Source organism: Nocardioides sp. (assembly GCF_035503875.1).
Taxonomy (GTDB): domain Bacteria; phylum Actinomycetota; class Actinomycetes; order Propionibacteriales; family Nocardioidaceae; genus Nocardioides.
Genome location: NZ_DATJTA010000067.1, coordinates 1 through 56,082, shown reverse-complemented (window position 1 = coordinate 56,082; position 56,082 = coordinate 1). Strand labels below are relative to the sequence as shown.

Sequence of the window (56,082 nt, the reverse complement as noted above, 5' to 3'; positions counted from 1 at the left end):
CAAGTTCTGCCGACTCGGCGCGCAAGTTCTGCCGACTCGGCGCGCAAGTTCTGCCGACTCGGCGCGCAAGTTCTGCCGACTCGGCGCGCAAGTTCTGCCGACTCGGCGCGCAAGTTCTGCCGACTCGGCGCGCAAGTTCTGCCGACTCGGCGGGGTGGGGCGGGTGGGGGGCTAGACGTGGCCGGAGAGCTGGGCCATCCGGGCCTCGAGCTTGGCCAGGTACGCGTCACGGGTGGCGCGGTCGACGCCGCTGGCCTCCTCGAGGTGGCTGCAGGCGGGCAGGACGTCGACCGAGAGCTTGGCGGCGCCGGCCAGGGCGCGCAGCTCGTCGACGCGGTCGCCGAACGGGGTGCCGCTGCCGGGCGAGTACGACCGGACGACCTCGTCCACGGACTCGGCGTACAGGTCGGCCTTGGTCACCACGATCACCAGCCAGGTCGGCCGGTCGCGGCGGACCGCCATCGAGGCGATCCGGTGGGCGGTGACCGTCCAGTCCTCCAGCTCGCGGGCCAGCTGCTCCTCGCGGTCGACGACGGCGGAACCCGTGGTCCCCGCGGGTCGGCGGCCGGTCGCCAGGCCGTTGGCCACCACGTGCAGTACGCCGTCGACCGGGTCGTCGTGGAAGACCTCGTCGAGGGCGCCGAGGCGGGTCGCGGCGTTCTCCCCGGGTACGACGCGGAAGCGGAACCCGCGCAGCCGCCGGTCGCGGCGGACCCGGCGCTCCATCACGGCCGACCCCGACTCGACCGTGGCGCCCGTGTCGCCCCGCCCGCACAGGTGGTCGACCAGCTCGGTCTTGCCGGCGCCGGTCATCCCGGTGACGGCGACGGTCGGGTAGCGGTGCTGCCACAGCCCCACCAGCCGGTCGCGGCCTCGCTGCACCGGTCGGCTGAGACTGCGGGGCGGGCGGAGCTCGGGCACGGGACCTCCGGTGGTCCGTCGGGGGTGGGCAGCCCCGACGGTACCCAGGCGGCCCGCGACCGAGTGCCGGTCGAGTCCGGCCCGAGACGCCCGGTAGCCTGGCCCCCGCAGCGGAGGAGGTCGGCATGCTCGCGCCCTGGGCGGTCGAGATCACGGATCAGGTCGATCTGGAGGCGCTGCGCGAGCGCGTCGTGCACAGCGACGTCGAGGCGGCGTTCCCCGACCGGGCCGGCACCGAGCCGTTCATCTCCACCCTCCGCGCCAGCGTCGAGGAGAACCTCTCGCTGCTGCGCGCCGTGCTGAACGGCTCGCTCCAGCTCGAGGACGTGCGGCTGCACCAGCCGCTGGTCCTCGGTGCGCTCCAGGCGCAGCTGCGGATCCCGCAGGCGGCGATGCAGCGCTCCTACCGGGTCGGGTTCCGGGTCATGTGGGACACCTGGGTGGCGGCGCTCCTCGACGGGGCTCCGGCGGACGCCGTCCCGGACCTGTCCAGCCAGGTTGTGGAGCTGACGCGGCTGATCCTGGACTACCAGGACCACGTCGCCATCCAGGTCGCCGACCGGCTCAGCGCCGAGGAACAGGCGCTCAACATGTCCCGGGCGCACGTGCGCCACCGGCTCATCGAGGACATCCTCGCCGACCCGGGCACCCTGCTGTCTCCCGCGGACCTCACGACGATCGGCTACTCCCTGGACCTGCACCACCTCGCGGTGCTGCTGCCGGCCATGGCGGAGGGGGCGGCCAGCCGGTTCGCGGTCGGGATGGCCGACGCCGCCGGCACCCGGCACTCGCTGACCCTGCCCCGCGAGCTGAGCGCCAGCGTCGTCTGGCTCGGCCGGGCGACCGCCTGGTCGACCGAGGCCCGCCAGGCGGTCCGCGCCTGCCTGGAGGCGGTCGGCGCGACGGCGACGCTGGGGGAGCCCGGGCGCGGGATCGAGGGCTTCCGCGCGAGCCTGGCCCAGGCCGAGGAGGCGGAGGCCATCCGCAAGGCGGCGGGTACGACGCTCGACTCGCCCGTCCTCGAGCACGCCGAGGTCGGCCTGGAGATCCTGCTGATGCGCGACCGCGACCGCGCCCGGCGCTTCGTCCGCGACGAGCTGGGCGCGCTGGCCGGCGACACCCAGGAGGCCGCCCGGCTGCGCGAGACGCTCGAGACGTCGTACCGCCTCGGCAGCCACGTGGCGACCGCCGCGCACCTGCACGTCCACGAGCACACGGTCCGCAACCGGCTGCGCAAGGTCGAGGAGGTGCTGGAGCACCCCCTCACCCAGCGCAGCACCGAGGTGCAGGTGGCGCTACGCCTCGCGCGCCTGCTCTGACCCTCGGAGCAGCTCGTCGAAGACGGCGGCGGTGTCGAGGTCGCCGCGGCCGCTCTCGAGCATCGTCCGGTACAGCCGGGCGCACTCGGCGAGCAGCGGCACCGGGGAGCCGAGGCTGCCGGCGTGCTGCTCGATGATGTCGATGTCCTTGACGAAGTTGTCGACCCGCATCGTGGCGGCGTACTCGCCGCTGGCCATCAGGGGACCGCGCACCTGCAGCATCCGCGAGCCGCCCGCCCCGTCGCTCACGGCCTCGATCACGGCCGGCAGGTCCAGCCCCGCCCGCGCGGCCAGCAGCAGCGCCTCGGCCGCCGCCACGTTGTGGATCGCCACGAGGTGGTTGGCGACCAGCTTCATCCGGGTCCCGTTGCCGAGGCGTCCCAGCTGGTACTGCGCCCGGGTGAAGGTGCGGATGACCGGGAGCGCGGCGGCGCAGTCCTCGGGCGACCCGCTGACGTAGGCGATCAGGTCGCGGGTGGCGGCCTGCTGGCTGGTCCCGGACAGCGGGGCGTCGACCATGCCGAGGCCGGCGGCGCCCAGGGTCGCGGCCGCGCGCTCCTTGTCCTCGACCGAGAGGGTGCTGGTCTCGATGAGGCCGCCCCGCTCCGGGCCGGGTGCGCCGGCGACCTGGTCGACCACGCCGTGCAGGGCGCTCGCGGTCGGCAGGGAGGTGACGATCCATCGGCACCGCCGCGCGAGGTCCGCGAGTTCGGCGGCGGCGTGGGCACCCTGGTCCGAGAGCGCCGCGACCCGTGCCGGGTCGAGATCGTGGACCCAGACCTCCAGGCCCGCCTCGAGCGCGTGCCGGCTGAGCTGGGAGCCCATGGCGCCCAGCCCCACGAAGCCGACGGCGTACGACGGGCTCAGCACGCGCCGGTCCGCACGTGCGCGGTGATGGCGACCGCGGCCGCCTGGGGCTGCTCGAGCAGGGCGGCGTGGTGCCCCCCGCCCAGCCAGGTGACGCCTGCGTCGGGCGCGAGGCGCTCGGCCAGCAGCGTGCTGCCGCTCAGGAAGGGCGGCGCGTCGCGGTCGCCGCACAGCACCAGGGTCGGCGCCTGGATCCGGTCGAGCAGGGTCGAGGTGTCGGCGTCGCGCAGCGCGAGGCAGGCCCGGGCGTACGTCGCCGGGCCGGTCGCCAGCACCTGCTGTCGACAGACCTGCTCGAGTTCCGCGGGGGGAGCCGCGTCGGCGCCGTACCAGGTCGCGAGCGTGGCGCCGAGGATCGACTCCGTGCCGTGGGCACGGACGTCCGCGGCCCGCTGCGCCCACATCTCGCGCATCGGCGCGGGGTAGCTCACCAGGGTGTCGGCGAGGACCAGGTGGGAGACCAGCGCGGGATGCGCGGCCGCGAGGTGCTGGGCGACCAGCCCGCCGAGGGAGACGCCGACGAGCGCCGCAGGTCCGTCGAGCACCGCGTCGAGCTCGCCCGCCAGGCCCTCGGCCACCTCGGCCAGGGTGGGCCGGGCCTCGGTCGGGTTCACGTCGGCCGTCCACGCCTCGTGCTCGACGTGCTCCAGCAGGGGCTCGAAGAACCGGGCGTCGGCACCGAGCGGGTGCAGCAGCACGAGCGGCGGGCCGGAGCCCTCGCGCTGCCGGACGAGCGTGCTCACTCGCCGATCGCGCCGTTGACCCGGGGCATGACCTCGGTGGCCATCAGCTCCATGGACCGGCGGCCCAGCCGCTCGTCGGCCCAGTCGAGGCCGGCGTACACCAGCTCGCCGAACGGTCCGGTCTCCTCGCGGAACGCGAGCAGCCGCTCGGCGACCTCCTCGGCGGTCCCGGCGATGACCAGGCGGTCGAGCACGTACTCGAGGGTGATCTCCTCGTCGGGCTGCTCGCGGTGGGACTTGAACAGGTCCACCCGACCGAGCTTCCGCATCTTGGTCAGCATCTGCTGGTAGTAGAAGCGGTAGGGGCTGTCGGCGTCGGCGCCGCCGTAGCGCCGCGCGGTCGCGCTGTCGTCGGCGACGAAGATCGTCCGGGCGACCCGCCAGTCGGCCACGTCGGCGACCTGGCCGACCGACTCCTTGCCCTGGACGTAGTTGCCCCAGTGCGTGCCCACCCACTGCGGCAGCAGGAAGTTCGCGGAGAGCGGGTGGAAGTCCCGGGCACCCATGGCGATGACGCCCTTCGAGAACGGCGCGACCACGGTGCCGACGATCTCGGGCCGCGGCTGCTGGAGCGGCTTGCCGACCATGCCGACGCCCAGGTCCTCGTCGTACGACGACCGCGTGGTCACCGGCCAGCGGGCGCCCTCGCCGCCGATGTCGTACGGCGCCTCCTCCGTCCACAGGGCCGTGATGACGTCGATCGCCTCGGCGAACATCGCGTTGCGGTCCTGGCCGAGGATCCCGAGCAGCTCCGCGTCCGAGGCGAGCGCGCCGGGGCTGACGCCCAGGATGAACCGGCCGCCGCTCAGGTGGTCGAACATGGCGGAGTTGGCCGCCACCAGGGCCGGGTGGGTGTGCGAGAGGTTGGTGGTGCCGGTCGCCAGCCGGATCTGCTCGGTGTCCGGGATCAGGGTGGCCAGGAACAGCAGGGCGTTGGTGATGTTCTCGTGGCGGTCCGTCAGGTGCTCGCCGATGAAGGCGTCGTGGAAGCCCAGCCGGTCGGCCAGGATCACCGCCTCCCGGTCCTCCCGCAGGGTCTCGGACCAGGTCCGTCCGGCCGGGTGCAGGGGCATGGCGAAGTAGCCGAGTCTCACGAGGGGGCTCCTAGGGGCGACCAGTCCGGCGGACGGCCCGCCGGCGGGCTCCATCCGACGTCACCGACCGGGACGCCCGCACTGGCGGCGACCAGCATGGGCACCGGACCGGATTCACAGGATCCGTGACCGCTCCCGGAACACGCCTGTTACCTCCGCGACGTCTTCACGGGATCTGCTAGCGCGGACCGGCGAGATTCGCGGATCACGCCAGTGCTCTCGGCGCGCCCTCTGACTTCACTGCTGTCACTGCACTCGGTGTTCCGCTGCGTGCCCGCCGTGATCGAACACAGGAGAGCGATGACGACCGACACCCAGGGTGCCCCGCCCCCGACCGTGCCCCCCGCGACGCACCCGGTCGACTCGGACGAGTTCCGCGTCGTCGCGGGCCACCTGGCCAGCGGCGTCGCCGTCGTCACCACGCAGACGAGTGGCACCCGCTTCGGGATGACCGCCAGCTCGGTCACCTCCCTGTCGCTCGACCCCCCGCTGATGCTCGTCTGCCTGAACTCCGCGATGCCCACGGCGCAGGCCGTGGCCGAGGCGGGGGCGTACGCCGTCAACGTGCTCGACCGCCAGTCCGCCCATCTCGCCCACCGGTTCGCGAGTGCCCAGGAGGACAAGTTCGCGGGCGTGGCGACCAGCCCCGGCGCGAGCGCGGCCCCCACGCTCGACGGCGCGCTCGCGCACATCGAGTGCCAGGTGATCGAGCAGATCACGGGCGGCACGCACACGATCTTCATCGGCCGCGTGGTCGCCGCGACCGCCCGCGACGGGGAGCCGCTGACCTACTTCCGCGGCGGCTTCGGCCGCTTCGAGCTGGAGCGGGACGAGCGGGTCTACCTGACCCTGCGCACCCACCTCACCCAGCGCCGGTGGGAGGCCGACAGCGCCCTCGACGTCGACCAGGTGGCGTTCGAGCTCGACCTGGCCCGTTCCAGCTGCTTCTACGCGATGACCCGCCTGAGCTCCGAGGGCATGCTGCGCCGCGAGCAGGGCCGCGGGTACGTCGTGGTGCCGTTCGACGTCACCGACTCCGACCAGGCCTTCGACGCCCGGAGCGCCATCGAGGTGGGTGCCCTCCACCTCGTCGACCTGCCGCTGCCGGAGGCGACGCTGCGCGAGCTGGGCTCGCTCTTCACCGCCATGGCGCGGTTCCTGGTCGACGACCGCTTCGTCGACTTCGACGGCTACCTCGACGCCAACGACGCCTTCCACCGCGCGCTGGTGGCGCTCGCCGGCTCGTCGGCCCTGTCGGCCGCGTTCGAGCAGATCGGCCTGCGCTCGGTCATGGCGTCCAGCTTCGGCGCGACGCCCGGCACGTCCCAGCGCTTCGTCGAGGTCCAGCGCGAGATCCTCCTGGCGCTCGAGGCCGGCGACCGCGCCCGCGCCCAGACCGGGGTGCTCACCTACGCCGCTCTGGCCAAGCAGCGCGCCCGGGAGATCCTCGAACGCACCGGCGGGGTGCTGTGAGAGCCCCCTCGCCCGCCACCGCCGGCTCCCGCTGATCCACGTCTTCGCACCGCCCGATCGAGAGGAATCCCGTTCCATGAGCAGCGCACGCACCGTCCACCACGTCCCCGGCGCCGACTTCCCGGCCTGGTACCCCAGCAGCTCCGTCGTCACGGCCGGCCCCTTCGCGTTCACCGCGTCGATGAGCGCCGTGGACTTCGAGCGGGGCGGTGTCGTACCGGAGGCCAAGCCGCAGCCGGGGCTGCCGTACTCCAGCGGCCACCCGGTCAAGCTGCAGGTGCGCGAGACCTACCGGCGGCTCGGCGCCGCCCTGGAGAAGGCCGGCTCCCGTCTCGACGGGGGCGTCTCGATCAACCAGTGGCAGCCGACGTACCACGGCGAGGTGGAGCGGCACGAGCCGCTCCGCGACCCCTACGACCTGTTCTGGGAGGACTGGCGCCGGGTCGCCCACGCCTACATCCAGAGCCGCGACGAGTTCCTGCTCTCGGACCGCCCGGCGAGCTGCCTGATGCCGATCGACCGGCTGATCTCCCCGGAGCAGCACATCGAGGTCCAGCTGGTCTCGCTGCTGGACGACTCGGGCATCACCAAGCGGGCCTACGCCCACGACGTGCACAGCCCGCTGGGCGGCTACTCCGTCGGCGTCGAGGCCGGGCCGTGGGTCTTCAGCGCCGGCTTCATCGCCACCGACTTCGAGTCCGGGCTGCATCCGAACGCCCGGGTCCCCCAGCACATCTGGTACGGGAACCAGGTCGCCCAGGAGACCGAGGAGACCCTCCGGCAGGTCCGGGTGACCATGGAGGCGGCCGGCGCGAGCTGGTCCGACGTGGTCAAGGTCGTGCTCTACCTGACCCCCGAGGGCATCCGGAACATGCCGGCCGTCGAGGAGGTCTGGGCACAGCAGTGGCCGGAGAACCCGCCGGCGCGCGCCGTCGTACCGTGCTCCGGCATCGGCGGCGTCAAGCACGGCAACGTGGAGATCTACGTCATCGTGGCCCGTCCCTCCGAGGGCGGCGAGCGCGACATCGTGCACACCGACCGGGCGCTCGCCCCGCTGGGGCACAGCGTCCAGGCCGTCCGCAGCGGCCCGCTGCTCTTCCTCTCCACCCAGCTCGGCCGCGACGAGCACGGTCTGTCGGCGCGGGCGGTCGCCCTGCGCGACGGCCTGCCGCAGGCCCGCCGCCACATCTACGACCAGGTACGACGCATCCACGAGGACGTGGCCGCGATCTGCGAGGCCGCCGGGACCTCGATCGACCAGACGGTGAAGGTCGACGCGTTCCTCTCCGACTTCGTCGACCTGCCGACGTTCTTCCAGGCGTGGGCCGACCCGTTCACCGACGGGCTCCCGGCGAGCGGCTTCTTCGAGGTGCCGCCCCGCTCGCAGGAGATCCCGGCGTGCGACATCAGCGTCGACCTCGTCGTGGCCGTCCCGGAGGGACGATGACCGCCACCGTGCCGGAGCTCTCCGGCGTACCGGTCGACTCCCGCGACGGGATGCGGATCCTCTGGGACGTCCCGATCACCATGGACGACGGCAACGTGCTGCGCGCCGACGTCTTCCTGCCCGCCGAGGACGGCGCCTACCCGACGCTGCTCAGCTACGGCCCGTACGCGAAGGGGCTGGCCTTCCAGGAGGGCTACCCGACGGCCTGGGAGACGATGGCCTCCCAGCACCCCGACGTCGTCGAAGGGTCCACCAACGCCTACCAGAACTGGGAGGTCGTCGACCCCGAGAAGTGGACCGTGCACGGCTACGCGATCGTGCGCGTCGACTCCCGCGGCTGCGGACGCTCGCCCGGCATCGTCGACCACTTCTCGCGGCGCGAGACCCAGGACTTCCACGACTGCATCGAGTGGGCCGCGGCCGAGCCGTGGTCGGACGGCAACGTCGGGCTCTCCGGCGTCTCCTACTTCGGCATGAACCAGTGGCTGGTCGCCGCCACCCAGCCGCCCCACCTCCGGGCGATCTGCGTGTGGGAGGGCGCGAGCGACTTCTACCGCGATGCCTCGCACCACGGCGGGATCCTCTCGACCTTCTGGCAGCACTGGTACGACAAGCAGGTCAAGTCGGTCCAGTACGGCCTGGGGGAGCGCGGACCGCGTCACCCCGTCACGGGGCAGCTGGTCTGCGGCGACGAGAGCCTCACCGACGAGGAGCTCGCCGCCAACCGGGTCGACTTCGGGGCCGAGGTCCGGGCACACCCGTTCATCGACGACTACCACCGCGACCGCACGCCGGAGTGGGACCGGATCACGGTGCCGCTGCTGACCGCGGGCAACTGGGGCGGCCAGGGGCTGCACCTGCGCGGCAACGTCGAGGGCTTCCTGCAGGCCGGCTCCGAGCGCAAGTGGCTCGAGATGCACGGGCTCGAGCACTGGACGACGTACTACATGGACTACGGCCGGGAGATCCAGCTGCAGTTCTTCGACCACGTCATCAAGGGCCTCGACAACGGCTGGGACCAGCGCCCGCCCGTCCAGCTCCAGGTGCGCCACATCGACGACACCTACGAGGAGCGGTGGGAGGAGGCCTGGCCGCTCCCCGCGACCCGGTGGACCGACCTGCACCTCGACCTGGGGAACGGCACCCTCGTCCCCGAGCCCGCCGCGGGCAGCCTGGCGTACGACGCCATGTCCGCCGGCGTCGCGTTCCGCACGGAGCCGTTCGCCGAGGAGGTCGAGCTCACGGGTCCGGTCGCGGCCGAGCTGCGGGTCTCCACGACCGCCGCCGACGCCGACCTGTTCCTCACGCTGCGGGCGATCGACCCCGACGGGAACCACCGCTCGTTCGTGGGCGCCGTCGACCCGCACATCCCCGCCACCCAGGGCTGGCTGCGGCTCTCGCACCGCGAGCTCGACCCCGAGCGGAGCACGCCGTACCGCCCGGTCCACACGCATGTCGCCGCCGCCGAGGTCGAGCCGGGCACGCCGTACGACGTCCAGGTCGAGCTGTGGCCGACCAGCCTGGTGCTCCCGGCCGGGTCTCGCCTGGAGCTCCTCGTGGGCGGTCGCGACTACGCCGACACGTCGCTCCCGCCGATCACCATGTCCAACTTCAAGAACCAGATGACCGGGTGCGGGCCGTTCCTCCACGACGACCCCGAGGACCGGCCGGAGGGGACGTTCGCCGGCACGGTGACGCTGCACGCCGGTGCGGAGGGCGGGTGCCTGCTGCGGCTGCCCGTCGTACCGAGGTGACCGACCGGCTCCGGCGCCTCGTCCCGGGGGAGCTCGACGTCGAGCAGGCCGCGCTGTACGACGCCATCGCCGGCGGCCCCCGCGCGAGCGGGCCCCAGCACTTCGCGCTGGCGGATGCGGTCGGAGCGCTGGAGGGGCCGTTCGGCCTGATGCTGCACGCGCCCGGGATCGGCGTTCCGCTGCAGGAGCTCGGGGCGGCGATCCGCTACCGGACGTCGCTGTCCGACCGGCACCGCGAGATCGCGATCCTGCTGGTCGCCGTGGCGACGTCGAGCGAGTTCGAGTGGCACGCGCACACCCGGGTGGGCCTCGCCGCGGGCCTGAGCGCGGACGAGCTGTCCGACCTCGCGGCGGGCTCGTTCGCGCCCCTGGACCCGGTCGAGGCGTCCGTCGTCGCGGTGTGCCGCGACGTCCTCGACGACGCCGTCCCCGACGAGCAGGAGTACGCCGCCCGCCGGGCGATCCTCGGCGAGCGGACCCTCCTCGAGCTGGTCGCCCTGGTGGGCTACTACCGGACGCTCGCCTCGATGCTCGCCTTCTTCACGGTCGCGACCCCGCGCGACGAGCGCTCGGCCGCGCTCCCGTCACTGCGACCGTGAGCGCGCTGTGGGGAAGCGTCACTCTCGGCTCCCGGTACTCACGGGCGGCGTGAGTGCCCGGACCCCCCTCGGGAGTGTTCGGTTGACCCCAACAAACGTGAGGCAGGTCGCGCCGGCGCCGCCGCGGCCCTCATGACCTCCCGCCCAGCTCCACCTGATTTCTCGCACACGCCGTTCCCCGGAGGGGCGATCTCGGGTCCGCCGTCCATGAGACGCGGTGGCTCTCCCACCATGCTCCGCCACCCCGCACCGCCAGCACCGATCACGGGCGATACGCCCGAAGGAGACGACATGAAGAAGGCACCGGCCCCGAGCCGTACCCGTTCGACCAGCACCGCGAGGCGGCGTGCCGCCGTACTCGGCGGGTCGGCCCTGCTGCTCCCCGTCCTGCTCGCCGCCTGCGGTGGCGACGACGAGACCGCGGCGGCCGCGGAGGACTGCGGCTCGACCGAGAAGGTCACGATCATGATGGGCACCAGCGACATGGACATCTCCTACGCGCCGTACGCCTCGCTCGCCGACGAGCTCGGCTACTTCGCCGAGGAGTGCCTCGACGTCACGGTCACCACGACCGGCGGCTCGACCACCACCGCGCAGGCCGTGATGAGCGGCGTGGCCGACATCGCCATCCAGACCCCCGACTCGATGATCGCGGCGGCGAACACCGAGCGCCTGCCGATCAAGATCTTCCACAACCTGCTGCCGCGGTCGTCGTACGAGATCGCGGTCAAGCCGGGCGCGGGCGTGGCCGCCGACGACGACCTCGCGGGCAAGGTCGTCGGCTTCCCGATGATCTCCGACTCGATCGTCGGCTACCTGAGCACCCGGATGAAGGAGGCGGGCGCGGACGTCAAGACCGTCAAGCAGGTCGCCACCGGCTTCGGGGCGACGTCGGCCGAGTCGCTGGAGAAGGGCGAGATCGACGCCTTCGTGGGCTGGCCCGGCATGTGGGCCGCCTTCGAGAACGCCGGCTACGAGTTCGACATCCTGCCCGCCCCCGAGTGGCAGAACGACTACTACGGGATCGGCCTCGGCGCGACCGACGAGTACATCGAGGCGAACCCCGAGATCGTCGAGGGTGTGAGCCGCGCGGTCGCGCGCTCCACGGTCTTCCTCAAGGAGAACCCCGACGCCGCGGTGAAGCTGTTCTGGGAGGAGTACCCGGAGCGCGCCCCGCTGCCCGGTGACGACGAGGACAAGGCCTTCGACGACACCCGGGCCGTCCTGCAGGCCACGATCGACACGATGCGGCTCGACGACTTCGAGATCGACCACACCTGGGGCGTGCAGGACGCCGAGGCCTGGACCGGCCAGATCGAGTACAACCGCCAGGTCGGGCTCGTGACCAAGGAGCTCGACCCCGCCGACTTCTTCACCGACGAGTTCAACGAGGCCGCCAACGACTTCGACCGCGCCGAGGTCGTCGAGCGCGCCGAGGAAGGTGCCTGACCATGACCTCGGCGCCGGCCGAGACCCAGGTCCTCCGCGGCGAGAGCATCACCATCGACGGGGCGGGCAAGTTCTTCCGCACCCGTGACGGCTCCGGGATCCACGCGCTCACCCCCACGGACCTCCAGATCGAGGCGGGCAGCTTCGTCTCGGTGCTCGGGCCGAGCGGCTGCGGCAAGTCGACCCTGATGCGGATCATCGCGGGACTCACCTCGGCCAGCACCGGCCGGGTGCTGATCGGCGACGACGTCGTCGACGGCCCGAGCCCCAAGATCGGCATCGCCTTCCAACAGTCCGTGCTGCTGCCCTGGTACACCGTCGAGCAGAACGTGCAGATGCCGGCGCTGCTCGCCAAGCAGCGCTCCAAGGCGGAGATCGTCCAGCGTGCCGACGAGCTGCTCGAGATGGTGCGGCTCGGCGGGTTCGGGAAGAAGTACCCGACCGAGCTGTCCGGCGGGATGCAGCAGCGGGTCGCGATCGCGCGCTCGCTGGTCAACTCGCCGCCGATCATCCTCATGGACGAGCCCTTCGGAGCCCTCGACGCGCTGACCCGCGAGGTGATGAACGACGAGCTGCTCCGCATCTGGGAGCACACCGGGGCGACGGTCATCTTCATCACCCACGACATCGGCGAGGCCGTCTACCTCTCCGACCGTGTCCTCACCATGTCCCCGCGGCCGGGCCGGGTCATCAGCGACATCGCTGTCGACCTGCCCCGGCCCCGGGGCGAGGCGACCCGCAGCGACGCGAGGTACGTCGAGCTCACCGCCCATCTGCGCACGCTGATCGAACACTGAGGGACCCAGCCATGACCACCAGCCAGATCACCGCGCCGGACTCCAGCACGGGACCGGCCCCCGACGGCAGCACCGCCGTACCGGGTCCTCCGCCGAGCCGGCGACGGTTCCGCCCCCGCGCCGTCCTGGGCCACGCGGCCTTCGTGGTCGCGGAGTTCGCCATCGCCATCGGCCTGTGGGAGCTGCTCGTCCGGATCACCGGCGTCAGCGAGCGCGTCGTGCCCGGACCGGGAGAGGTCTTCTCCTCCCTCAAGAGCCTGATGCAGTCCGGGTTCGTCGTGGACGCCACCTGGGTCACCCTTCAGGAGACGCTGTACGGCTTCGCCATCGGCGCGGCGCTCGGCATCGGCCTCGCCGTGCTGATGACCGAGGTGCCGGTGCTCTACCGGGTCCTCAACCCGTTCATCGTGGCGTTCCAGGCGATGCCCAAGATCGCCATCGCGCCGCTGCTGCTCATCTGGTTCGGCTTCGGCATCACCTCGAAGGTGGTGCTGGTCGTGGTGATGGTCTTCTTCCCGATTTTGGTCAACACCTACGCCGGGCTCAACAGCGTGCGGCCCGAGCAGCTTGACCTGATGAAGGCCTGCCGCGCGAACCGTTGGGAGACCTTCCGGCGGGTGCGCTTCTACGCCGCGCTCCCGTTCATCCTGGCCTCCTTCGAGGTCTCGCTCGTCCTCGCCCTCACCGCCTCCGTGGTCGCGGAGATCCTCGGCTCCGGCACCACGATCGGGCTCGGCACCTTGCTGCAGCTGTTCAACTCGCGCATCGACATGGCCGGCATGTTCGCCACCGTCGTGATCCTGTCGGCGCTCGGCATGGCCCTCTACGGCCTCGTGAAGCTGCTGTCCCGCTACCTCCTGCGCTGGAACGTCACCAACGGCGACTGACCCGCGCCACCACTTCTCGAAAGGACACCGACATGGCCACCGGACTGAAGCAGCGCGGCCGCGCCGACTTCAACTTCCTCGCCGACCTCGCCCGCTGGTCGGGCACCAGCCTCCAGAGCGCCGCCGAGCAGGACTTCGACCGGCTCATCGAGCGCGACGCGCTCCCCGAGGGCATCCAGCACCAGATCCGCGCCGTCACCAAGGTGATGGAGGCGGAGTCGAAGGTCTACCAGTGGGACCGCTTCTACACCCGCTTCTGCGCCGAGCAGCAGTTCCGCTCGGCCCTGCTGGCCTACGAGGACGGCGAGCCGGAGATCCTCGCGGAGTACGAGAAGTACGCCGACCAGGGCGGCACCGTGCACCTGAACCCGGACGTCGAGACCCCGTCGTACTGGTCCGACACGGAGTTCCACCTGGCCCCCGGCGGCTGGGAGGGTCACCCGCGGATGGGCTTCATGATCCACGACTACGTCTACGACCTGATCTTCTCCACCGGCGGCGTCGGCGCCGTCCGCGCCGGCGAGAAGTTCACCGACGCCCGGGTCACCACCGCCCAGGGCGGCCTGAAGGACCACTACGACGAGATCCTGTCGCTCGGCGTCGGCACCGGCCGGTCCGCCGTGTCCATCCAGCAGGTCTACCCCGACGCCAAGATCACCGGGGTCGAGCTCGGGCAGACCGAGCTGGAGCACGCCAAGCTGGTCGCCGCCCGGCACGGCTACTCGTGGGAGCTCCACCAGGCCGCGGCGGAGAACCTGCCGTTCGAGGACGAGAGCTTCGACCTGGTCACCGCCTTCATCCTGTTCCACGAGGTCCCCGTCCCGGCGGCGAAGCAGATCCTCGCCGAGGCGTACCGCGTCTGCCGTCCCGGCGGCGAGGTGCTGATCGGCGACGTGGCGCCGTACAAGGACCAGGCCTCGCTGTTCCGCTGCATGGTCCTGGACTGGGAGACCGAGAACCGCGAGGAGCCGTTCTGGCGCGGCTCGCTGCTCGCCGACCGGCCCGGCCTGGTCCGCGACGCGGGCTTCGAGCAGGTCGAGGAGTTCGGGGCGTCGTACCCGTGGGTCACGCGCGGCGTGAAGCCGACGCGATGACCCCGACGAACAGCAGCACCGACGAGAGGAAGACGACCATGGAGAGCCCCCAGTACCTGCACGCGTCCAGCACCGACGACCTCGCCCGGATGGTCACCGGGCTCACCGAGGAGCTCTGGGTGCTCCGCGACCGGGTGATGCTGCTGGAGCGCGCCGTCGTGGACGCGGGCGTGCTGGCCGCCGACACCGTCGACGAGCTGGTCCCCGACCAGGAGCTCGCCGAGCTGCTGGCCACCGAGCGGCTGCGCCTGATCCGGCGCGTGCTGGGCGCCCCGCTGGTCGACCGTGTCTGACCACCCGGGCGGGCGCGTCCTCCTGCGCCCGTCCTGGGTACTCCTCCCGGACGGCTCGGTCGCCGCGGACACCGCGGTCCTGGTGGTCGGGTCGCGGATCGAGGCGGTGCTGCCGGCCGCGGCGACGGACGGGATCGATGCCGAGCGCGTCGACCTCCCGGGTCACCTCCTCGTCCCCGGGCTGGTGAACCTGCACACCCACGTCGGGGCGGGACCGATCGGGCGGGCGGTGTCGGAGGACTTCCCCCTGCCGGCCGGGATGCCCTTCTACGTCCCGCTGTCGCGGCTGTGGCAGCACGCGTACGACGAGTCCGTGGTCGAGCGGTACCGCTCGATCGTGGAGTGGGACCTGCTCGGCATGCTCCGGACCGGCACCACCACGGTGCTCAACCACGCGTCGACCGACACCGAGGGCTACCTCGAGCTCGCGCTGCGCGCCGGGGTGCGGACCTTCGCGGGCCCCACGGTGCCGATGGACGTCGCGCACCGCCTCGGTCGGCTCGAGGCCGGGACCACCCGGCGCGACGACTCGACCACGTCCGACGTCCAGGCGGCCCAGCTGGCCGGGTTCCGGGACCTGGCCGAGCGCTGGGAGGGCCGGGCGGACCGGATCACCCTGGTGCTCGGCCCGGCGGCGGTGCACGCCGTCGACCTCGGGGTCCTCGAGGCCGTCGCCCAGCTGTCGGCCGAGCTCGGCAGCCGGGTGACCACCCACCTGTGCCAGGCGCCCGGAGAGCTGGCGGAGACCGACCGACGGTACGGCCTCACCCCGCTCCGGGTGCTGGAGAAGGTCGGCCTGGCCAACGAGCGGCTGGTCGCGGCCCACGGCACGTACCTCCCGGAGGAGGATCTCGAGCTCGCGGCGAGCGCCGGTATCACCGTCGTGCACTGCGCCTCGCGCAAGGCCAAGGAGGCCGTGGTCTCGCCCTCGGTCGCCTTCCGGAAGGCCGGGGTCCGGGTCGGGCTCGGCACCGACGGCTTCAGCTGCGACATGGTCGAGGAGCTGAAGTTCGCGGCGGTGCTGGGCAAGATCGGCACCGCGCGCACGGACTCGCCGACTGCGGCCGGCGTACTCCACGCGGCGACGGCCACCAATGCCGACGCGCTCGGCCGCGACGACCTCGGGCGGATCCGGCCCGGTGCGCTGGCCGACCTCGTCGCCGTCGACCTGCGCGGTCCCGCGGTCGCGCCGGTGCTCGACCCGGTGCAGTCGCTGGTCTACTACGGCAACGGCCGCGACGTGAGGTTCTGCATGGTCCACGGCGAGACCGTGGTCCGCGACGGACGCGTGCTCACCCTCGACGAGGACCGCGTCGGTACGGCGGCCGCGGACGCCCTGGGCTCGATCTGGGCCGAGGCGATCGAGCGCGGGCTGCTCGACGACGTACTCCGGGCTCCGTCGGGCCTGGTCCTGCCGGTGGAGCCGCGTGCCTGACCTTCTCGCGAAGCTCGCCGAGCACGGCGTACGCCGTCCGGACCAGGTCGCGCTCGTCGACCCGTCCGGCGTCGAGACCACGTGGGCCGAGCTCGACCGCCTCGTCCAGGGCCTCGCGGGCGGCCTCGTCGACCGGGGATGCCGACCGGGACAGGGCGTCCTGGTCGGCGTCTTCGAGGGCGCGTCCGCGGTGCTGGGGTACCTGGCCGCCCAGGCGGCGGGTCTGGTGCCGGTCGTGGTGGGCCCGGGGGCGGGACCGCACGTGCCGGCGATCGTCGACGGCCTCGACGTGGTCGAGGCGGTGGTCGGCCCGGAGCTGGCCGATGCCGCGCGGCGGACCTCCGTCCGGGTGCTGACCCCCGAGGACCTCCTCGCGCTCGACGCGGCACCGGTGATCCGGGTCGACCCCCGCCCGGACCGGCAGATGGGCGCCGTCCAGTTCTCGACCGGCAGCACCGGGGTGCCCAAGGGCGTCGTGCGGACGGTGGCCGGCGAGCACGCCGACGCGGTCGGACGCGTGCTCTCGATGGGGCTCCGAGCGGGGGACGCCTGGCTCTCGCTCGCCGCCACCAACTCCAACATCGCGATCGGCGCCCTGCGCTGCGTCCTCCTGCTCGGCGGGACGCTGGCGCTCACCGGTCGGACCGACCCGGCTTCGCTCGTCGACGCCTCGCGCGGCGGCGTCCAGGTCTTGGCGCTGCAGCCGCACGACTGGCGTGCGGCCCTCGCCGAGGGCGCGGTCGGGACGCTGGTCGACCGTGGACTCCGCGTCGCCGTGATGACCGGTGGGCACGGCGACCCCGACACGCTCCGCGGGCTCGAGACGGCCCTGGCCGGGCGGGGCGACGTCCTCAACATCTACGGCCTGACCGAGGTCGGCAACGTCGCGGTCGCCTCCGCGACGACCCGGCACGGAGCGGGTCCCTGCCACGTCGGCGTACCGCAGCCGCTGCTCGACGTCCGTGTCGAGGGCGGCGTCCGGGGCGAGGTGCTGGTGCGCGGCGCGGCCGTCGCGGAGCGCTACCTGGTCCCGGAGGGCGAGAGCCTGCGCAGCGTGTCGACGCTCCGCGACGGGTGGCTGCCCACCGGCGACCTCGGCGCCTTCGACGGCCGCGGCGGGCTGGACCTGCTCGGCCGGCTGCGCGACGTCGTCCGGGTCGCGGGCCGCGAGCTCGTGCCCCGGGAGCTGGAGCTCGCGGTGACCGCCGCGACCGGCCTGCCCGAGGCCGTGGTGCTGCCCGGCGCCGACGACGCCACGGTGCGTCTCGTGCTGCCCGTGCCCGCGCTCGACCCCGCGACGCTCTCCCGGGTCCGGTCCGCGCTGCCCGCCGTGCCCGCGCGCTGGGAGGTCGTGGCCTGCCCCGACCTCCCGCGCAACTACGGCGGCAAGACCGACCGCACCCGACTCGCGGAGGCGGCCGGCGCCGACTCCGCGGTCCTCGATCTCCGCGCCCCGGCCGGAAGTCCGTCCCCGATGAAACAGGAAGAGGAACAGCCATGACCTCCTTCGTCCCCGCAGACCAGCACTCGGCCCTGGGCAGCGCCCTGGGCCTCGCCGGCCGCACCGTCGTCGTCACCGGCGCCACCAGCGGCATCGGCCAGGCGGTCGCCCTCGGCCTGGGCCGGCTCGGCATGCGCGTCGCCGGCGTCGGGCGCCGCGCCGAAGCCCTGGAGAAGACGAGCGCCGCGGCCGCCGAGCAGGGCGTGACCTTCAGCGCGCACGCGGCCGACGTGACCGACGAGGAGGCGATGGCCGCGGTCATGGCCGACGTCGTCGCCCAGCACGGCGGTCTCGACGCGGTCGTGGCCAACGCCGGCATCGCCCACGTGGAGCCCGCCGCCGACATGCCGATCGCGGCGTTCCGGTCGGTGCTCGACACCAACGTCACCGGCGCGTTCATCACCGCGCGGGCGGCGTACCGCCACTTGGGCCGCGGGGGAGCGGTCGTGTTCACCAGCTCCAGCTTCGCCCGGCGCGGCTTCACCGACTGGTCGCCGTACAACGCGAGCAAGGCGGCGGTGGGCATGCTCGTCGAGACCCTGGCCCAGGAGTGGGCGGGCCAGGGCGTCCGGGTCAACGCCCTCGCCCCGGCCGCCACCCTGACCGACGTCAACCGCTCCCTCTTCGAGGACCCGGAGTTCACGGCGGGCGTCGTCGCGGGCATCCCCGGCGGCCGGATCATGGACACCGAGGAGTTCGTCCTCCCGGCCGCGTTCCTGCTCAGCCCGCACAACGAGATGCTGCTGGGCCAGACCCTGTTCGTGGACGGCGGGCAGTCCCTCTGAGCGCGCCGGACGTCGACCTGGTCGTCGCCGGCGCCGGGGGCGGCCTGGTCGGAGCGCTCCGGGCCGCCCACCTGGGACTCGAGGTGCTGCTGGTCGAGGCGAGCGAGCACTACCGGCAGGGCAACAACACCTCGATGTCGACGGCGATGATCCCCGGCACCGGCACCCGCTGGCAGCGCGAGCTGGGGGTCGAGGACTCCCCGGACACCTTCGCCGCCGACGTCGAGGCGAAGACCAAGGGCACCGGCGACCTGGCCCTGGCGAGGGCGCTCGCCGAGGCCAGTCCGCGGATGCTCGAGTGGCTGGCCGACGACGTCGGCGTCCCGCTCTCGCTCGTCACCGACTTCGGCTACCCGGGCCACTCGGCGTACCGCTGCCACACGGTCCCGGACCGGCACGGCTCCACGCTGCTCGGGCACCTGGTCCGGGCGGCGGCGGCCGAGCCGCGGATCCACCAGCTGGTCCCCGGCCGGGTGAGCGGCGTGGAGCCCAACGGTCGCTCGGCCACCGTCACCGTGACCCGTCCCGACGGCGGGGAGGAGCAGGTGAGCGCCGGGGCGGTCCTGCTGGCCACCAACGGGTTCGGCGCCGACCGCGACCTGGTCGCGCGGCACCTGCCGGAGATCGCCGACGCGGTCTACCACGGCAGCGAGACCTCCCGCGGGGACGCCCTGCGCATCGGCGACGGGCTGGGCGCCGCGTCGGCGTACCTCGACGCCTACCAGGGGCACGCGGCGCTGAGCGAGCGCGGCGCCACCCTGGTCGGCTGGGCGACGGTGATGCACGGCGCGGTGCTCGTCGACCTCGACGGGACCCGGTTCGGCGACGAGACCGTCGGCTACTCCGAGTACGCCGCCGCCCTCGCCTCGCGTCCCGGCGCCGGCGGCTGGCTCGTGTACGACGAGCGGGTCCACGAGGCGTGCCTGCCGTTCAAGGACTACCGCCAGAGCGTCGAGGTCGGCTCGCTCGTGCGCGCGGCCGACGTCGCCGAGCTGGCCTCCCGCACGCGGATGCCCGAGGCGGCCCTGGCGGCCACCCTGACGGCGGCCCGAGACGCTGCGTCGGGCGCGGCTCAGGACGCCTGGGGTCGGACGCACTTCGAGGCGCCCCTGGACCCGCCGTACGTCGCGGCCCGCGTGGTGCCCGCTCTCTTCCACACCCAGGGCGGCCTGGTCGTCGACGGCCACGCCCGCGTGCTCCGCCCCGACGGCGACCCGATCGACGGTCTCTACGCGTCCGGTGGCGCGGCCGCCGGGATCTCGGGCCACGGCGCCTCGGGCTACCTCGCGGGCAACGGCCTGCTGACGGCGCTCGGGCTCGCGTTCCTGGCGGCGGAGCACGTCGCTGCCCGGAGCGAAGCCGCCGTCCCGATCTGACGGATCCATCGCCCGCACGAAGCACGACACCCCCGCCGGAACCCGGCGGGGGTGTCGTCGCAGGTCGGAGCGCTAGAACAGTGCCAGCGCATCCGCCGCTCGGGAGACCGCCTCGCGGCGCGTCTCGTCGGGGTCGGAGCGTCCGACATTGAGCAGCCCCGCCAGGGAGTCTTCGGCCGTGTAGACCTCGTAGAGGACATCGGCGACCTCGTCGGCGCTGGCATCGGCCAAGTCGCAGGCGACGAGCAGGTCTGCGAGGTCGTCCTCGTCCTTCGGTCGCCAGGCGACCAGCTTCATCGCTAACAGATGCCGGGCTGGAGCGATATGGACAGTCAGCCCTTCTCGCGCCGGCCCGGCGCACGCGCACTCGGGCCGCGGCGGAACCCAGGATCCGGCACTCGAGTTGAGCCACGTCATCGACAGGCCGCGTTCGACGGCGATCTCCCGTGCGACCTGGTCGGCCGCCACGACCGACCGGGCCACGTCGACATCCGGGGTCGCGACGGAGCGCCCGTGCGCGAGCAGGAGAGCAGAGCCGCCGACGACGTAGAGGCTCACCCGTGCCGAACGAGCAGCCAGCCGGGCGTCGAGGTCGCCGAGCAGATCGACGACCGAACCTGCATCGAGTTCCTTCAGCGGTCCCGGCGCCCAGCGCGGTGCCGGGAAGTCACCCGACGCGCACAGAGGACATTGCCACGGTTGGGTCACGCGACGGCGAGCGCGGACTCGGCGAGGAGGATCCCCTTGTCGGCGAGCCACGAAGGCGTCGTCTCGCGGATCTCGTCCTCGCTCTGACGACCCTTCGCCGGGATCCACTCCTCCTCGAGAGGCTCAACGTGTGCCCACGATGGCGCAGGGCGACCAGCGGTGGTGAACTCGTGTTCGACGAGCGCTGCGAACAGCGTGTCCCAGCGCTTCTCGCCGATAGTGGCCTTGGCGTCCCAGGCGTCCGCCAGGTGTGGCCGGTTCTCCAGAGTGTCGCGCAGGCGATCGCGCGCCTCGAGTGCAAACCGAAGGACTCCGGACGCTCTCTGAGCGGTTTCGAGAGAACAGCGAAGCGAGGCTGCGCAGTCAAGAGGGGAGGGGATGTTCTCCTCCCGGGCGGCGCACAGAGCGTTCCCGATGCGCTGGCACTTCATCAGCAGTGGAGCCGAGGGCGCCGTGTCCCCGTGCAGGTAGGCCGACATCCGCGAGGGTGATGTGCCGATGGCCCTGGCGAAGTCACGCTGCGTGAGGCCGCTCGAGCTGATCGCCGCGCGCAGGGCGTCGACGACAGCCTGCTGATCAGCGTCGAGGGCGCGTTCTGAGGTCATGGATCTCGTCCAGGTTTCGTCGGGAAGTTCTCAGATCAGAGAATATCTGGAGTCCGGCGGCCGGGCAACAGAGAGAGGTGCTCGGATGATCGGAGCGAGCCGGCCCGGGCTCCCGGACCAGGTTCATCTGCGCGGGCGAAGTGCGCACGTGTCGCGATCCTGCGCCTTGTGAAGCGCAATGAGGGTGGCAAGTGAAAGGCCCCCGCCGGACTACCGGCGGGGGCCTTTCCGCAGGTCGGAGCCCTGCGTTGCTCGGTGGGCAGGGGCGGGGTCGAACCGCCGACCTATCACTTTTCAGGCGATCGCTCGTACCAACTGAGCTACCTGCCCGAGCGACAGCCACCTTACATGGGGCGGCGGGGCGGTGCCGAATCAGCATCATCCCCGGCCGCGCCCTATGCTGTGCGAGCAGTCCAGGCCCCCATCGTCTAGCGGCCCAGGACCCCGCCCTTTCACGGCGGTAGCACGGGTTCGAATCCCGTTGGGGGTGCCACTCACGTGTCCGATCAGTCGCCGATTGTGAGGACTCCAGATCCGTGGGTTAGAGTTCCATCGCTTCGCCGCGCAGGACTGGCGAAGACACACCTGGCCCCGTAGCGCAGTTGGTTAGCGCGCCGCCCTGTCACGGCGGAGGCCGCGGGTTCGAGTCCCGTCGGGGTCGCCGACCAGAAGCCCGGATCATCATGATCCGGGCTTCTGTCATTTCCCTGCCTTGGCGCCGGCGGGCAGACTGACGCGGTGCCGATCGAGATGGACCCCGAGCGCTTCGACGAGCTCGTCGACGCGGCTCTCGACGACATCCCCGACGAGCTCGCCCGGCTGGTGCGCAACGTCGTGGTCCTGGTCGAGGACGAGCCGCCCGAGGGCGAGCCCGACGACCTGCTCGGCCTGTACGACGGCGTCGCCCTGACCGAGCGCGACAGCGGCACCCTGATGCACCTGCCCGCCCGGATCTTCATCTTCCGCGGCCCGCTGCTCGACATGTGCGAGAGCGAGGAGGAGCTGATCGAGGAGGTCCGGATCACCGTCGTCCACGAGGTCGCGCACCACTTCGGCATCGACGACGCCCGGCTGCACGAGCTGGGCTACGCATAGGGACGGCGCGTCGGTCGGGCTTGTTGCTTCATCACGGTATGCAGGCGAGTCGGCGAGCCTGCCGGCTCATCACGGTATGCAGATGAGCTGTCGCTTCCCGTGGTGGGTACGCCGTGGTCAGTGCGAGCTCGTCTGCATACCATGATGAACCTGGGGCGCCCGGGACGAGACCCACCCCCACCCCACGCTAGGAACCGACCCAGAACCCCAGTGCACACGCGCCCATGGCGAGCACCGTGGTCACCACGACGTACGCCGTCCCGCGCCGTGGCCCCAGGCCGTGTGCCTGGACGGCGAAGGCGGAGTACGTCGTGAACCCGCCGCAGAAGCCGGTGCCGAGCAGCGCCGCCAGCTGGCCCGAGACGGACAGGGCGGCGAGGAGCCCGAGCAGCAGCGAGCCGAGCACGTTGACCGCGAGCGTGCCGCGCGGGAACCGGCCGTCCCACCGCTGCGCGACGACGTAGCGCAGCGACGAGCCGGCGGCGGCGCCCAGGGCGACCAGCAGGCCGGTCATGCGCCTGTCGCGAGTCGGCGACCAATGGCGACGGCGGCGACACACGCCAGCGCCGACCCGACCAGGTAGGCGAGCGCGGTCGCGACGTGGCCGTCCGCGAGCAGGGAACGGGACTGCTCGGCGAGCGTCGACAGCGTCGTGTAGCCCCCGAGCAGGCCCGGGCCGAGCCCGGCCAGCAGTACCGGGCGGCGGCGTACGGCGCCGAGCCCGAGCACCAGCGCGAGCAGCAGGGAGCCCGACACGTTGATCGCGAAGGTCGTCCACGGGAAGCCGGACTCGTCGGGGGCCAGCTCGCCGAGCCCCCAGCGCAGCATCGCGCCGACGGCGCCCCCGATCGCCACCGCGCCGACGGCGCGGGGGTCGGGGCGGCTCACGAGGCGGTGCTCTGCCGGTCCGAGCCGGTGCTGGCGTCGATCCAGGCGAGCGGCGGCTCGCCCCGGCCCTGTCGGACGAACTCGCCGAGGTACCACTGCTGGAAGTCGCGCTGCTCCTGGGTGCGGGCCAGCGACAGCAGTCGCTCCTGGCGGCAGAACTCGTCGGCCAGGTCGAGCATCTCGATGAACCGTTCCATGGTCCGGGTGCTCTCGCGCGAGGTGATCATGTCGACCTCGGTCTCGGCGACACCCTCGGCGGCCGCGCTCTCGAGCTGGTCGGGGCCGATCCCCTCGCGCAGCTGGCGCTCGAGGGAGCCGAACAGGTCCGAGAGGTCCTTGGCGAGCGGGTAGTCGCTCTCGTGCGCGAGCGCCAGCAGCCGCACCTCGCGCCGGAGCTCGCGGAAGTGCCGCTGGAAGGCGACGTACAGATCCAGGGGTACGCCGCGGATCCGTACGCCGACCGGGTCCTCGGGGGTCGCGTTCAGCGGGTCCTCGTCGCCGGTGATCAGCCCGGTCACGCCGTCGTCCTCGGCGAACGTGCCCGCGGGGGCGAACCAGACGGTCTTGCCGTCCACCTCGATCTCCGCGCCCCAGGCGTCGGAGCAGCGGGCGACGATGCTCAGACCCCGCCCGAAGGTCAGCAGCAGGTCGTCCTCCTCGTCGGGAGCACTCGTCGGCAGCAGGGGCCGCTCCCGCGAGCCGTCACGGACCTCGACGCGCGGGTGCTCCCGGGTGCCGCGCACCCGCACCTGGATCGGCGCGGTGGCGTGCAGCAGCGCGTTGGTCACCAGCTCCGAGACGCCCAGCTCGGCACACTCGACCAGATCCGACCGGCCGATGTCGTGGCAGGTGCTGACGACCCAGCGCCGCGCGTCCTGCACGCCACGGGGGCCAGCGCCCAGCGACAGGGCAGGCCGGTTCAGCGGCACGGGCGGAGCTCCTGGGACAGGCCGAGACGGGACGGGGACATGCCATTCTCGGCCCGCATACCCCCGATCGGGGGGAGGCAAACGCAAAGGTTGGCAAGGAACTTCTGCGGTCCTCAACTCGGGGGCCGATGGTGAACCACGATATCGATTGGGTACGGCGTGGGTGGCCGTGTGACGCTCCCCACTTCGCGAGCCCACCCGACGGGGCAGGGGGTTGGGGTACCCGGCAGGGGAGCGGGACAATGGCAGCACCGGATCGGGCCCGGCTGGGCTCGATCCTCGACCGACACGCAGGAAGGCTCGTGATGGCATCGCCTGACCACCCCCGCGACGCTCAGGAGCACGCCGGCCGGCACCGGGTCGTCGTGGTCGGCTCCGGCTTCGGCGGCCTCTTCGGGACCAAGGCGCTGCGTCGCTCCGACGTCGACGTCACCATGATCGCGAAGACGACCCACCACCTCTTCCAGCCGCTGCTCTACCAGGTCGCGACCGGCATCCTGTCCGAGGGCGAGATCGCGCCACCGACCCGCGAGATCCTCTCGGGCCAGGCGAACGCGCAGGTGCTGCTCGGCGCGGTCACCGCCATCGACCTGGAGAAGCGGCTCGTCACCTCGCACGTGCTCGGGCGCGAGAGCGTCACGCCGTACGACTCCCTGATCGTGGCGGCCGGTGCGGGCCAGTCGTACTTCGGCAACGACCACTTCGCCGAGTTCGCGCCGGGCATGAAGAGCATCGACGACGCCCTCGAGCTCCGCGGCCGCATCTTCGGCGCCTTCGAGGTGGCCGAGCTCGGCGCGCAGCGCGGGGAGAACGTCGACCATCTGCTCACCTTCGTGGTCGTCGGCGCGGGACCGACCGGTGTCGAGATGGCCGGCCAGATCGCCGAGCTCGCGCACCGCACGCTCAAGCGCGACTTTCGGGCGATCAACACCCGCACTGCGCGCGTCGTCCTCGTCGACGCCGCGCCGCAGGTGCTGCCGCCGTTCGGTCAGAAGCTCGGCGAGAAGTCCAAGAAGGAGCTCGAGAAGCTCGGGGTCGAAGTCGTCCTCGGCGCGATGGTGACCGACGTCGACGAGCGCGGCATCGAGATGAAGTTCAAGGACGGCCGCGCGGAGCGGATCGACACCGTCACCAAGATCTGGGCGGCCGGCGTCCAGGCGAACCCGCTCGGCCGGACCCTGGCGGAGCAGACCGGTGCCCCGCTCGACCGCGCCGGCCGGATCGGCGTCAACCCCGACCTCACGCTGCCGGGGCACCCCGAGGTCTTCGTCGTCGGCGACATGATCGCCCTCGACAACCTGCCGGGGGTGGCGCAGGTCGCGATCCAGGGCTCCAAGTACGCCGCCAAGGTCATCGACGGCCGGGTGAAGGGCAAGGCGCCGCTGCCGCCGTTCAAGTACTTCGACAAGGGCTCGATGGCGATCATCAGCCGCTTCCGCGCGGTGGCCATGGTCGGCAAGCTGCGCATCTCCGGCCTGGTCGCCTGGCTGATGTGGCTCGGTCTGCACCTCGTCTACATCACCGGCTTCAAGAGCCGGGTGACGGCGCTGATCCGCTGGGCCGTCTCGTTCATCGGTCGCGGCCGGTCCGAGCGCACCACCACCGAGCAGCAGATCTTCGCGCGCAGCGCGCTGGCGAGACTCAAGGGCGGCGCGACCGACCTCGTCTCCCAGCCGGGGGCGTACGACGCCGCGCGCGAGCTGCTGGAGACCTCGCGACGCGAGGAGCTGGAGGCGCAGGCGGCCGAGGAGGCCCGGCTCACCGACTCCGGCCAGCGCGGCGCCCACCTCGGCGAGCGCGCCGGCTGACCTAGCTACTCGAAGTACGACGGCGTCGGCTTGCCGTCGTCGTCCTGGGCCTCGATCGCCTCGCGTGCCCAGCGCGGCAGGATGAAGACGCCCTCGGCCTCGACGGTGACGCCGTCGGGGCCGAGGATGTGTCCCTTGGCCCAGGTCTTCACGCCCTCGACGCGATCGATCCAGGCCTCGGCGCGCAGGTCGCCGAGCGGGGTGCCCTGCCGGTAGGTCAGGGTCAGCGTGCCGGTCATGCCCGGCTTGCCGCCGGCGCCCGCGGCCTCGCCGAGCAGCTGGTCGAGGATGAGCGCGGAGACGCCTCCGTGCACCAGGCTGGGCGGTCCCTCGTACGCCGCGCCGAGGTGGAAGTCCGACCACGCCCGTCCGGAGGGATCGTGCTCGATCACCAGCGGCGGCGCGGCCGGGTTCCGCAGGCCCACCACCGTGTTGCCCCACGGACGGCCCCGACCGGTCCGGCTGAAGCGGACGCCGTACGGCCCGTCGAGCTGGTGCTCGCGCAGGCGCGCGGTGATCGCCTCGATCTCGGCTTGGGCGCGCCGGATCTCGTCGTCGTCGACCAGGGTGCGGATCGTGACGTCGACCAGCTCCCGCACCGACTGGGTGAAGGGGCCGTAGAGCGAGCGCTGGCGCTCGAGCTCGTCCTCGGAGATGTCGTCCTGCACGTAGCCGCTCACGGGCAGGAGTCTAGAACACGTTTCAGTTAGATCGGATTCCGAAGGTGTTCGTGCGCTCAGGCGCACATCCGGAGGTCGAGCGGGCCGATGTCGACGGATTCCGCTCCGCGGATGCCTCGGATTCCCTAGACTCGCCCACCGACATGCGGTGGCGGAGGGAACTGGAATTGGGGAACGCAGCGGGCTCGCGCCGGCAAGTGCCGGAGGCGGTGGCCACGGACGCGCCGCGACCCTCGGAGCCGGCGAGCGGAGCCGACCGGGAGGTCGACGACATCCGGATGCTCCTGCGGGAGCTGCGCCTGCGGCGCCAGCTGCGCGCCGCTCGGAAGTAGGCCCGCCCGGGCCGAAGTCGGCCCGAGAGCGGACGCGGTCGCATCCGACCTGATTGGATGGGCCAGGACGTAGCGCATCCCCGTCGTACGGGACCGTCCCGACCCCGATCCTTCCGGAGTGCCCTTGACCGAGCAGGCCGTGTCCGCACACACGCCCGCCTATGCGGCCGCGGACCTGACCAACTGCGATCGCGAGCCGATCCACATCCCCGGCGCGATCCAGCCGCACGGCGTCCTCCTGGCGGTGGACGCCGAGGACTGGCGGGTCGTGATGGCGTCGGACAACGTCGCGGCGATGCTCGGCGTGGACCTGGAGTCGGTCCTGAGGACGCCGCTGTCCTCGCTGCTGGGGGCCGGGGTGACGGAGTCGATCCGGGCGTCGGTCGAGGGCGAGCGCGCCGAGGTGCTGCACCTGTACGTCGAGGAGCTCACGACCCGTGACGCGGGCCTGCCGGCGTACGTCGACGCCGCCGTGCACCGCTCCGGCGACCGGGTGGTCGTCGAGCTGGAGCCCGCCGACGGACCGGACGCCGCTCTGCTGAGCTACCGCGTCGCGCGGGGCGCGATGCAGCGCCTGGCCCGCACCACCTCGGTCGTCGGGCTCTCCGAGGGCCTGGTGAACGAGATCGCCGACCTGACCGGCTTCGACCGGGTGATGGTCTACCGCTTCGACGAGGACTGGAACGGCGAGGTGATCGCCGAGCGCCGGCGTCCGGACCTCAACCCGTTCGTCGGCCTGCACTACCCGGCGACCGACATCCCGGCCCAGGCGCGCCGGCTCTACACGGTCAACTGGATCAGGCTGATCGCCGACATCTCCTACACCCCGGTCCCGATCGTGCCGGTGCTCGACCCGGCGACGGGCAGCCCGCTCGACCTGTCCCACTCGACGTTGCGCAGCGTCTCCCCGATCCACGTCGAGTACCTCTCCAACATGGGGGTGACCGCCTCGATGTCGGTATCCCTGGTGGTCGACGGCGAGCTGTGGGGGCTGGTCGCCTGCCATCACTACTCGGGGCCGCACGTCCTGAGCCTCGACGTCCGTGCGGCGTCCGAGTTCCTCGGCCAGGTCGCCTCGCAGCTGGTGGCCGAGCGCGAGCGGGCCGACGACCGCGACGAGGTGCACCGGGCCGAGGAGCTGCTCGCGGAGGTGCAGGCCGCGACCTCGGCCGCCCGGGCGCCCCTGGAGACGCTGATGGAGAGCCCGGCGCTGACGGAGCTGATGGGCGCCGGAGGCGTGGCGCTCTGCTTCGACGGGCGGGTGACCACCCTGGGCACGGTGCCGGACGAGGCGTCGATCCGGCGGATCGCGGAGCTGCTGCGCCGGCCGGAGAGCCACCCGGGGTCCAGCTCGCACCTCGCGGCGCTCGACCCGGCCCTGGAGGCGGTGGCCGACACGGCGGCCGGTGCGCTGGTGATCGGGTCCGCCCCGGACCGGTGGCTGTGCTGGGTGCGTCCCGAGCTCCCCGAGGTCGTCGACTGGGGCGGGGACCCCACCAACAAGCAGCTCGCGCTCGCCGAGGATCCGCAGGTGCGGCTGAGCCCCCGCAAGTCGTTCGAGAAGTGGCAGCAGGTGGTGCGCGGTCACAGCGAGGGCTGGCGACCGTGGCACCTCGACCACGCCACCGCGCTCGCGAGCCACCTGGCCAGCCTGCTCTACGCCAACTCCCGCGAGCAGGTGGACATGGCCGAGGCGCTCCAGCGCAGCGTCATCCCGTCCGAGACGCCCCGGGTCGCCGGCCTGGAGATCGCGGCCCGCTACCTCCCGGCGGCCACGTTCCAGCTGGGCGGGGACTGGTGGGACGCGTTCGAGCTGCCCGGGGGCCGGATGGCGTTCGTGGTCGGGGACGTCGCCGGCCACGGCGTCGCGGCCGCGACGACGATGACCCAGCTGCGGGCCGCGGTCCGTGCCCACCTGTTCGGCGACGAGTCGCCGGCGGTCGTCCTGGACCGCACCGACCGCTTCATGGACGGGCTGTTCGAGCAGCTCATCGCCACCGTGGTCGTCGGCACCGTCGAGCCGGCGACGGGCCGCGTGGTGCTGTCCGCCGCCGGGCACCCGCCGCCCCTGCTGATCGAGGACGGGGTGGTGAGCGAGCTGCACGTCGCCACCCGACCGGTGCTGGGGCTCGGCGTCTCCGAGGCCGGCGAGACCGAGTTCGTCCTCACCCGCGGCTCGACACTGCTGCTCTACACCGACGGCCTCGTCGAGCGGCGCGGCGTCGACCTCGGGACGTCGCTGGCGGGGCTCGCCGACATCGCCGGCACGGGCCCCGGACCCGCCGGCATGGAGGACTGGGTGGACGGCATGCTGCTCGCCGTCCCCGGCGCCCGCGACGACGACACGACGGTGCTGGCGATCAGGGTCAGTCCGGGCGCCGGACCGGGCGTCAGTCCGGCAGGCTGACGACCGCGCCCTGGTCGGTGGTGTCCAGGCCGCGGGCGATGACCAGGCGCTGGATCTGGTTGGTGCCCTCGAAGATCTGCATCACCTTGGCCTCGCGCATGTAGCGCTCGACGGGGAAGTCCTTCGTGTAGCCCGCGCCGCCGAGAACCTGGACGGCGTCCGTGGTGACCCGCATGGCCTGGTCGGTCGCGACCAGCTTGGCGACCGAGGCCTCGCGGGAGAACGGCAGCCCCGCGTCCTTGAGGCGGGCGGCGTGCAGCGTGGTCGCCCGGGCCGAGGCGACCGCCGCCTCCATGTCGGCCAGCAGGAAGGACAGCCCCTGGTGGTCGATGATGCGCCGGCCGAAGGTGGTGCGCTGCTGCGCGTAGGCGACCGCCGCGTCCAGCGCGCCCTGCGCGAGGCCGGTGGCGACCGCGGCGATGCCGAGCCTGCCGGAGTCGAGACCCGCCAGGGCGATCCGGAGGCCCTCGCCCTCGGCGCCGAGGCGCCGCTCGACCGGGACGCGTACGCCGTCGAAGCGCATGGTGGCGGTCGTGGAGCCGGTCAGCCCCATCTTGTCCTCGGGCTTGTCGGCGGTCAGGCCGGGGCTGTCGCCGGGCACGAGGAAGCAGGAGATGCCGTCGCGCCCGCCCGGGCTCTCGGAGGTGCGGGCCATGACCTTGTAGAAGTCGGCCTCGCCGCCGTGGGTGGTCCAGGCCTTGGCGCCGGAGATGACGTACTCGTCGCCCATCAGGCGGGCGGTCGTGGTCATCGCGGCGGGATCCGACCCCGCGTGCGGCTCGGAGAGGCAGTAGGCGCCGAGCAGGTCGCCGCCGAGCATGTCGGGCAGCCAGCGCTGCCGCTGCTCGTCGGTGCCGCGCGTCACGAGCCCGAAGCACGACAGGGCGTGCACGGAAGTGCCGACGCCGACGCTGGCCCACACCGCCCCGATCTCCTCCAGCACCTGCAGGTAGACCTCGTACGGCAGACCGCCACCGCCGTACTCCTCGGGGTAGGGGAGGCCCAGCAGGCCGGTGCGGCCGAGCATCCGGAACACGTCGCGGGGGAACTCGCCGGCGGCCTCGGCCGCGGCGGCGCGGGGCGCGAGCTCGTCGGCCGCGATCCGGCGTACCAGCCGGACCAGGTCGACGGCCTCCTCGGACGGCAGCACACGACGAGCGCTCACGGTTCTTCCTCTCGGTTCGGCGTCGGAACCAGCATGCCCCGCGGTGGCGCGGGTCACCTCACCGCCCGCGGACCCGGGCGACGAGGTCGGCGGCGGCGCCCGGCCACGCGGGGTGCTCGAACTCGAACCCGGCCTCCAGCAGCCTGGTCGGTACGACGCGGCGGCTCTTCAGCAGGAGCTCGGTGTCGGTGCCCAGCGCCCAGGCGCCGACCTCGGCCATCGCGCGGGTCGCGGGCAGCCCCGGGCGCCGGCCCCAGGCCCGGCGCAGGTCGCGCATCAGCTCGCGCTGGGGGAGCGGACCGGGCGCGGCGAGGTTCACCGGGCCGTCGAGGTCGTCGCGGGCCAGGAGCAGGTCGACGGCCCGGACCAGGTCGCGGTCGTGGATCCAGGAGACGTACTGCCCACCGCCGGCGACCGGTCCGCCGAGGCCTAGCCGCGCCATCCGCAGGAGATAGTCGAGGACCCCGCCGCGGTCGGGGCTCATCACCATCGCGGCGCGCATCGCCACCCGCCGCGTGTGCGGCAGGGTCGCCTCCTGCTGGGCCGCCTCCCAGCGGCGGGCGATCCGCACGCTGTACTCCCAGTACGGCGGGACGCCGGGCTCGTCGCCCCCGATGATCCCGGTCTCCTCGTCGTTCGGTGCGTCGCGGCGGTCGGCGTAGATCGTGGCGGTGCTCATCTGCAGCCACACGGCGGGCGGCCGGCCGACCTGCTCCAGCGCCCGGCCGACCGCACGGGTGGACTCGACCCGCGACGCCATCATCTGGCGCAGGTTCTCGTCGGTGTAGCGGCAGCTGACCGAGCGTCCGGCGAGGTTGACGACGGCGGCCGCGCCGTCGAGCTCCGCGGCCCAGTCGCCGACGGTGCGCCCGTCCCAGAGCAGGTGCCGGACGCCGGGCTCCAGCGGCGCGACACGCCGGCTCAGGACGACGACGTCGTGTCCGCGTGCGGCGAGCGAGCGTCGGAGGATGCCGCCGACCTGTCCGGTGCCCCCGGGGATCACGATGCGCATGTCGCGACCCTAGACGCCATTTTGAACATGTTCAAACTGCCATGATGCTCGCCATGGACCTGGGCGTGACGCTCGTCTTCGTCGCCGTCGTCGGCGCGCGCTTCCTGCTGCCGCTGGCGATCCCGTACTGGCCGCTCCCGGCCGTGGTCGCCTGCCTCGTGCTCGACGGGGTCGACCAGACGATCTTCCAGCTCTTCGGCTACGACCCGCCGGGCTACCAGGCCTACGACAAGGCGATGGACGTCTACTACCTGGCGATCGCCTACCTCGCGATGCTGCGCAACTGGGTCAGCGTCCCGGCCTTCCGGATCGGCTGGTTCCTCTACTTCTACCGGCTGATCGGCGTGGTGGCCTTCGAGCTGTCCCACGCGCGGCCGCTGCTGCTGATCTTCCCGAACACCTTCGAGTACTTCTTCATCGCCTACGAGACGGTGCGCGCCCGGTGGTCCCCGATCGCGCTGGCGCTGAGCTGGTGGCTGAGTGCCGCCGCCCTGCTGTGGGTCTTCGTCAAGCTCCCCCAGGAGTGGTGGATCCACATCGCGAAGCTCGACGTGACCGACGAGATCGCGGCACACCGGTGGGTCCTGCTGCTGCTCTTCGTCCTCGTCGCCGGGGCGGTCGTGGTGGTCCGGTACGTCGTCACCCCGCGGCTGCCCGCGCCGGACTGGGACTGGCGGCTGAGCCCGGAGCCGCTGCCCGAGGAGATCGACGAGGCGCACGAGCAGATCGCGTGGCGCGCCGAGAACGACCGGGTCCTGTCCTGGGGGACGGTCGAGAAGATCGTGCTGGTCGGGCTGCTCGCAGTCGTGTTCGCGCAGATGCTGCCGGATTTCACCGGCTCCTCGACCGAGCTGTTCGTGGGCGTCGCGGTGGTCGTCGTCCTCAACGCCGCCATCACGCTGGTCGCGGCCCGGCGCCACTGGACGGTGGGCTCGCTGGCCGTCACGTTCCTCATCCGGCTGGCCGTCAACGTCGTACTCGTGGTGCTCGCGGACGAGGTGCTGCCGGGCGGGGAGGCCAGCCTGGACGGCTTCGACACGATGTTCTTCCTGTCGCTGATCAGCCTGATCACCACGCTGCACGACCGATGGCGCCCGGTCCACGAGGTACGCGTCGCGGCCACGACCTGACCGCGGCTCAAGTGGACCTCCAGTCCGCTCCCAGTCTCCTGCAAGCGGGCGCGCGTACTCATGTCCCATGAGCACAGCGACCCTCACCCAGACTCTCGCCGAGACCCCGTCCGCGACCGCGGCCCCCGTCCGTCCGGACGTCCTGCCCTGCCACGCCGACCCCGACCTGTGGTTCGCCAAGGACAACGACGGCGCGATGAAGGCCAAGTCGGCCTGCCTCCCGTGCCCGATCCGCCCCGCCTGCCTGTCGGCCGCCGTCGACCGCGGGGAGCCGTGGGGGGTCTGGGGAGGCGAGCTCTTCAGCGCCGGCCAGGTGATCCCGCGCAAGCCGCGCCGCGGCCGCCCGCCCAAGGTGCGGGCCGAGGCCCGGTCTTGACCGGCAGCCGCCGAAGTCGCTAAATGCGGCCCCGATGGGGAACGATGAACGAGTCGAACCATCGCGGGGGGTCTGGAAGTGGAGCTGGTTGAGGTCGCGCTGCCGACCCGACTCGTGGTCGGTGCTACCAGCACGTTCCCGCTCCACCACTCCCGCACGAAGCTCACCCGCGGCCTCGAGCCCGGGGAGGAGCTGGTCATCCTCGACGCCGACGGCGAGTACCACGCCGCCGCCGTCACCGACATCGCCTTCACCTCGGAGGACACGGTCTACGTCGTCCGGACCGGCGTCCGGCTCCCCGAGGACCTGGCCCTCGCCCGCATCGAGTCCGCCGACGGCGTCCAGCGCGGCGACGTCGACGGCGTCGTCGACCTGATCGGCGAGATGCTGCGCCGCTCGCGCCGGACCGAGGACGACGACAGCCGGTAGGCCCCGTGGGACTCGAACCCACAACCCAAGGATTAAAAGTCCTCTGCTCTGCCAATTGAGCTAGGGGCCCGGGAGATGGGGACGCTCATCCGTCTCGCTCCCGGAAGAAGTTAACAGTCCTCCAGTGCTCTCCACGCACCCGACCGTGCCCCGGGTGTCCCGAACGGCACCCATCCTCCGGAGGATCGCGACAACCGTGAGCGGTCTGGTGCTCCGGGCGACTCGACGACGTCGTTCTGCACAAGACGCGCGGCGGCGGTTGATTCGGACTAGCTGCACGTGCACGGCGAGAGTGCACGTCGTCACAAGACGATTCCCTACTGCGGAGTAAAGCCCTAGGTTGAACGCGCCGTCGCCGAGCACGGGGTCAGGCGGGCGCCCGAGGAGGACTCGTGATGTCATCAGCACCTGCGGGGACGGGGTCCCGGCGGCCCCGGGTTCCGGTCGAGCGCCGGTGGATGGGCCTGGACAAGCGGTCCATCCCGTACGCGCTCGTCGCGCTCGCGATCTTCGCACTGTGGACCGTGGTCGTTCCTCGCATCGACGACGCCGTGGCGTACGACGACCAGGTGTCGGCTGGGGAGCGCTTCCTGATCGCCGACGGCATCGTGTTCACCCCGACGGCGGGCTGGCAGGTCGACAGCGGGCTCCGGTACGACCCGGACCGCCCGGCGAGCGCCGAACAGGTCGTCTTGGTGAAGAACGGCGTGACCTTCGCCGTCCAGAGCGGCGACTTCGACGGCACCCCGGACGCCCTGCTCGACCAGATCGACAAGGTCACCACCCTCACCGACAACGGCGAGGGGTTCTCGGTCAGCAACGAGCGGGTGAGCCTCACCACCGATGCCGGCGACGTCGGCGTCGCCGAGGCGTTCACCAGCGCGCGTGCCGCGGGGTCGATCGCCGCGCTCGTCCTCGACGGCACCGGCGTCGAGATCCAGATCGTCGGACCGCCCGAGCAGCTGAGCGCGGTCTCCGACGAGATCGTCTCCATGGTCGCGACCATCCGCCGGCTCGACGAGACGGGATCCGCATCATGAGCACCTACCCGACCGACGCCGTGCCCGGGTCCGCCGCCGCGCCGGACGACCTGATCCAAGCCCGAGCCCAGGCGTTGGAGGAGTCCGCCTGGGGTGAGCGGTTCCACCTGGTCCAACCGCGCAACCTGTGCTTCTGGGTCTACGTCGTGCTGATGGCGATCGGCGTCCATCACATCTTCACCAGCTTCTCGCCGGTGATCGGGTACTACGGCGACGCGCTCGCGGTCGGGATCGTCGTCAACGGTGTCCTGGGGTTGGTGTGGTGGCTGTGGTTCCGCCACATCGACCGATGGGAGCACCAGCCGTTCTCGCTCATCGTCACCGCGTTCCTATGGGGCGGGGTCGCGGCGACCTTCGCGATGGCGATCCAGGGGAACGCGGCCGTGATGAACCTGTACGCGAAGCTGTTCGGACAGGAGTGGGCCTCGGCCTGGCAGGCCGGACTCACTGCGCCGTTCGTCGAGGAGACCTCCAAGTTCGCTGGTTTCCTCCTGTTGATGGGGCTGTCGGCGCGGTTGGTGCGCACCGTCCACGACGGCCTCCTGCTCGGCGCGTTCATCGGCCTCGGGTTCCAGGTCTTCGAGGACACCCTGTACGCGGTCAACGCGGCGTTCGCGAACTTCGGTACCGACCCCGTGGGAGGGGCCGTCGGTACGGCGGAGCTCCGCGTTGCCACGGGCTTCTTGTCTCATCCCCTCTACAGCGCCCTGTGCTGCGCCGGCCTGGTGTACCTCATCGGCACCGCGGCACAACCGCGCCGCGTCGGCCGGGGGATCGCTCTCGTGGCCGCCGGCGTACTCGCTCACCTCACGTGGGACTCGGTCGTCGCCTTCTCCAACTCCGCCGTGGCCACGTTCGCCGTGATGCTCAGCTCGGCCCTCATCGGGCTGGGGATGCTGTGGTACGCCTTCAAGACGGCCGCACCCGCCCAGGGGCGGTACGTGAAGGCGATCCTCGCCCCCGAGGTCAGCACGGGCGTGGTCACCGACGAGGAGGTCGAGGCGCTGCTCGACCGGAAGAGCCGCAAGTCCTACCTCCACGGCGCCGGCGGGCACGGTCATGACCGTCAGCAGCGAGTCCGTCGAAAGCACACCCTGGAGGCGATCCGCGACCTCGTCGACGAACTCGTCCACGCCAAGGGCGCCGAGAGCACCGAGGTCGAGCACGCTCGCGCCGACATTGCTCGTCTCCGTGCAGCGACCAGCTGAGCAAGCACGGCCGCGACGGGTTCGAGCAGTCCTGTCGCCACGCAGGCGAAACGCAACGTTCGGCCCGAGATGACGATGTCTCAGCGAAGATCGGTCGAGCGTGCTGACCAGGGTCGGTCGCCATAGAGCACCGGTTCTGGGTCCGCGCTGCTCCTGTCACCTCTGCGGACGAAGCCGGCGATGAACAGCAACAGGACTCCAGCCACGGCCTGCTCAAGCTGCCAGACGGCGCAGTCGGTGATCGAAGTTCGGGTCACTCGTGGACGCACCCGACCAGCGGCAGGAGCGGGCGATCTTGTGGGCTCGTGGACTCCACCCAGCTACTCGGTGTCCCCGTCGTCATCGTCCTCGATGTATCCGGTGACGGGGTCAACCATTGCGATGAAATCTCGGATGGCGTCGGCATGCCCGGCGATCGTCTCTCGTTGATGATCGGAGCGTCGGCTGCTCAAGCCGTAGCCCACCGCAGGCCCTCCAGACTCTCCGGGAAGCCGGGTGTAGTGGTACGTGCCCGGCTGCGAAGGGTCGTAGACGACGGAGAAGGTCATGCCGTCAACGGTGACTTCGAGGTGGTCGGGTGACGCGTGTTCTTGTTCGCTCGACACCAGGAGATTGAACCAACCGCGAGAGGCGGTCCCGGGCTGCCGTGCCAATCACTGCGTCTGGGTCCTGGACGCCCCTTGCCGTACTCAGCGCGGCACGAGTGCTCCGAGATGCGCCCGCCAGTCAAGTAGGCGACCCGTGGCGTACTCAACCCAAGGGCCGGTGCCTGCCTCAAGGGCAGGTCGCATCGGCAGCGTTTCGAGTCGCCCATGCGTCCGCAGGTAGGTGCTGCCCGTCGAGCACGTCGCTGGCGTTGACGTCGTGCTGCTCGGCGAGGAACCGGCCTGCGGGCCAGTCTGGCCCGTGCTGCCGTGGGGTCGGTGGCGCGCGGCGGGCAGGCCCTGTGTCGTGGTTCTGGGCGTGTTGGGAGCATCTGAGGGTGACGTTAACGTTGACCTTCGTCAAGGCCCTCGAGTCAGAGCACGCGTGCGTATCGAAGCCCTACCTGGACCTTCCCGGCTTCAGGGTGGGGTGGTGGACCGGGCAATGTCATGGTCAGGTTGCGTTCGCCTCGTTCACTGACGAGTTCGGGGTCGAGGTGGCGCGGGCGCAGATCAAGCTGGAGGCCCTGACCGGGCTGGCGTACCCGACCTGGGATCGGCCCGAGGGCGGCGTCACGGAGATCGACCTCATCGAGGTGCGCGACACCGCCCGCGGGTCCGGCCTCGGGACCGAGGCAGTGCACCTGCTGGTTGCGGCCTATGGCCCGCCCGTCATCGCGTTGGCTAAGAACGAGAGTGCCGAGGCATTCTGGCGCCAGCAGCCCGGGTGGGTGGAACACCTCCGCGAGACTGACTCCGACGACGGGCCTGAAGCCCCGAAGGGAATGCCGCTCTTCGTCTGGAACGGCAGTGCAGCATGACCGGGCCATCAGCCGGCTCCACCGTGCTGGCTGATGGCCCGGGAGCCGGTCGCGCATCAGTACGACCCCTCGAATGTCGCGAGGTTGGTGCGCATCGTCATGACGGGTGAGTTGATGATGGTGCGGTGCGACGGTAACTCCGAGACCGTCGTGCCGGGTGGCGGCTCCTGATGCACTGATCGTTGGCAGGCCGTCATGTGACCGCTCGTGCAGCAACCCGCGCCTCCGGACTCGATGAACCTGATCAGGGGTTGGCCGCGCAAGGCTAAGAAAGGGACCCGCAAGGTCGCGCCAAGGAGGCTGCAAGGGCGGGGTGAGGGACTGGGGATGCCCGCCGGGACGGCGGGCATCCCTCCCACGAAGGAACGACCGTGCCCCACCCCCATCGCCCCCATCGCGCCTGGCGCCGTGTGCTCGCACTCGCCGCCGGGACAACACTCCTGCTCTCCGGCCTGGCCGTGACCGCGCCCCCCGCGAGCGCCGGCCAGGTCGGCCTGACCCTGAAGATCCGCGGCGCCGGCACGGTGCAGGTCGTCGAGGGCTCCATCGAGGACGGCGGCTGGACCAGCTGCGACCGGACCGCCAACCTGGACGACCGCGTCGTCCAGGACTGCGGCCGGATCCGCAACGAGGAGCCCTTCGAGGCCTGGATCTGGCTGCGCGCCGTCCCCGCTCCCGAGCCCGCCGGGGAGTGGGTCGTGACCAACTGGGACGGGTGCGACGACGTGCGGAAGGTCGGCGAGACCTTCGAGTGCGCCGTGCACTCGGGGGCGTTCGGCAGCGTCGAGAAGACGGTGACCGCCAACTTCAGCGACGTACGCTCGCCCACGCTGACGTCCTTCACCCAGGTCCGCGACACCAGCGCCCCGGGCACCTGGACCTACGCCTGGGCCGCCGACCACGGCGACCTGGAGTGCGCCTACGAGAGCCTGTCGTTCATGGCCTGCTCCTCGCCGAAGGTCGTGCCCTGGGACGAGGGCTCGCACCGCTTCAGCGTGCGAGCGGTCGACGCGTCGGGCAACACCAGCGCCTTCCAGAGCCACGAGGTCACGGTCGTCGACACCGAGGTCATCTCGGGTCCCGCGGCCCGCGTCGCGTCGAGCACGGCGCGGTTCAACCTGCGCACGGGCGCCGGGAACGCCTTCGACTGCTCGCTCGACGGCGCGGCGTGGTCCGGGTGCGCGTCGGGCAGGAACGTCGTGGTCGACCTGGCCGGTCTCGCCGACGGGCAGCACACCCTGCGGGCTCGCGCGAAGGTCGGTACCTGGCTGGACCTGTTCCCGGTCGAGCACACCTGGACCGTCGACACCACGGCCCCGGTCACGACGATCGGGACCACGACCCACGTCCGCGACACCGCCTCGATCGCGTTCACGGCTCCCGGCGCCGCGCTGTCGGAGTGCCGGCTCGACGGCGGCAGCTGGGGCCCGTGCACCTCGCCGGCGACGTACGTCGGGCTCGCCGACGGACAGCACCGCTTCGAGGTCCGCTCGGTCGACGACCTCGGCAACACCGAGGCCGTGCCGGTCGTGCACGAGTGGGTCAGCGACAGCACCGTGCCGGTCATCACCCTCACCGGCAAGCACGTCCGCGACCGGGCGACCCTCACGTTCGCGGCACCCGGCGCCGCGTCGTACTCCTGCCGCCTCGACGGCGGCGCCTGGACGGTGTGCACCTCGCCCACGTCGTACGTCGGGCTCGCCGACGGCCGGCACCGCTTCGAGGTCCGGGCCACCGACGGCTCGGGCAACGTGACGCAGGTGCCGGCGGTGCACGAGTGGGTCGTCGACACGACCGCGCCGCAGACGCGGTTCACCTCCGGCCCGGCCGAGGGCTCGGTCGACCTGCGCTCGTCGATCACCCTCGGCATCCACGCCGCGGACGCCGAGCGGGTGGCCTGCACCCTCGACGGCGCGAGCGTGCCGTGCGGCGCCTCGCTCGCGCTCGCACGGCTTCGGCCCGGCACGCACCGGGTGACGGCGACGGGGGTCGACGCGGCCGGCAATGCCGACGCCACCCCCGCCGCCCGGACCTGGACGGTCCCTCTCGACGACCGGGCGCTGCGCAAGGCTCGGGGTTGGAAGCGCGTCCGCTCCGCATCGGCGTACGGCGGCTCCTTCCTGCGGGCGTCCAGGAGGGGCGCGTCGGTGAGCGTCAAGGTCCGGGGCGCCCGGAGCCTGATCCTCGTGGCCGGGCCCGGGAAGGGGAGCGGCAAGGTCACCGTCCTCGCCGGCAAGCGTCGCCTGCGTACCGTCACGCTGCCGACCTCCCGGACCCCTCGGCTGGTCCCGGTCGCCACGCTGGCCAAGCCCTTCAGCGGCAAGCTGCGGATCGTCGTGGCCGGCGGGCGACAGGTGCGTCTCGACGGGCTGGGCGTGGTGGCGGGCTGACCCCGACCTCGACTCGGCGGCCGACCGACGCAGCGTCCCACGACGGTCGGCTGCCGAAGTGGGCAGCGGTGACCGGCCGGTCGTGCCAGGCTCCGGTGCTGTGGAGGATCGGGAGCGGGGGCCGTCGAGGTTGCGGAGGATGGTGACGGTCCTGGTCGCCGCCGGCGTCGTCCTGATCTGCACTGCCATGTGGCTGTCGTACGACGCCCCGACGATCGCGGAGACCAGTCGCGGTGACTACACCTGCCTCGCGCCGTGGGACCTCGTCGTGAACGAGGCCGACGCCGATCCGCAGGGTGAGGCCATGCCCGACGGCGCACAGGCCGCGGCTCTGTGTCGCGAGGCGGGAGAGGAGCGATTCGCCTTGGCCGTCGGCTCCGCCTCGGGAGGGGTCGCGCTCGGTCTCGCCGCAGTGGCGTGCAGCATCGTCGCCTACCGCCGCGATCCCGAGGTCATCGAGGTCTCCGGCTGATTCGTCCTCCGGTCAGTCGAGACGGGTGAGGGCCAGGAGCTCCTCGCGGGCGACGTCGAGCTGGGTCTCGGTGAGGTAGTTCGTTCCCAGGCTGAGGGCCAGCCCCTCGGCGGCGTACCGGACCACCCAGGCGACGGGGAGCGGGAGGCCGTCGGCCTCGAAGGCGGCGTTCAGGCGCTGGGAGTCGTCGGGGGCCAGCGACTCGAGGTGCTCGAGGCCCACCTCCGCGCCGAGGTGGGCGATGAGGCCGGTCGTGCTGTACACGTCCGCGGCGGCGGCGCTGCCGCCGGTGAGCGCCCGCACGTACGCGCGGGCGAACTTCCCGGGACCGTTCTCGGTGATGTCGACGTGCGCCATCAGCTCCTCCCAGCTGCGCTCGACGACGTGGGCCACGAGGGCGGCGAGGAGCTCGTCGCGGGACTTGAAGTGGTGGGTCAGGCCGCCCTTCGTGACGCCGGCCGCCTCGGCGACGTCGGCCATGCTGACCCCGGCGCCGCGGGTCGTCACGAGGCGGTGCGCTGCCTCCAGTACGGCGCGCCGGGTCCGCTCCGCGTCGCGGACGCGCTCGCCCGATCGATCAGTGCTCGACACGCGCCGACTCCTTCGTCAGGGGGAGCGAGGGGATGAGGCGCCACGCTACGACAGCCGCGGCGAGGAGGATGACGGCCGCCACCGCCGCGGTCGACTGCATCGCCTCCGCGAACGCCGCCTGCGCGGCGGCGAGCACCTCCTCGGCCTCCGCGCCGTACGCCGTCGCGGCCAGCGAGTCCTCGGCGAGCGCGGCGTCCGCGGCGCTCGCCCCCTCGGGCAGCTCGAGGGCGCGCCGGTACAGCAGGCCGTTGAGCGAGCCCAGGATCGCGATGCCGAGGGCGCCGCCGAGCTCGTACGCCGTCTCCGAGACCGCCGAGGCGGCACCGGCGCGCCGAGCCGGGACGGCCCCGACGACGGCGTCGACCGACAGCGTCATGGCCACGCCCACGCCGAGCCCGATGATCGCGAGGCCGATGCCGAGGCCCCAGTAGGACTCCCAGTGGGTGGTGCCGGCCATCACCGCCAGGCCCGCGGCCGCCACCCCCAGGCCGAGGCCGATGGCCCGGCCGGCGCCCAGCCTCGCGAGGAGCAGCCCGACCAGGGCCACCACGACGACGGAGGCGATCGTGGCGGGCATCTCCGCCAGGCCGGCCCGGAGCGGGCCGTAGCCGCGCACCAGCTGGAGGTACTGGGAGAAGAAGAAGAGGAGCCCGAGGAACCCGAAGAGCGCCAGGACGTTGGCGGCCAGGGCGCCGGAGAACGCGGGCAGCCGGAAGAGGCTGACGTCCAGCAGCGGTACGGCGAGCCGGGTCTGGCGACGCACGAAGAGCCACCCCGCCACGAGGCCGAGCAGCAGCGCGCCGACGGTGAGCTCGTCGACGCCGTCGGAGATGACGTGCTTGATGGCGAACACGAGCGGGACGATCGCGAGGATGGACAGCGCCGACGACGTCCAGTCGATCGTCGGGGACGCCTCCCCCTTCGACTCCGGCAGCAACAGCCACCCGGCGACCAGCGCCAGGGCCATCACCGGCAGGTTGATCAGGAAGACCGAGCCCCACCAGAAGCTCTCCAGGAGCAGCCCTCCGACGAGCGGTCCGAGTGCGGCACCCGCGGTCGCCCCGACCGACCACAGGGCGATCGCCCGGGCGCGCTGCGCACGGTCGACGAACATCGCGCGCACGATCGACAGGGTCGACGGCATCAGCGTCGCCCCGGCGAGGCCGAGCAGGGCGCGGGCGAGGATCAGCATCTCGGCCGAGGGCGCGAACGCCGCCAGGAGGGAGGCCGCGCCGAACCCGAAGGTGCCGATGAGCAGCAGCCGCTTGCGGCCGACCCGGTCGGCGAGGTTGCCCATGGTGATCAGCAGGCCCGCGAGCACGAAGGCGTAGATGTCGCCGATCCACAGGATCTGGGTCGCCGACGGCGCGAGATCCGCGGTGAGGGACGGGACCGCGAGGTAGAGGACCGTGCCGTCGATCGCCAGCAGCAGCACGACGAGCACCAGGACGGCGAGAGCCGCCCACTCGCGGCGCCCGGCGAGCGGCCCGGCGGGGTCGGACGTGCTGGTGGTGGGGAGGGCTGACGAGGTCATGGATCCAGTCTACGAACTAAATGGTTCGTTGTGGAATCCGAATGGTCTTTAGCCTGTCACGAGCCGGCTCGTTAGGAATGGTTCTCATTTTCAGTATAGGGTGCGAGGGCTCTCGTTCCCGACCGGAGGTCCGTCCGCATGAGGTTCCGTCCCGCTCTCGCCGCCCCGCTGGCCGTCGCCCTCCTCGGGGTCGCGCTCACCGCCCCGGGCGCGGCCGCCGGTACGACGGGTGCGGGACCCGGCCCCGGTCCGGTCACGGCCTTCGACCTGACGCTCGAGGACGGATCGCCCGTCCTGCAGGTGCGCCAGGGGGAGCAGGTCTGGGACCCCGCCGACGTCGTACTCCACGCGGACGGGGGGCGGGCGGCGCTGACGCTGCCGTCGTCGGTGCCACTTCGGTACGACGGCCTCCTGACCCCCGGCGCCACGGTTTACGAGCTGCCGGGCACGTCCACGCCCGGGCTGCCCAGCCTGGGCTGGGGCGCGCCTGCGTCGGAGGACGGCACGGCGGCCGCGCTCCACCTCAGCGCCACCGGGCCGGGGCGGGTGCTGGCGTTGACCGACCACGGCGAGGGGGCCGCCGTCGAGGTGCACCTGGACAGCGCCGACCCCGGTCCGGCGACGATCGAGCTGCCCGCCGGCTCGGTCGCCACCCCCACCTGGATCGTCGACCGGCCCGGGACCTACACGCTCGCCGCGACCCCGACCCTCACGGCGCCCGACGGGACGTCGACCGAGGGGCCGACCGCGTCGTACCGGCTGGAGGTCAGCGAGCCGCCGGCGCCGACGCCGACACCCGCCCCGGTCCCGACGCCTACTCCGACGCCCACTCCGACGCCCACTCCGACGCCCACTCCGGCCCCCGCGCAGGCGCCGGTCCTCGAGACGACCCCGACTCCCGCGGCGGACCGCTGCGCCATCCCGGGCCTGGCCGCCGGGGCGATCACCGCCGCGGCCGGGCACTTCGACTTCGGGGTGCAGGTGGACGGGAGCACGCTCCGCTCGCGGGTGAAGGACGACCAGACCTCGCCCGCCACCTGGCGCGACCCGTCCGCGGTGCTCTTCCAGCTCGGCGACACCGCCCGGACGAGCGTCCCGGAGGGCGACGCGTACCGCTTCCTCGGCCGTCCCGGCGCCTCGGTGTGGACCATCGGGCAGACCCAGCAGGACGACGTCCCGTGGCTGGGCTGGAACACCCAGCACCCGACGGCCGTCCGCTCCATCGACGGCCCGACGACCTGGACGCTCGACGCGGTGGACGGTCCCGGTGACGTGTTCGTCTACCAGACCGGCTCCTTCGGCGCGCTGACCCGCGTGTTCGGCACCGCCGACGGCTGGCCCCGCTCGCTCCGGATCCCCGCCAACGTGCACGGGCACGGGAACTGGTCCTTCACCCGGCCGGGCACCTACCGGATCACCACCACCCATGCCGCGACGCTGACGTCGGGACACCGGGCCACCAGCACCGCGACGCTGCTGGTCCAGGTCGGGCCGTGCGCCGGAGCCGATCCGAAGCCGACCTCGCCGCTGGCGTCCGGCCGGCTGCTAACCGACGCCGACGTCGCGGTGACACCCCGGCGCGGCGTCACCGTCGAGCCCCGTCGTACGACGGCAGGGGCCACCGTCAGCGTCCGGGTGCCGAACCAGCAGCCCGGCTCCTGGCTGATGCCGGTCACCTACTCGACGCCCCGGCAGCTGGGCTGGTCGCAGGTGACGGCGACCCGTCAGCTCGCGACGGTCACGCTCCCCGGCCGGATCGCCGCGGGTCGGCACCGGATCGCGGTCTACGACGCGAGCGGCGCCGTCCAGGGCTGGGCACCCGTCGTCGTGACCGCCGCCGCCAACGAGCGCGACCCGAAGCCCGCCGAGTCGGAGAACGAGCCCGACGCGGGGAACGGGGGCGAGCCCGCCCCGGCGGCAGCCAGCCCGGGCCTCAGCGGCGCGGACGGTACGCCGCTGCGCCGCGCGCCCGAGTGCACCCCGGCGCCGAGCCCGCCCGGCGGGACCACGCCGGTCCCGCAGGCCCCGGCGCCCGCGACGGCCGCCGAGCCCGTGACCGACGGCCACCTCGACTTCGGCTCCCACGTCGTCGACGGCGCGCTCGTGGCGAAGGTCAAGGACGACCGCAGCCAGCCGCCCGCCTGGGTCGACCCCGCGAGCGTGCGCCTGGTCCTCGGGAAGACCGCGGAGCAGCAGGTGCCGGCAGGCTCGTCGTACTCCTTCATGGGCGACGAGGGCGACACCGTCTGGATGATGCCGCAGACCCAGGTGCCGGGCGTGCCGTGGCTGGGCTGGAACACCCAGGACGAGTCCGTCCGCTCGCAGGTCGCGGGCTCGGTCCGCTTCACGCTCGACGAGGTGTCCGGTCCCGGGAAGCTGGCCGTCTACCTCACCGACTCCTTCGGCGGCATCGGCGAGCGGAAGTTCGGCACCGCCCCCGGCTTCCCGTCGTCCTTCGACGTGCCGGTCAACGTGCACGCCCACGGCAACTGGGTCTTCACCGCCCCGGGCACGTACGCCGTCACCATCACGCAGTCCGCGACGCTGACCTCCGGCGCCTCGGTCTCCGACACCGCCACGCTCGCGTTCACCGTGGGTGGGGACGGAGCCGCCCGGGTGCTGCCGCGGGTCGCCCCGGGGCTCGCCACGGCCGCACCGCGCGAGCCGGCCGAACCGGCGGCGAGCGCGGACTGCGTGCTTCCGAACACGGGTGCGCCCCGGCACGCCGTACCGCTGCTCGCGCTGGGTGGCCTGCTGGTCCTGGCCGGGTCGACGGTGCTGATGCGGTCCCGCCGCCGTGCGTAGGGCGGCCCCGGTCGTCGTCGCGCTCGCCCTGTCCGTCGCGGGGTGCGCGAGCCCGGCCGGGCTGTCGGAGGGCGACGACCGGCTCCAGGTGATCACCACGACCGGCCTGCTGCGCGACCTCGTCGAGAACGTCGGCGGCCCGCACGTCAACGTCACCTCCCTGGTGCCCGACGGGGCCGATCCGCACAGCTACGAGCCGACGCTGAGGCGGGTGCGCGACGTGGTCTACGCCGACGTCGCGTTCAGCAACTACATGCTGCTGGAGCAGCACGGCATCATCAAGGCGCTCGACGCCAACCTCCCCGACGACGCCGTGAACATCTCGCTCGCCGAGGACGCCGTGAAGTACGCCGCCGAGGTCATCCCGCTCGTCGAGAACGTCAACCTCGACACGATCTGGCTCGGCCTGCGGGCGCGCGGCGACGGCGAGCAGTACGGCGCGGACCGCGCCTCCGACGTACTGCTCAGCGCGACGGCGATGACCGGCCCGGGCGACCTGCACGGCTACCTCACCGGCTCCTTCGGCGACCCCGAGATCTACGTCGACAGCACCGACGGCTTCGACGCCGCGACCGGCTACCGCGACGACACGGCCGTGCTGCCCGTCGACGCGCACACCCACATGTCCTGGGCGTTCAGCGAGCCGGGCGTCTACACGCTCACCATGGCCGCGCGGCTGCAGGCCGACGGCGAGTCGGCGTCGGTGCCGATGGGCGAGGCCACCTTCACCTTCGCGGTCGGCGTCCCCGCGGCCCAGGTCGCCGGAGCCGACCGCGAGGTCCTCGACGAGGGACACGCCGACATCACCGTCGACCTCGACGCCGGCACCGTCGGCCTGCTCCACGACCCGGAGGGCGGCGGCGAGCACGCCCAGCGCGCGCTCGCGGCGGAGGACGTCGTGATCGACGTCCCCGCGAAGGCTCTCGCCGAGGTGCCGAACGACCGGCGCCTCGGGTTCCTGGGCCGCCCCGGCACGCCGATCCACCAGCTGCCCCAGGCGGTCCTGGGCAAGCACGTCCACGGGGAGATCGACCCCCACCTGTGGCAGGACGTCGGCAACGCGATGGCGTACGTCGAGCTGATCCGCGACACCCTCGTCGACGCCGACCCCGAGCACGCCCTCGACTACCGCGAGCGCGCGGAGCGCTACCTGGCCGAGCTGCAGGACCTCGACGACCGGGTCCGCGCACGGCTGGCGGCGATCCCCGAGGGGCGCCGCCACCTGATCACGACCCACGACGCCTTCGCCTACCTCGCGAAGGCCTACGACCTCCAGGTCGCGGGGTTCGTCTCCCCGAACCCGGCCGTCGAGCCGTCCCTGGCCGACCGGCGCAAGCTCACCGAGACCATCCGCTCGCTCGAGGTGCCCGCGGTGTTCCTCGAACCCAACCTCCGCACGCGCTCCTCGACCCTGACCCAGGTCGCCGACGAGGAGGGCGTCGAGGTCTGCGCCATCTACGGCGACGTCTTCGACGACGCCGTGCGCACCTACGTCGAGCTGATGACCTTCAACGCCGACTCGCTCCACGACTGCCTGACGACCTGAGGAACCGACACATGAGACGCATCACCGGCGCCGCCGTCACCGCCGCGCTCCTGCTGGCCCTGCCCGCGCCCGCCTCCGCCACCGACCTCGACCAGCGGATCGAGGAGGACCAGCAGGTCGCCACCGAGCGCACCGAGCTCGGGACCGGCCACGTCGACCTCGGGCCGAGGTACGACGAGGACGGCGCGTGGTCGCTGATGGTGCACGACGACACCGCGACCGCCGGCTCGGTCTGGCGCGACCTCGACCGCACGGTGCTGCGGGTCCACGACGCGGCGGTCCAGCAGGTGCCGGACGACCCGGCGTACTCCTTCCTGGGCGCCGCGCCCGGCCAGGAGGTGTACGTCGTCCCGCAGACCCAGGACCAGGAAGTGGTCTGGATCGGCTGGAACACCCAGGACCCGCGCGTCATGGAGACCGTCGACCGGGGCGTGACCCTCAGCCTCGTGGCCGCCGAGGGGCCGGGCGAGCTGGTGGTCTACCTCCAGGACGGCGGCTTCGGCGAGCCCGACGTGCTCTGGGACTCGACCGTCGCCGAGGCGCAGCCGCTGTGGGTCGACGTCAACACCCACACCCACGCCAACTGGGTCTTCACCCGACCCGGCGTCTACCTCGTGACGGTGGAGGCCCGCGCGGACCTGGTCGACGGCACGACGGCGTCCGCCACCGGCACCATCCGGCTGGCGGTCGGCGACGACGTACCGGCCGAGCAGGCGTACGACGCCGTCCCGGCGGCGGCTGCCCCGACCTCGGCCGCCGCCACGCCCACGGGCACCGACGACGTCGCGGCGAGCGAGGACGAGGGCTGGGCGATGCCGGTCGCGCTGGCCGGGGTCGCCGGCGGGCTGGTCCTGGCCGGCGCGCTGGTCGTGGTCCGCGGCCGCTCGGTGCGCCGGCGTGCGTTGGCCGAGCCGGGGGAGCGGTGAGCGCCCGTCCGGTCGCGCTCGCGATCCACGGTCTGCACGTCGACCTCGGCGGCCGCCCGGTGCTCGACGGCGTCGACCTGGACGTCGAGCGGGGCGAGCTCGTCGGCCTGATCGGGCCCAACGGCGCCGGCAAGACGACCCTGGTGCGGAGCGTGCTCGGCCTGCTGCGACCGCGCGCCGGGACGGTCCGCGTCGACGGGCACGTCGTCCGGCCGCGGCGGGCGGGGATCGGCTACGTGCCGCAGCGCACCGAGTTCGCCTGGGACTTCCCGATCTCGGTCGAGCAGGTGGTGATGACCGGCCTGGTCGCCCGTCACGGCCTGCTGCGCCGGCCCGGGGTCGACGCCTGGCGGGCCGTCGGCCGCGCGCTCGACCTGGTCCGGATGACCGACCTGCGCGCCCGCCCGGTCGGCGAGCTCTCCGGCGGGCAGCGGCAGCGGGTGCTCGTCGCCCGGGCGCTCGTGCTCGACCCGAGCGTGCTCCTGCTCGACGAGCCGTTCACGGGTCTCGACATCCCGACCCAGGACATCCTCCTCGAGCTGTTCACCGGCCTGGCGCGCCAGGACCGGGCGGTGCTGATGACCACCCACGACATCGTCTCCGCGCTCTACTCCTGCGACCGGGTGGCGCTGCTCAACCGGCGCGTCGTCGCCGCCGGACCGGCGTCCGAGCTGCGCGACCCGGCACTGTGGACCCGCACCTTCGGCGTGGCCGAGGGCAGTCCCCTGATGCGGGTCCTGGGGGCGGCCTGATGCCGATCCAGGACTTCCTCGCCGACCTGCTCAACCCCGACCTGCGGTTCCTGCCCAAGGCGCTGGCCGTCGCCGTCATGTCGTCGATCGTCTGCGGGGTGGTGGGCTGCTATGTCGTCCTGCGCGGCATGGCGTTCATCGGCGACGCCGTCGCGCACGCCGTCTTCCCGGGCCTCGCCGTGGCCTTCGTCGTGTCGGGCAACCTGATCGTCGGCGGGACCGTGGCCGGCGTCGTGACGGCCGTGCTCATCGCCGTGTTCTCCCAGACGCGGCGGCTGCGGGAGGACTCCGTCATCGGGATCTTCTTCGTCGGAGCGTTCGCGCTGGGTGTCGTGATCATCTCCCGCGCGCCCGGGTACGCCGGGTCGCTCGAGCAGTTCCTCTTCGGCTCCATCGCCGGCATCCCCGACCGGGACCTGGTGGTCGTCGCCGTCGCCGGGCTCGGCGTGCTGGCCGTCGTCCTGGCGCTGCACCCGCAGCTCGTCGCCGTCACCCTCGACCGCGAGTCGGCGCGCGCGCTCGGCCTGCGCGTCTTCTGGTACGACCTGACGCTCTACGTGCTGGTGACCCTCGCCGTCGTCATCTCCGTGCAGACCATCGGCAACGTCCTGGTCCTGGCGCTGCTCGTCGCCCCGGCGGCCACCGCGCGGCTGCTCACCGACCGGCTCGCCGTGATGATGGGCCTGGCGCCGGTCATCGGCAGCCTCGCCGCGCTGATCGGGCTCTACCTCTCCTGGTCCTGGGACCTCCCCGTCGGCGCGACCGTCGTCCTCGTCCTCACCGGCGCCTTCCTGGCCGCCTGGCTGCTCGCGCCCCGGCACGGGGCGCTGACGCATCTCGTCCGCACGGCTTCATGAGATTGAAAATCATTCTCAAAAATGGTGAGGTGGGCACCTCTCCCGAGAAAGGACATCCGTGAAGCGTCTGCTCATCACCTCCCTGGCCAGCGCGGTCGGGGTGGCCGCGGTGCTCGCGGCCACCGGCCCGGCCGCCTCGGCGGCCGACCGCGAGGTCGTACTGACCCAGGGCCACATCGACCTCTTCGACGTGACGTACGACCCGGCCGCCGGCCGGCTGCGGCTCGCCGTCGGCGACGACACCGGCGCCCAGAAGGTCTTCCGCGACCCGAGCACGGTCACCATCGCCGTCGACGAGGACCTCGCCGCCACCGCCGTGCCGGACCTCCCGGCGTACTCGTTCCTCGGCGCGCCGGGGGACACGGTCTACCTGCTCCCGTTCAGCCAGAACCCCGACCTGCCCTGGCCGGGGTGGAGCACCGAGCGCCTGATGGGCTCCCTGCCCGCCGGCACCGAGGTCTCGACCGCAGCCGACGCCGTCCGGCTGAGCGTCGCGGTGGAGGGCCCGGGGCAGGTGCACGCCTACCAGTCGAACGCCTTCGGCTCGCCGATCAACCACTACGTCGACACCCGCGACGCCGGCCCGGACACCATCCCGATCAGCCGCAACGCCCACGTCCACACGGAGTGGTCCTTCTCGGCGCTCGGCGAGTACACCTTCACCGTCACGCCCACGGCCACCACCGCGACGGGCGGCACGCTGAGCGGCGACGCGGCGACGTACCACGTCCGGGTCGGCGACCCCGTGGTCGCGCCCGGCCTGGGACTCGACGTCGCCGCCAACCGGCCGAACGCCGAGTACCTCTACGGCCAGGGCATCACCCTCACCGCGACCCCGGACGCGGCCACGGACCTCGACCACTACCACTGGTTCATCAAGGGCGCCGGACAGACGGAGTACGTCGTCAGCAACCGCTCGGGGACCCGCGAGCTGAAGCTGCCGACCTCGACCGTCTGGGACGGCGCCCAGGTCGTCGCCAAGCTCTACGGGCACGACCACGAGGTGGTGGCCGAGTCCGAGCCGATCACCCTCGCGGTCGACACGCTGGAGCCCACGACCGTGCTCACGGCGCAGGCCGACCGGGCGGCGTACCAGATCGGGCAGACGGCGGTCCTCACCTCGGCCCAGAGCCCGCAGACGGCCGACGACCACTACCACTGGTACGTCCGCAAGCCCGGTGAGGAGTTCTACACCTGGATCGACGGCACCCGCGCCGCCGACGCCACGCTGCCGATCACGGCCGACCTGCAGGGTGCCGAGGTCGTCGTCCGCCTGTTCGACGGCGACCACGCGGTCCTCGCCGAGTCCGCGCCGATCGTCCTGACCGTCGGCCCGGCGGCCGCGGCTGCGACGACCACGACCGTGCGGCTCACCAGGACGAGCCAGCGGTACGGCGCCGCCCCCGGGCGGGCCGACGTCGCCGTCTCGACCGCGTCCGGCGCCGGTGCCGGCCGGGTGTCGGTCTCCGCCGGCGGCCGGGACCTCGGGACGCACGCCCTCGACGGTCGGGGCCGCGCGAGCGTCGCGCTGCCGGCCCGCCTGGCGCCCGGTGCGCACCAGGTGGTCGCCCGATTCGTCCCCGCGGACGCCTCCGCGCAGGCCGCGTCCTCGTCGGCGCCTGCCCGCGTCACCGTCGCCAAGGCGCGGGCGCGGGTCGCGCTGCGGCTCGCGAAGCCGCGCGTCCAGGCTCCCGCACGGGGCCGGGCCGTCGTCCGGGTGGCCGGCGTGGGCACGCCGACCGGCAAGGTCCGCGTGCTCGTCGACGGGAAGAGGGTCGGGACCGCTGCCCTCCGCAACGGGCGGGTCGTCGTCCGGCTGCCCCGGCTGCGCGCCGGGCGGCACGACGTCCGGGTCCGGTTCGCCGGGGACCGGCACCACGCGGCGGCCGCCAGCGCCGTACGGAAGCTGCGGGTCGCCCGCCGCTGACGGGTCCCCGACCGGCGGTCCCGGGCGCCTCGCCCGGGGCTGCCGGCGCGGAAGTTCACCCGATCTTCGTCCGAGTAGGGTGGCCCCGTGCCCGACGCGACCTCGCCCGCCGCTCCGCTGCGGAACACCCGCCAGCGGCGCGCCCTGATGGCCGAGCTCAGTGCCACCGACGGCTTCCGCACGGCGCAGGAGCTGCACGCCGCTCTCCGCGAGCAGGGCGAGTCCGTGGGGCTGGCGACCGTCTACCGCTCCCTGCAGGCCCTCGTCGAGGCCGGCGAGGTCGATACGGTCAAGGCCGACGGCGGCGAGAGCGCGTTCCGGCTCTGCAGCAGCCAGCACCACCACCACCTCGTGTGCCGGCAGTGCGGCCGGACGGTCGAGATCACCGGGCCGGCCGTCGAGCGGTGGGCGGCCAAGGTGGCCGAGGACCACGGGTACGTCGACGTCAACCACACGCTGGAGCTCTTCGGCCTCTGCCCGGAGTGTCGCGCGTCCCAGTAGGCGGCGCGCCGGGGGCGGTGTCATCCTCCGTCCTTATTGAGAGTGATAATCATCCGCGTGACGAGCGCGGATCCGACCACCACGCCCACCCCGACCCCGTCCCCGGCCCGTCGGGCGATCGGCCAACCCGAGATCGTGGGCGTGCTCCTGCTGCTCGCCCTGCTCGCGCAGGGGAAGCTGTCGAGCACGCTCGACTCCGAGGCGCTCGGCACCTGGTGCACGATCTTCGTCGCGGTGGTCGTCCAGTCGGCGCCGTTCCTGCTGGGCGGGGTCATCCTGTCGGCGGCGATCTCGGTGCTGCTGTCCGAACGCGTGCTGCAGCGCGTCGTACCGAAGAACCCGGTGCTCGCCGTACCCGTGGCGGGCGTGGCGGGGATCGGGCTCCCCGGCTGCGAGTGCGCCGCGGTCCCCGTCGCGGGCAGCCTGATGCGCCGCGGCATCGCTCCCGCGGTCGCCCTGACCTTCCTGCTCGCCGCGCCCGCCGTGAACCCCGCGGTCCTCGTCTCGACGGCCGTCGCGTTCCCGGGTCAGCCCGAGATGGTGGTGGCCCGCTTCGTCGCCTCACTGCTCACGGCCGTCGCGGTCGGCTGGTTCTGCCTGAACCGGGGTGACCGGATGCGGCTCCGCCGCCGTCCGGACCCGCCGCACCTGCACGGTCCGGGGCGGTTCACCGCCACTGTGCGGCACGACTTCCTGCACGCCTCCGGGTTCCTGGTGATCGGCGCCATGATCGCCGCGGCCGTGAACACCTTCGTCCCGCGGTCCGTGGTCGACACGGTCGCCGGGCAGGCGGTCGTCGGCGTACTCACCCTCGCCCTCCTCGCCTTCGTGGTCGCCCTGTGCTCGGAGTCCGACGCGTTCGTGGCGGCCAGCCTGACCGCCTTCTCGAGCACCGCGCAGCTGGCCTTCCTGGTCGTCGGCCCCGCGATGGACGTCAAGCTCGCGGCGATGGAGGCGGGCCAGTTCGGGAAGGCCTTCGCCGTCCGGTTCGTGCCGGTGGTCGTCGTGACCGCGGTGCTGTCCGCCTCGCTGATCGGCTGGTGGCTGCTGTGAGGACGACGACGCAGGGCCTGGTCCTCGCGTTCCTGGGTGCGGTGCTGGTGCGGCTGTCCTGGGAGGGCGCCTACCTGCACTTCGTCACCGGCTGGATGCGCTGGCCGCTGCTGGTCACCGGCGTGGTGCTGGTGCTGCTCGCCGTACGGCCGATCGTCGGGGGCGGCGAGCGCGAGGAGCACCCGGTGCCGGCGGCGACCTGGCTCCTGCTGCTGCCCGCGCTCGTGGTCTTCCTGGTCAGCCCGCAGCCCCTCGGCGCCTACCTCGCCGAGCGGCGGGCCGACGAGGCGCCGCCCGCGGCGCCCGTCGCGAGCTTCGCGCCGCTGCCGGACGCCCCCGGCGCCGTACCGCTCGAGGTCGAGGAGCTGCTCTGGCGCGCCCTGGACGAGAACGCGACCCTCGCCGGTCGCAGCGTCGAGGTCGAGGGGTTCGTCAGCCACGGCGAGGACGGCCGGTGGTTCGCGACCCGGATGGTCATCGGGTGCTGCGCCGCGGACGCGGCCGTGGTCCGGGTGCGCGTCGAGGGCGCCGACCGGCCCGCGCGGAACAGCTGGGTCGCCGTCACTGGCACCTGGCGCGACGGGACGGGAGCCGAGCCGGGCAGCGAGGCGATCCTCGACGCGGAGTCGGTACGACCGATCCCGACGCCCGCCGACACCTACGGCTGAGGCCCCTCAGTCGTCGGCCAGCACATAGGCGAGGGTCTCGTCCAGGGACATCCGCGCGCCCTGCGCCCGCAGGTCCTCGAACCGCGCGGCGCCCAAGGCCGAGCGGACCCCATCCACGACACGCTCGTGCTCGGGGAGGTCGCCGGGGTGGCGGCGGGCGCCCAGCACGCGCAGCGCCTCGTCCGCCGCGCCGACCAGGACGGCCGCGCGCTCCGATCGGCCGAGCCCGTGCTCGGGCCCGGCGAGCTGCGAGATCGTCCACGCCGCCATCAGGCGCCGGCCCAGCGACCAGCAGATCCGCAGCGCCTCGTGGGTCAGCCGCAGCGCCTCGGCGTAGTCGCCGCGGTGGTCGGCCAGGTAGCTGAGGTTGGAGAGGAACACGCTGACGTAGTTGTCGTCCTCGATCTCGCGTGAGATCAGCAGGCCCTCGTCGTACGCCGCCCGCGCGAGGTCGTCCTCGCCGGCGACGCGGGTCAGCTCGCCGCGGACGTTGAGCACCTGGGCGATCAGGGCGGGCGCGCCGACGCGGCGGGCGAGCTGGAGCGCCTCGTCGTTGATCCGCATCGCGGCGGCGTACCGGTCGGGCTCGCCGAGGTACGTCGCCGAGTCGACGGCGAGCGTGTACGCCAGGAGCCGGGTCTCGCCCAGGGCACGGAACAGCTCGACCGCGCGCTCGCAGTGTGCGCGCGCCTCGGGCTGGCTGGTGGGGAACGCCAGCAGCCCCGCGGCCAGGTGCAGCCGGGACACGGCCGCTGGCTCCAGCTCGCCCTCCCGGACGAGCATCTCGCTCACCCAGCGCTGCCCCTCGGCATGATGACCTTCGAGGAACCAGTAGCCGCCCAGGGCCGCCACGATCCGGGCGGTGAGCACGAGGTCTCCGCGCTGCCACGCCCAGTCGTGGGCGAAGCGCACCTCGGCGAGCATCTCGCTGACGTCGTCGAGCCAGGTGCCGGCCGTGTCGGTCCAGCGACGGGCGAAGAGGTCCTCGACGAAGTCCGCGACGTACGCCGCGTGCGCGGCCGCGACGTCCTCGTCCGGGTCGTCGAGGAGTCGGGCCGCGTGCTCGCGGACGAGGGCGAGCATCCCGAAGCGCGGCTCGTGCCGGTTGCCCGTCGTACGCCGGACGAGGCTCTGGTCCACCAGCACCCCGAGCGGGTCGAGCACGTCGCCGTCGTCCCAGATCGCCTCGACGGCCTCGAGCGGCACGGGAACGTGGAAGACCGACAGCCGGGCGAACAGCCGGCGCTCCGGCGGCCCGAGCAGCTGCAGGCTCCAGTCGATCGTGGCCGGGATGGTCTGCTGGCGGTCCGGCAGGTCCCGGCCCGCGGCCGCGGCCGAGCCCAGCCGGCCGGCGAGCCGCTGTCGCAGCAGCGACGGCGGCAGCGTCCGGAGGTGGCCGACGGCGATCTCGATCGCGAGCGGGAGACCGTCCACGGAGCGGCAGATCGCCTCGACGTCCGCGCGGTGGTGCTCCAGGCGGAAGTGCGGGTCGACGGCGGTCGCGGCCTGCTCGAAGAGGGCCACGGCCCGGGGGAGACCCGCCGAGCCGGGCTCGGGGTCGACGGGGAGGGGATGCACCTCGACCACCCGCTCGCCGGCGACCCTCAGGCGTGCGCGACTGGTCACGAGCAGGCGCAGGTCGGGCGACCAGCCGACCATCTCCCCGACCAGCTCCGCGGCGTCGACGACGTGCTCGAAGTTGTCCAGCACCAGCAGCAGGGACTGCCGCCGCAGCGCCTCCTCGAGCATCTGGGCGACGTTCTGGTTCTCGCCGGCGCGGATGCCGAGCTCGCGCACGATCAGCTCGGCCACCAGGTCGGCGTCGCGCACCTTGGTGAGGTCGACGTAGCAGGCGCGCTCCGGGGCCGACTCGCTGAAGCGGTGGGCGACCTCCGCGGCGAGCCGGGTCTTGCCGACCCCGCCGACGCCGAGCAGGGTCACCAGGCGGTGCCGGTCGAGCAGGTCGAGGACCCGCGCGATGTCGTCGTCGCGGCCGACGGTCGGTGTCGCGGGCCGGGGCACCCGGGTCGCGCTCCGGTTCGGCACGAGCCGGTCGGGGCCGAGCGCCGGCATCGCCTCGACCTGGGCGCGGAGTCTCCGCGCCGCACCGGCGGGCTCCGCGCCGAGCTCGTCGCGCCACAGCTGCGCCATGGCGTCGAGGTGGCGCAGGGCCTGACCACGATCGCCGTCCTCGACGTACTGATGCACGAGGCGCAGGTGCGCCTCCTCGTCGAGCGGGTCCGCGGCCAGGAGCTCCCGCCAGCGACCGGCCGAGCGGAGCAGGGAGAGGTAGCAGAGCCGGAGCCGCTCGCGCTCGGCGTCGGCCCACTGCTCGTAGAGGTCCTCGGGCAGCAGGTCGCCGGCGTACACCTCGATGGCGGCGGCCGCTGCGGCCGGGTCGGCGCCCGACTGGTGGGCGGAGACCGCGCGCTCGAAGCGCTCGACGTCGACCGACACGTCCGCGTCGGGGAGCAGCGTCACCACGTCGCCGGACAGCACCACCGCGGTCGGGACGCCGAGCGCCGAGCGCGCGTAGTGCGCGGCCTTGTGCAGTCGCGGCGCCGCCTGCTCCAGCAGCAGGTCCGGCCACAGCAGGTCGATCACCTGCTCCCGCGGCAGTCGCCGGCCCGGGCGCAGGGCGAGCAGCTTGACCAGCGCCGCCGCGTGCCGCCGGGTCCAGTCCTGGGCCGCCACCGGCCGGTCGTCCACGACCACCGCGAAGGCTCCCAGCAGGGTGATGTCGACGCGCATCCCACCTCCCCGCAGGTCCTCACGACTGTACGCCCGAGGACCCCCGGGTCTGCCTCCCCCGAAATCGCCGAGTCGGGCTCTTGTGCTGAATGTGTGGGTCAGGCTCGGCCTGGGAGGGCGGGGGTGTGGCCGCTGAGGGTCAGCATGAGGAGGCTGATGAGGGCGTCGGGGTCTTTGATGCCGAAGGCGATGCGGTTG

Annotated in this window: 51 protein-coding genes and 4 tRNA genes; 37 read left to right on the top strand and 18 right to left on the bottom strand. The window is 72.8% G+C overall.

Features of this window, described 5'->3' with window-relative positions; translation table 11 throughout:
• Positions 1–171: 171 nt before the first annotated feature.
• A complete protein-coding gene (locus VMF51_RS16130) occupies positions 172–882 on the bottom strand; it encodes a hypothetical protein (protein ID WP_325475473.1) in 711 nt (236 codons plus the stop codon).
• 164 nt (positions 883–1,046) lie between these two features.
• On the opposite strand from VMF51_RS16130, the gene VMF51_RS16125 reads away from it, so the two are divergent.
• Complete coding sequence (locus tag VMF51_RS16125) at positions 1,047–2,240, top strand: PucR family transcriptional regulator (protein ID WP_325475472.1); 1,194 nt, start codon at positions 1,047–1,049, stop codon at positions 2,238–2,240.
• On the opposite strand, the gene VMF51_RS16120 is transcribed toward VMF51_RS16125, so the two are convergent.
• The 3 genes from VMF51_RS16120 to VMF51_RS16110 are packed head-to-tail and all read right to left on the bottom strand — an operon-like array spanning position 2,217 to position 4,944.
• A complete protein-coding gene (locus tag VMF51_RS16120) occupies positions 2,217–3,110 on the bottom strand; it encodes an NAD(P)-dependent oxidoreductase (protein ID WP_325475471.1) in 894 nt (297 codons plus the stop codon). The genes VMF51_RS16125 and VMF51_RS16120 overlap by 24 nt on opposite strands.
• Complete coding sequence (locus VMF51_RS16115; RefSeq protein WP_325475470.1) at positions 3,104–3,850, bottom strand: alpha/beta hydrolase; 747 nt, start codon at positions 3,848–3,850, stop codon at positions 3,104–3,106. Before VMF51_RS16115 ends, VMF51_RS16120 begins: the two co-directional genes overlap by 7 nt.
• Entirely contained in the window at positions 3,847–4,944 is a 1,098-nt protein-coding gene (locus VMF51_RS16110) for an LLM class flavin-dependent oxidoreductase (RefSeq protein ID WP_325475469.1), read from the bottom strand. The genes VMF51_RS16115 and VMF51_RS16110 overlap by 4 nt, the downstream gene beginning before the upstream one ends.
• 300 nt (positions 4,945–5,244) lie before the next feature.
• Between VMF51_RS16110 and VMF51_RS16105 the strand changes: the two genes are divergently transcribed.
• The 13 genes from VMF51_RS16105 (at position 5,245) to VMF51_RS16045 (ending at position 19,834) form a co-directional block, all read left to right on the top strand.
• Complete coding sequence (locus VMF51_RS16105) at positions 5,245–6,417, top strand: flavin reductase (protein ID WP_325475468.1); 1,173 nt, start codon at positions 5,245–5,247, stop codon at positions 6,415–6,417.
• A gap of 76 nt (positions 6,418–6,493) precedes the next feature.
• Positions 6,494–7,864 (top strand): RidA family protein, encoded by a 1,371-nt coding sequence (locus VMF51_RS16100; RefSeq protein WP_325475467.1) that lies wholly within the window; start codon positions 6,494–6,496, stop codon positions 7,862–7,864.
• Positions 7,861–9,618, top strand: coding sequence for a CocE/NonD family hydrolase (locus VMF51_RS16095; protein WP_325475466.1), 1,758 nt, complete (start codon positions 7,861–7,863; stop codon positions 9,616–9,618). Before VMF51_RS16100 ends, VMF51_RS16095 begins: the two co-directional genes overlap by 4 nt.
• Positions 9,585–10,217, top strand: coding sequence for a carboxymuconolactone decarboxylase family protein (locus VMF51_RS16090; RefSeq protein ID WP_325475465.1), 633 nt, complete (start codon positions 9,585–9,587; stop codon positions 10,215–10,217). The genes VMF51_RS16095 and VMF51_RS16090 overlap by 34 nt, the downstream gene beginning before the upstream one ends.
• Positions 10,218–10,508: 291 nt before the next feature.
• Positions 10,509–11,666, top strand: coding sequence for an ABC transporter substrate-binding protein (locus VMF51_RS16085; RefSeq protein ID WP_325475464.1), 1,158 nt, complete (start codon positions 10,509–10,511; stop codon positions 11,664–11,666).
• 2 nt (positions 11,667–11,668) lie between these two features.
• Positions 11,669–12,463 (top strand): ABC transporter ATP-binding protein, encoded by a 795-nt coding sequence (locus tag VMF51_RS16080; RefSeq protein ID WP_325475463.1) that lies wholly within the window; start codon positions 11,669–11,671, stop codon positions 12,461–12,463.
• 11 nt (positions 12,464–12,474) lie between these two features.
• On the top strand, positions 12,475–13,350 hold the full coding sequence (locus VMF51_RS16075) for an ABC transporter permease (RefSeq protein WP_325475462.1): 876 nt from the start codon (positions 12,475–12,477) through the stop codon (positions 13,348–13,350).
• A gap of 32 nt (positions 13,351–13,382) precedes the next feature.
• Entirely contained in the window at positions 13,383–14,444 is a 1,062-nt protein-coding gene (locus VMF51_RS16070; protein ID WP_325475461.1) for a class I SAM-dependent methyltransferase, read from the top strand.
• Between the two features lie 38 nt (positions 14,445–14,482).
• Complete coding sequence (locus VMF51_RS16065) at positions 14,483–14,737, top strand: hypothetical protein (protein ID WP_325475460.1); 255 nt, start codon at positions 14,483–14,485, stop codon at positions 14,735–14,737.
• Complete coding sequence (locus VMF51_RS16060; RefSeq protein ID WP_325475459.1) at positions 14,730–16,172, top strand: amidohydrolase family protein; 1,443 nt, start codon at positions 14,730–14,732, stop codon at positions 16,170–16,172. The genes VMF51_RS16065 and VMF51_RS16060 overlap by 8 nt, the downstream gene beginning before the upstream one ends.
• Positions 16,165–17,673 carry a class I adenylate-forming enzyme family protein gene (locus VMF51_RS16055; RefSeq protein ID WP_325475458.1) on the top strand — a complete coding sequence of 503 codons (1,509 nt, stop codon included), beginning with the start codon at positions 16,165–16,167 and terminating at the stop codon, positions 17,671–17,673. Before VMF51_RS16060 ends, VMF51_RS16055 begins: the two co-directional genes overlap by 8 nt.
• Positions 17,670–18,458, top strand: a complete 789-nt coding sequence (locus tag VMF51_RS16050; protein ID WP_325475457.1) for an SDR family oxidoreductase — start codon at positions 17,670–17,672, stop codon at positions 18,456–18,458. The genes VMF51_RS16055 and VMF51_RS16050 overlap by 4 nt, the downstream gene beginning before the upstream one ends.
• Positions 18,455–19,834 carry an FAD-dependent oxidoreductase gene (locus VMF51_RS16045; RefSeq protein ID WP_325475476.1) on the top strand — a complete coding sequence of 460 codons (1,380 nt, stop codon included), beginning with the start codon at positions 18,455–18,457 and terminating at the stop codon, positions 19,832–19,834. The genes VMF51_RS16050 and VMF51_RS16045 overlap by 4 nt, the downstream gene beginning before the upstream one ends.
• Positions 19,835–19,906: 72 nt before the next feature.
• On the opposite strand, the gene VMF51_RS16040 is transcribed toward VMF51_RS16045, so the two are convergent.
• The 3 genes from VMF51_RS16040 to VMF51_RS16030 all read right to left on the bottom strand — a co-directional run bounded on the left by VMF51_RS16040 (position 19,907) and on the right by VMF51_RS16030 (position 21,477).
• A complete protein-coding gene (locus VMF51_RS16040) occupies positions 19,907–20,542 on the bottom strand; it encodes a hypothetical protein (protein ID WP_325475456.1) in 636 nt (211 codons plus the stop codon).
• Positions 20,539–21,147: a helix-turn-helix transcriptional regulator gene (locus tag VMF51_RS16035; protein ID WP_325475455.1), complete on the bottom strand. Its 609-nt coding sequence runs from the start codon at positions 21,145–21,147 to the stop codon at positions 20,539–20,541. Before VMF51_RS16035 ends, VMF51_RS16040 begins: the two co-directional genes overlap by 4 nt.
• A gap of 256 nt (positions 21,148–21,403) precedes the next feature.
• Positions 21,404–21,477: transfer RNA gene (locus VMF51_RS16030), tRNA-Phe, on the bottom strand.
• 87 nt (positions 21,478–21,564) lie between these two features.
• On the opposite strand from VMF51_RS16030, the gene VMF51_RS16025 reads away from it, so the two are divergent.
• From VMF51_RS16025 to VMF51_RS16015, 3 genes are all read left to right on the top strand, one after another.
• Positions 21,565–21,640: transfer RNA gene (locus VMF51_RS16025), tRNA-Glu, on the top strand.
• Positions 21,641–21,734: 94 nt separating this feature from the next.
• Positions 21,735–21,808 (top strand) — tRNA-Asp (locus tag VMF51_RS16020).
• 77 nt (positions 21,809–21,885) lie between these two features.
• Positions 21,886–22,242: a metallopeptidase family protein gene (locus VMF51_RS16015; RefSeq protein WP_325475454.1), complete on the top strand. Its 357-nt coding sequence runs from the start codon at positions 21,886–21,888 to the stop codon at positions 22,240–22,242.
• A 187-nt stretch (positions 22,243–22,429) separates the two neighbouring features.
• Here VMF51_RS16015 and VMF51_RS16010 read toward each other — a convergent pair whose 3' ends face one another.
• Genes VMF51_RS16010 through VMF51_RS16000 form a run of 3 tightly spaced genes read right to left on the bottom strand, consistent with a single transcriptional unit; the run spans position 22,430 to position 24,059 of the window.
• Complete coding sequence (locus tag VMF51_RS16010) at positions 22,430–22,756, bottom strand: fluoride efflux transporter FluC (RefSeq protein WP_325475453.1); 327 nt, start codon at positions 22,754–22,756, stop codon at positions 22,430–22,432.
• The gene (locus tag VMF51_RS16005; RefSeq protein WP_325475452.1) at positions 22,753–23,130 is read right to left on the bottom strand and encodes a fluoride efflux transporter FluC; all 378 of its coding nucleotides are present in this window, start codon (positions 23,128–23,130) and stop codon (positions 22,753–22,755) included. The genes VMF51_RS16010 and VMF51_RS16005 overlap by 4 nt, the downstream gene beginning before the upstream one ends.
• Complete coding sequence (locus VMF51_RS16000) at positions 23,127–24,059, bottom strand: ATP-binding protein (protein WP_325475451.1); 933 nt, start codon at positions 24,057–24,059, stop codon at positions 23,127–23,129. The genes VMF51_RS16005 and VMF51_RS16000 overlap by 4 nt, the downstream gene beginning before the upstream one ends.
• Positions 24,060–24,364: 305 nt before the next feature.
• Between VMF51_RS16000 and VMF51_RS15995 the strand changes: the two genes are divergently transcribed.
• Entirely contained in the window at positions 24,365–25,867 is a 1,503-nt protein-coding gene (locus VMF51_RS15995; RefSeq protein ID WP_325475450.1) for an NAD(P)/FAD-dependent oxidoreductase, read from the top strand.
• A gap of 5 nt (positions 25,868–25,872) precedes the next feature.
• Here VMF51_RS15995 and VMF51_RS15990 read toward each other — a convergent pair whose 3' ends face one another.
• Positions 25,873–26,547 carry a PaaI family thioesterase gene (locus tag VMF51_RS15990; protein WP_325475449.1) on the bottom strand — a complete coding sequence of 225 codons (675 nt, stop codon included), beginning with the start codon at positions 26,545–26,547 and terminating at the stop codon, positions 25,873–25,875.
• Between the two features lie 209 nt (positions 26,548–26,756).
• Between VMF51_RS15990 and VMF51_RS15985 the strand changes: the two genes are divergently transcribed.
• A complete protein-coding gene (locus VMF51_RS15985; RefSeq protein ID WP_325475448.1) occupies positions 26,757–26,879 on the top strand; it encodes a hypothetical protein in 123 nt (40 codons plus the stop codon).
• A gap of 118 nt (positions 26,880–26,997) precedes the next feature.
• Entirely contained in the window at positions 26,998–29,286 is a 2,289-nt protein-coding gene (locus tag VMF51_RS15980) for a SpoIIE family protein phosphatase (RefSeq protein ID WP_325475447.1), read from the top strand.
• Here VMF51_RS15980 and VMF51_RS15975 read toward each other — a convergent pair.
• The gene (locus VMF51_RS15975; protein WP_325475446.1) at positions 29,270–30,451 is read right to left on the bottom strand and encodes an acyl-CoA dehydrogenase family protein; all 1,182 of its coding nucleotides are present in this window, start codon (positions 30,449–30,451) and stop codon (positions 29,270–29,272) included. The two genes, VMF51_RS15980 and VMF51_RS15975, sit on opposite strands and share 17 nt — an antisense overlap.
• A gap of 58 nt (positions 30,452–30,509) precedes the next feature.
• On the bottom strand, positions 30,510–31,463 hold the full coding sequence (locus VMF51_RS15970) for an epimerase (RefSeq protein WP_325475445.1): 954 nt from the start codon (positions 31,461–31,463) through the stop codon (positions 30,510–30,512).
• A 53-nt stretch (positions 31,464–31,516) separates the two neighbouring features.
• Here VMF51_RS15970 and VMF51_RS15965 point away from each other — a divergent pair, with 53 nt between their 5' ends.
• The 3 genes from VMF51_RS15965 (at position 31,517) to VMF51_RS15955 (ending at position 33,398) form a co-directional block, all read left to right on the top strand.
• Positions 31,517–32,593: a hypothetical protein gene (locus VMF51_RS15965; RefSeq protein WP_325475444.1), complete on the top strand. Its 1,077-nt coding sequence runs from the start codon at positions 31,517–31,519 to the stop codon at positions 32,591–32,593.
• A gap of 67 nt (positions 32,594–32,660) precedes the next feature.
• On the top strand, positions 32,661–32,969 hold the full coding sequence (locus VMF51_RS15960) for a WhiB family transcriptional regulator (protein ID WP_325475443.1): 309 nt from the start codon (positions 32,661–32,663) through the stop codon (positions 32,967–32,969).
• 78 nt (positions 32,970–33,047) lie between these two features.
• Entirely contained in the window at positions 33,048–33,398 is a 351-nt protein-coding gene (locus tag VMF51_RS15955; RefSeq protein ID WP_325475442.1) for a hypothetical protein, read from the top strand.
• Here VMF51_RS15955 and VMF51_RS15950 read toward each other — a convergent pair.
• Positions 33,396–33,468, bottom strand: a tRNA-Lys gene (locus VMF51_RS15950). The genes VMF51_RS15955 and VMF51_RS15950 overlap by 3 nt on opposite strands.
• 325 nt (positions 33,469–33,793) lie before the next feature.
• Between VMF51_RS15950 and VMF51_RS15945 the strand changes: the two genes are divergently transcribed.
• Complete coding sequence (locus tag VMF51_RS15945) at positions 33,794–34,438, top strand: hypothetical protein (RefSeq protein ID WP_325475441.1); 645 nt, start codon at positions 33,794–33,796, stop codon at positions 34,436–34,438.
• Positions 34,435–35,646 (top strand): PrsW family intramembrane metalloprotease, encoded by a 1,212-nt coding sequence (locus tag VMF51_RS15940; RefSeq protein ID WP_325475440.1) that lies wholly within the window; start codon positions 34,435–34,437, stop codon positions 35,644–35,646. Before VMF51_RS15945 ends, VMF51_RS15940 begins: the two co-directional genes overlap by 4 nt.
• A 320-nt stretch (positions 35,647–35,966) precedes the next feature.
• Here the strand turns inward: VMF51_RS15940 and VMF51_RS15935 are convergent, their stop codons facing one another.
• Entirely contained in the window at positions 35,967–36,194 is a 228-nt protein-coding gene (locus VMF51_RS15935) for a hypothetical protein (protein ID WP_325475439.1), read from the bottom strand.
• A gap of 434 nt (positions 36,195–36,628) precedes the next feature.
• Here VMF51_RS15935 and VMF51_RS15930 point away from each other — a divergent pair, with 434 nt between their 5' ends.
• From VMF51_RS15930 to VMF51_RS15920, 3 genes are all read left to right on the top strand, one after another.
• Complete coding sequence (locus tag VMF51_RS15930) at positions 36,629–37,111, top strand: hypothetical protein (RefSeq protein ID WP_325475438.1); 483 nt, start codon at positions 36,629–36,631, stop codon at positions 37,109–37,111.
• A 371-nt stretch (positions 37,112–37,482) separates the two neighbouring features.
• A complete protein-coding gene (locus tag VMF51_RS15925) occupies positions 37,483–39,501 on the top strand; it encodes a hypothetical protein (RefSeq protein ID WP_325475437.1) in 2,019 nt (672 codons plus the stop codon).
• Positions 39,502–39,640: 139 nt separating this feature from the next.
• Positions 39,641–39,973: a hypothetical protein gene (locus VMF51_RS15920; RefSeq protein WP_325475436.1), complete on the top strand. Its 333-nt coding sequence runs from the start codon at positions 39,641–39,643 to the stop codon at positions 39,971–39,973.
• A gap of 12 nt (positions 39,974–39,985) precedes the next feature.
• On the opposite strand, the gene VMF51_RS15915 is transcribed toward VMF51_RS15920, so the two are convergent.
• A complete protein-coding gene (locus tag VMF51_RS15915; protein WP_325475435.1) occupies positions 39,986–40,564 on the bottom strand; it encodes a TetR/AcrR family transcriptional regulator in 579 nt (192 codons plus the stop codon).
• On the bottom strand, positions 40,551–42,098 hold the full coding sequence (locus tag VMF51_RS15910; protein WP_325475434.1) for an MFS transporter: 1,548 nt from the start codon (positions 42,096–42,098) through the stop codon (positions 40,551–40,553). Before VMF51_RS15910 ends, VMF51_RS15915 begins: the two co-directional genes overlap by 14 nt.
• 138 nt (positions 42,099–42,236) lie before the next feature.
• Between VMF51_RS15910 and VMF51_RS15905 the strand changes: the two genes are divergently transcribed.
• The 9 genes from VMF51_RS15905 to VMF51_RS15865 all read left to right on the top strand — a co-directional run bounded on the left by VMF51_RS15905 (position 42,237) and on the right by VMF51_RS15865 (position 53,133).
• Positions 42,237–44,903, top strand: coding sequence for a TIGR03773 family transporter-associated surface protein (locus tag VMF51_RS15905; RefSeq protein ID WP_325475433.1), 2,667 nt, complete (start codon positions 42,237–42,239; stop codon positions 44,901–44,903).
• A complete protein-coding gene (locus VMF51_RS15900) occupies positions 44,896–46,449 on the top strand; it encodes an anchored repeat ABC transporter, substrate-binding protein (RefSeq protein WP_325475432.1) in 1,554 nt (517 codons plus the stop codon). Before VMF51_RS15905 ends, VMF51_RS15900 begins: the two co-directional genes overlap by 8 nt.
• An 11-nt stretch (positions 46,450–46,460) precedes the next feature.
• Entirely contained in the window at positions 46,461–47,375 is a 915-nt protein-coding gene (locus VMF51_RS15895) for a choice-of-anchor M domain-containing protein (RefSeq protein WP_325475431.1), read from the top strand.
• Positions 47,372–48,127 (top strand): anchored repeat-type ABC transporter ATP-binding subunit, encoded by a 756-nt coding sequence (locus VMF51_RS15890; protein ID WP_325475430.1) that lies wholly within the window; start codon positions 47,372–47,374, stop codon positions 48,125–48,127. The genes VMF51_RS15895 and VMF51_RS15890 overlap by 4 nt, the downstream gene beginning before the upstream one ends.
• The gene (locus VMF51_RS15885; protein ID WP_414689477.1) at positions 48,127–48,984 is read left to right on the top strand and encodes an anchored repeat-type ABC transporter permease subunit; all 858 of its coding nucleotides are present in this window, start codon (positions 48,127–48,129) and stop codon (positions 48,982–48,984) included. Before VMF51_RS15890 ends, VMF51_RS15885 begins: the two co-directional genes overlap by 1 nt.
• Positions 48,985–49,042: 58 nt before the next feature.
• Positions 49,043–50,911 (top strand): choice-of-anchor M domain-containing protein, encoded by a 1,869-nt coding sequence (locus tag VMF51_RS15880; RefSeq protein WP_325475429.1) that lies wholly within the window; start codon positions 49,043–49,045, stop codon positions 50,909–50,911.
• An 87-nt stretch (positions 50,912–50,998) separates the two neighbouring features.
• Positions 50,999–51,412, top strand: coding sequence for a Fur family transcriptional regulator (locus VMF51_RS15875; protein ID WP_325475428.1), 414 nt, complete (start codon positions 50,999–51,001; stop codon positions 51,410–51,412).
• Between the two features lie 57 nt (positions 51,413–51,469).
• Positions 51,470–52,465, top strand: coding sequence for a permease (locus VMF51_RS15870; protein WP_414689476.1), 996 nt, complete (start codon positions 51,470–51,472; stop codon positions 52,463–52,465).
• A complete protein-coding gene (locus tag VMF51_RS15865; RefSeq protein ID WP_325475427.1) occupies positions 52,462–53,133 on the top strand; it encodes a TIGR03943 family putative permease subunit in 672 nt (223 codons plus the stop codon). Before VMF51_RS15870 ends, VMF51_RS15865 begins: the two co-directional genes overlap by 4 nt.
• A gap of 6 nt (positions 53,134–53,139) precedes the next feature.
• Here the strand turns inward: VMF51_RS15865 and VMF51_RS15860 are convergent, their stop codons facing one another.
• Complete coding sequence (locus VMF51_RS15860; protein ID WP_325475426.1) at positions 53,140–55,884, bottom strand: ATP-binding protein; 2,745 nt, start codon at positions 55,882–55,884, stop codon at positions 53,140–53,142.
• Between the last annotated feature and the right edge of the window lie 198 nt (positions 55,885–56,082).

What these genes read in the sequence shown, in the direction of transcription:
- VMF51_RS16100 (WP_325475467.1), top strand. Translation starts at nt 6,494, where the DNA reads ATGAGCAGCGCACGCACCGTCCACCACGTCCCCGGCGCCGACTTCCCG.
- VMF51_RS16080 (WP_325475463.1), top strand. Translation starts at nt 11,669, where the DNA reads ATGACCTCGGCGCCGGCCGAGACCCAGGTCCTCCGCGGCGAGAGCATC.
- VMF51_RS15965 (WP_325475444.1), top strand. Translation starts at nt 31,517, where the DNA reads ATGGACCTGGGCGTGACGCTCGTCTTCGTCGCCGTCGTCGGCGCGCGC.
- VMF51_RS16125 (WP_325475472.1), top strand. Translation starts at nt 1,047, where the DNA reads ATGCTCGCGCCCTGGGCGGTCGAGATCACGGATCAGGTCGATCTGGAG.
- VMF51_RS15920 (WP_325475436.1), top strand. Translation starts at nt 39,641, where the DNA reads ATGGTGACGGTCCTGGTCGCCGCCGGCGTCGTCCTGATCTGCACTGCC.
- VMF51_RS16105 (WP_325475468.1), top strand. Translation starts at nt 5,245, where the DNA reads ATGACGACCGACACCCAGGGTGCCCCGCCCCCGACCGTGCCCCCCGCG.
- VMF51_RS15910 (WP_325475434.1), bottom strand. Translation starts at nt 42,098, where the DNA reads ATGACCTCGTCAGCCCTCCCCACCACCAGCACGTCCGACCCCGCCGGG.
- VMF51_RS15905 (WP_325475433.1), top strand. Translation starts at nt 42,237, where the DNA reads ATGAGGTTCCGTCCCGCTCTCGCCGCCCCGCTGGCCGTCGCCCTCCTC.
- VMF51_RS16065 (WP_325475460.1), top strand. Translation starts at nt 14,483, where the DNA reads ATGGAGAGCCCCCAGTACCTGCACGCGTCCAGCACCGACGACCTCGCC.
- VMF51_RS16035 (WP_325475455.1), bottom strand. Translation starts at nt 21,147, where the DNA reads ATGACCTCAGAACGCGCCCTCGACGCTGATCAGCAGGCTGTCGTCGAC.
- VMF51_RS15895 (WP_325475431.1), top strand. Translation starts at nt 46,461, where the DNA reads ATGAGACGCATCACCGGCGCCGCCGTCACCGCCGCGCTCCTGCTGGCC.
- VMF51_RS15940 (WP_325475440.1), top strand. Translation starts at nt 34,435, where the DNA reads ATGAGCACCTACCCGACCGACGCCGTGCCCGGGTCCGCCGCCGCGCCG.
- VMF51_RS15960 (WP_325475443.1), top strand. Translation starts at nt 32,661, where the DNA reads ATGAGCACAGCGACCCTCACCCAGACTCTCGCCGAGACCCCGTCCGCG.
- VMF51_RS16085 (WP_325475464.1), top strand. Translation starts at nt 10,509, where the DNA reads ATGAAGAAGGCACCGGCCCCGAGCCGTACCCGTTCGACCAGCACCGCG.
- VMF51_RS16010 (WP_325475453.1), bottom strand. Translation starts at nt 22,756, where the DNA reads ATGACCGGCCTGCTGGTCGCCCTGGGCGCCGCCGCCGGCTCGTCGCTG.
- VMF51_RS16075 (WP_325475462.1), top strand. Translation starts at nt 12,475, where the DNA reads ATGACCACCAGCCAGATCACCGCGCCGGACTCCAGCACGGGACCGGCC.
- VMF51_RS15970 (WP_325475445.1), bottom strand. Translation starts at nt 31,463, where the DNA reads ATGCGCATCGTGATCCCCGGGGGCACCGGACAGGTCGGCGGCATCCTC.
- VMF51_RS16070 (WP_325475461.1), top strand. Translation starts at nt 13,383, where the DNA reads ATGGCCACCGGACTGAAGCAGCGCGGCCGCGCCGACTTCAACTTCCTC.
- VMF51_RS15885 (WP_414689477.1), top strand. Translation starts at nt 48,127, where the DNA reads ATGCCGATCCAGGACTTCCTCGCCGACCTGCTCAACCCCGACCTGCGG.
- VMF51_RS16050 (WP_325475457.1), top strand. Translation starts at nt 17,670, where the DNA reads ATGACCTCCTTCGTCCCCGCAGACCAGCACTCGGCCCTGGGCAGCGCC.
- VMF51_RS16095 (WP_325475466.1), top strand. Translation starts at nt 7,861, where the DNA reads ATGACCGCCACCGTGCCGGAGCTCTCCGGCGTACCGGTCGACTCCCGC.
- VMF51_RS15945 (WP_325475441.1), top strand. Translation starts at nt 33,794, where the DNA reads ATGTCATCAGCACCTGCGGGGACGGGGTCCCGGCGGCCCCGGGTTCCG.
- VMF51_RS15995 (WP_325475450.1), top strand. Translation starts at nt 24,365, where the DNA reads ATGGCATCGCCTGACCACCCCCGCGACGCTCAGGAGCACGCCGGCCGG.
- VMF51_RS15935 (WP_325475439.1), bottom strand. Translation starts at nt 36,194, where the DNA reads ATGACCTTCTCCGTCGTCTACGACCCTTCGCAGCCGGGCACGTACCAC.
- VMF51_RS15860 (WP_325475426.1), bottom strand. Translation starts at nt 55,884, where the DNA reads ATGCGCGTCGACATCACCCTGCTGGGAGCCTTCGCGGTGGTCGTGGAC.